Source organism: Microbulbifer jejuensis, assembly GCF_047289955.1.
GTDB lineage: Bacteria > Pseudomonadota > Gammaproteobacteria > Pseudomonadales > Cellvibrionaceae > Microbulbifer.
In genome coordinates, this window is the sequence record NZ_JBLBUB010000010.1 from 1 (window position 1) to 57671 (window position 57671).

The 57671-nt window shown below is 54.6% G+C and carries 41 protein-coding genes and 1 tRNA gene (1 of these 42 running past the window's edge); 23 read left to right on the forward strand and 19 right to left on the reverse strand.

Annotated elements, in window-relative coordinates; all coding sequences use genetic code 11:
- Positions 1 to 36 precede the first annotated feature (36 nt).
- The gene (locus tag ACL7TT_RS08075; RefSeq protein WP_413394548.1) at positions 37 to 246 is read left to right on the forward strand and encodes a hypothetical protein; all 210 of its coding nucleotides are present in this window, start codon (positions 37 to 39) and stop codon (positions 244 to 246) included.
- Between the two features lie 550 nt (positions 247 to 796).
- Here ACL7TT_RS08075 and ACL7TT_RS08080 read toward each other — a convergent pair.
- From ACL7TT_RS08080 to ACL7TT_RS08100, 5 genes are all read right to left on the reverse strand, one after another.
- Positions 797 to 2863: a hypothetical protein gene (locus ACL7TT_RS08080; RefSeq protein WP_413394549.1), complete on the reverse strand. Its 2067-nt coding sequence runs from the start codon at positions 2861 to 2863 to the stop codon at positions 797 to 799.
- Between the two features lie 8 nt (positions 2864 to 2871).
- Complete coding sequence (locus ACL7TT_RS08085; protein ID WP_413394551.1) at positions 2872 to 6456, reverse strand: helicase C-terminal domain-containing protein; 3585 nt, start codon at positions 6454 to 6456, stop codon at positions 2872 to 2874.
- A gap of 5 nt (positions 6457 to 6461) precedes the next feature.
- Positions 6462 to 9212, reverse strand: coding sequence for a DISARM anti-phage system protein DrmE domain-containing protein (locus ACL7TT_RS08090; protein ID WP_413394553.1), 2751 nt, complete (start codon positions 9210 to 9212; stop codon positions 6462 to 6464).
- A complete protein-coding gene (locus ACL7TT_RS08095; RefSeq protein WP_413394555.1) occupies positions 9205 to 15564 on the reverse strand; it encodes a hypothetical protein in 6360 nt (2119 codons plus the stop codon). Before ACL7TT_RS08095 ends, ACL7TT_RS08090 begins: the two co-directional genes overlap by 8 nt.
- A 733-nt stretch (positions 15565 to 16297) precedes the next feature.
- Positions 16298 to 16384, reverse strand: a tRNA-Leu gene (locus ACL7TT_RS08100).
- Between the two features lie 238 nt (positions 16385 to 16622).
- Here ACL7TT_RS08100 and rnr point away from each other — a divergent pair.
- Positions 16623 to 19358 carry a ribonuclease R gene (rnr, locus tag ACL7TT_RS08105; RefSeq protein ID WP_413394557.1) on the forward strand — a complete coding sequence of 912 codons (2736 nt, stop codon included), beginning with the start codon at positions 16623 to 16625 and terminating at the stop codon, positions 19356 to 19358.
- A gap of 12 nt (positions 19359 to 19370) precedes the next feature.
- Positions 19371 to 20144: a 23S rRNA (guanosine(2251)-2'-O)-methyltransferase RlmB gene (gene rlmB / locus ACL7TT_RS08110; RefSeq protein WP_413394559.1), complete on the forward strand. Its 774-nt coding sequence runs from the start codon at positions 19371 to 19373 to the stop codon at positions 20142 to 20144.
- A 167-nt stretch (positions 20145 to 20311) separates the two neighbouring features.
- On the opposite strand, the gene ACL7TT_RS08115 is transcribed toward rlmB, so the two are convergent.
- Positions 20312 to 21142: an alpha/beta fold hydrolase gene (locus ACL7TT_RS08115; RefSeq protein ID WP_413394561.1), complete on the reverse strand. Its 831-nt coding sequence runs from the start codon at positions 21140 to 21142 to the stop codon at positions 20312 to 20314.
- Between the two features lie 258 nt (positions 21143 to 21400).
- Between ACL7TT_RS08115 and rpsF the strand changes: the two genes are divergently transcribed.
- From rpsF to ACL7TT_RS08145, 6 genes are all read left to right on the forward strand, one after another.
- The gene (gene rpsF, locus ACL7TT_RS08120) at positions 21401 to 21856 is read left to right on the forward strand and encodes a 30S ribosomal protein S6 (RefSeq protein ID WP_299940958.1); all 456 of its coding nucleotides are present in this window, start codon (positions 21401 to 21403) and stop codon (positions 21854 to 21856) included.
- 12 nt (positions 21857 to 21868) lie between these two features.
- Positions 21869 to 22099: a 30S ribosomal protein S18 gene (gene rpsR, locus ACL7TT_RS08125; protein WP_067084304.1), complete on the forward strand. Its 231-nt coding sequence runs from the start codon at positions 21869 to 21871 to the stop codon at positions 22097 to 22099.
- A gap of 43 nt (positions 22100 to 22142) precedes the next feature.
- Entirely contained in the window at positions 22143 to 22985 is an 843-nt protein-coding gene (locus tag ACL7TT_RS08130; RefSeq protein ID WP_299940969.1) for a hypothetical protein, read from the forward strand.
- Between the two features lie 34 nt (positions 22986 to 23019).
- Entirely contained in the window at positions 23020 to 23466 is a 447-nt protein-coding gene (gene rplI, locus ACL7TT_RS08135; RefSeq protein ID WP_413394563.1) for a 50S ribosomal protein L9, read from the forward strand.
- A 109-nt stretch (positions 23467 to 23575) separates the two neighbouring features.
- Positions 23576 to 25018: a replicative DNA helicase gene (gene dnaB, locus ACL7TT_RS08140; RefSeq protein WP_299940974.1), complete on the forward strand. Its 1443-nt coding sequence runs from the start codon at positions 23576 to 23578 to the stop codon at positions 25016 to 25018.
- A 47-nt stretch (positions 25019 to 25065) separates the two neighbouring features.
- A complete protein-coding gene (locus ACL7TT_RS08145) occupies positions 25066 to 26157 on the forward strand; it encodes a winged helix-turn-helix domain-containing protein (RefSeq protein WP_413394565.1) in 1092 nt (363 codons plus the stop codon).
- Here ACL7TT_RS08145 and ACL7TT_RS08150 read toward each other — a convergent pair.
- The 6 genes from ACL7TT_RS08150 to ACL7TT_RS08175 all read right to left on the reverse strand — a co-directional run bounded on the left by ACL7TT_RS08150 (position 26147) and on the right by ACL7TT_RS08175 (position 33228).
- Entirely contained in the window at positions 26147 to 26791 is a 645-nt protein-coding gene (locus ACL7TT_RS08150) for a DUF6515 family protein (RefSeq protein ID WP_413394567.1), read from the reverse strand. The two genes, ACL7TT_RS08145 and ACL7TT_RS08150, sit on opposite strands and share 11 nt — an antisense overlap.
- 107 nt (positions 26792 to 26898) lie before the next feature.
- Positions 26899 to 27774, reverse strand: coding sequence for an agmatinase (speB, locus tag ACL7TT_RS08155; RefSeq protein WP_413394569.1), 876 nt, complete (start codon positions 27772 to 27774; stop codon positions 26899 to 26901).
- A 68-nt stretch (positions 27775 to 27842) separates the two neighbouring features.
- On the reverse strand, positions 27843 to 29036 hold the full coding sequence (gene nspC, locus ACL7TT_RS08160) for a carboxynorspermidine decarboxylase (RefSeq protein ID WP_413394571.1): 1194 nt from the start codon (positions 29034 to 29036) through the stop codon (positions 27843 to 27845).
- Positions 29037 to 29106: 70 nt separating this feature from the next.
- Complete coding sequence (locus ACL7TT_RS08165; RefSeq protein ID WP_413394573.1) at positions 29107 to 30300, reverse strand: saccharopine dehydrogenase family protein; 1194 nt, start codon at positions 30298 to 30300, stop codon at positions 29107 to 29109.
- 57 nt (positions 30301 to 30357) lie between these two features.
- Positions 30358 to 32280: a biosynthetic arginine decarboxylase gene (speA, locus tag ACL7TT_RS08170; protein WP_413394575.1), complete on the reverse strand. Its 1923-nt coding sequence runs from the start codon at positions 32278 to 32280 to the stop codon at positions 30358 to 30360.
- A 243-nt stretch (positions 32281 to 32523) separates the two neighbouring features.
- Positions 32524 to 33228: a DUF6515 family protein gene (locus ACL7TT_RS08175; protein ID WP_413394577.1), complete on the reverse strand. Its 705-nt coding sequence runs from the start codon at positions 33226 to 33228 to the stop codon at positions 32524 to 32526.
- Positions 33229 to 33516: 288 nt separating this feature from the next.
- On the opposite strand from ACL7TT_RS08175, the gene panC reads away from it, so the two are divergent.
- Both panC and panD read left to right on the forward strand, forming a co-directional pair.
- Positions 33517 to 34365 (forward strand): pantoate--beta-alanine ligase, encoded by an 849-nt coding sequence (panC, locus tag ACL7TT_RS08180; protein ID WP_413394579.1) that lies wholly within the window; start codon positions 33517 to 33519, stop codon positions 34363 to 34365.
- Between the two features lie 14 nt (positions 34366 to 34379).
- Positions 34380 to 34766, forward strand: coding sequence for an aspartate 1-decarboxylase (gene panD, locus ACL7TT_RS08185; RefSeq protein ID WP_299940999.1), 387 nt, complete (start codon positions 34380 to 34382; stop codon positions 34764 to 34766).
- A 289-nt stretch (positions 34767 to 35055) separates the two neighbouring features.
- Here the strand turns inward: panD and ACL7TT_RS08190 are convergent, their stop codons facing one another.
- Positions 35056 to 35373: a heavy metal-binding domain-containing protein gene (locus ACL7TT_RS08190; protein ID WP_299941001.1), complete on the reverse strand. Its 318-nt coding sequence runs from the start codon at positions 35371 to 35373 to the stop codon at positions 35056 to 35058.
- A 969-nt stretch (positions 35374 to 36342) separates the two neighbouring features.
- On the opposite strand from ACL7TT_RS08190, the gene acs reads away from it, so the two are divergent.
- From acs to ACL7TT_RS08230, 8 genes are all read left to right on the forward strand, one after another.
- Positions 36343 to 38280, forward strand: coding sequence for an acetate--CoA ligase (gene acs, locus ACL7TT_RS08195; protein ID WP_299941004.1), 1938 nt, complete (start codon positions 36343 to 36345; stop codon positions 38278 to 38280).
- A 172-nt stretch (positions 38281 to 38452) separates the two neighbouring features.
- Positions 38453 to 38869, forward strand: coding sequence for a RipA family octameric membrane protein (locus ACL7TT_RS08200; RefSeq protein WP_299941006.1), 417 nt, complete (start codon positions 38453 to 38455; stop codon positions 38867 to 38869).
- A gap of 486 nt (positions 38870 to 39355) precedes the next feature.
- Positions 39356 to 39898: a DUF6632 domain-containing protein gene (locus ACL7TT_RS08205; RefSeq protein WP_413394582.1), complete on the forward strand. Its 543-nt coding sequence runs from the start codon at positions 39356 to 39358 to the stop codon at positions 39896 to 39898.
- Between the two features lie 137 nt (positions 39899 to 40035).
- Positions 40036 to 41535 carry a catalase gene (locus ACL7TT_RS08210; protein WP_413394584.1) on the forward strand — a complete coding sequence of 500 codons (1500 nt, stop codon included), beginning with the start codon at positions 40036 to 40038 and terminating at the stop codon, positions 41533 to 41535.
- Positions 41536 to 41589: 54 nt separating this feature from the next.
- Complete coding sequence (locus ACL7TT_RS08215; protein ID WP_299941027.1) at positions 41590 to 42063, forward strand: ankyrin repeat domain-containing protein; 474 nt, start codon at positions 41590 to 41592, stop codon at positions 42061 to 42063.
- A 164-nt stretch (positions 42064 to 42227) separates the two neighbouring features.
- Entirely contained in the window at positions 42228 to 43214 is a 987-nt protein-coding gene (locus ACL7TT_RS08220; RefSeq protein WP_413394587.1) for a serine/threonine protein kinase, read from the forward strand.
- 1 nt (position 43215) lies between these two features.
- Entirely contained in the window at positions 43216 to 44043 is an 828-nt protein-coding gene (gene cysE, locus ACL7TT_RS08225) for a serine O-acetyltransferase (RefSeq protein WP_459564488.1), read from the forward strand.
- Positions 44044 to 44123: 80 nt separating this feature from the next.
- Complete coding sequence (locus tag ACL7TT_RS08230) at positions 44124 to 44924, forward strand: GNAT family N-acetyltransferase (RefSeq protein ID WP_413394589.1); 801 nt, start codon at positions 44124 to 44126, stop codon at positions 44922 to 44924.
- Between the two features lie 12 nt (positions 44925 to 44936).
- On the opposite strand, the gene epmA is transcribed toward ACL7TT_RS08230, so the two are convergent.
- The 6 genes from epmA to ACL7TT_RS08260 form a co-directional block, all read right to left on the reverse strand.
- A complete protein-coding gene (gene epmA, locus ACL7TT_RS08235) occupies positions 44937 to 45890 on the reverse strand; it encodes an EF-P lysine aminoacylase EpmA (RefSeq protein WP_413394592.1) in 954 nt (317 codons plus the stop codon).
- A 54-nt stretch (positions 45891 to 45944) separates the two neighbouring features.
- A complete protein-coding gene (efp, locus tag ACL7TT_RS08240) occupies positions 45945 to 46517 on the reverse strand; it encodes an elongation factor P (protein ID WP_413394594.1) in 573 nt (190 codons plus the stop codon).
- 306 nt (positions 46518 to 46823) lie between these two features.
- Complete coding sequence (ppc, locus tag ACL7TT_RS08245; RefSeq protein ID WP_413394596.1) at positions 46824 to 49487, reverse strand: phosphoenolpyruvate carboxylase; 2664 nt, start codon at positions 49485 to 49487, stop codon at positions 46824 to 46826.
- Between the two features lie 366 nt (positions 49488 to 49853).
- Positions 49854 to 50207 (reverse strand): DUF4870 family protein, encoded by a 354-nt coding sequence (locus tag ACL7TT_RS08250; protein ID WP_299941040.1) that lies wholly within the window; start codon positions 50205 to 50207, stop codon positions 49854 to 49856.
- Positions 50208 to 50338: 131 nt separating this feature from the next.
- Positions 50339 to 51712, reverse strand: coding sequence for a response regulator (locus ACL7TT_RS08255; protein WP_413394598.1), 1374 nt, complete (start codon positions 51710 to 51712; stop codon positions 50339 to 50341).
- A gap of 1656 nt (positions 51713 to 53368) precedes the next feature.
- Positions 53369 to 53632: a helix-turn-helix domain-containing protein gene (locus ACL7TT_RS08260; RefSeq protein ID WP_299941046.1), complete on the reverse strand. Its 264-nt coding sequence runs from the start codon at positions 53630 to 53632 to the stop codon at positions 53369 to 53371.
- Between the two features lie 308 nt (positions 53633 to 53940).
- Between ACL7TT_RS08260 and ACL7TT_RS08265 the strand changes: the two genes are divergently transcribed.
- The 4 genes from ACL7TT_RS08265 to ACL7TT_RS08280 form a co-directional block, all read left to right on the forward strand.
- Positions 53941 to 54228 (forward strand): hypothetical protein, encoded by a 288-nt coding sequence (locus tag ACL7TT_RS08265; RefSeq protein WP_413394600.1) that lies wholly within the window; start codon positions 53941 to 53943, stop codon positions 54226 to 54228.
- A gap of 674 nt (positions 54229 to 54902) precedes the next feature.
- Positions 54903 to 55421, forward strand: a complete 519-nt coding sequence (locus ACL7TT_RS08270) for a sigma-70 family RNA polymerase sigma factor (RefSeq protein ID WP_413394602.1) — start codon at positions 54903 to 54905, stop codon at positions 55419 to 55421.
- Positions 55418 to 56356 (forward strand): FecR domain-containing protein, encoded by a 939-nt coding sequence (locus ACL7TT_RS08275; protein ID WP_413394604.1) that lies wholly within the window; start codon positions 55418 to 55420, stop codon positions 56354 to 56356. The genes ACL7TT_RS08270 and ACL7TT_RS08275 overlap by 4 nt, the downstream gene beginning before the upstream one ends.
- 187 nt (positions 56357 to 56543) lie before the next feature.
- Positions 56544 to 57671, forward strand: the 5' portion of a protein-coding gene (locus ACL7TT_RS08280) for a TonB-dependent receptor (RefSeq protein WP_413394606.1). It continues 1881 nt past the right edge of the window; 1128 of the gene's 3009 nt are visible here — the first part of the coding sequence; it begins with the start codon at positions 56544 to 56546; the stop codon falls past the right edge of the window.

Genomic DNA, 57671 nt, shown 5'->3' on the forward strand with positions numbered 1-57671 from the left:
TAGGAGAGGTGCGTCTACGATTCGCCAGGAGGCGGGTTGCAGCCGAAGATAGATGAAAATTCGAGCAATTATTTTTCCAAAATAAGGAAAATCCACGAAAAAGCTGATTTTTTACAAATTCCTGAACTTGCTCAGAGCTTCCCTAGTAGAGGACTTTATACCTGCAATTCAGGTAAGGATGAATTCTATCCTTCTACCCACAATCAGCTTGGCGAATCAGATCCAACAGGAAGCTTTAGCACATAGCGGGCAGGGGACTTTGCATACATCAAGACTTCGACAAGTTGAATATATCATGCCTTGTGATTGATCTGTTTACAAGTTCAGTCATCGGATGGTCATTTAGTAGAAAGCCGAATGACGAAGAGTGCTCTTAGAATAGCCCTGGCATGTTATCGACCACAGCCGGGGTATATATTCCATTTTGATCAGGGAATCGAATATGTAACCCATAAGTATTGTGAACTTGCAGAGTCCGCAGGTATGACACGGAGTATGAGACAGAAAGGTAATTCTCTTGGCAATTCTATCGCTAAATCCTTCTTCCGTAGTATGAAGACAGAGCTGGTTCATCAAAGAATGTTTGAAAATTAAATTGATGTGATCGCACATATCAATGAATACATCGATTCTATAACCGAGAACGGCTTCATTCGAGTCTTGGCTATCAATCGCCGTCAGAGTATGAAAATCTGGCGGCATAAAGTGTAAATGAAAGTGGTAGCAGCTCATCGAGCTTCGTTCAGCGGTATCTCGCTGAAATGGCTATGGAGTTTGTCGGTTAGCTCCGCAATTGTCATTCCCAAAAACCCTTGGTTACCTCTATTTGTTGCTCAGGGTCGGTTTTGCCACTGTGTAAGTAGCTTCTGGATAGTCCGTGATTAAACGTCTCGCATCCGATGGGTATTTGGACGCAACCACTGCAGCTGGAGCCTTTATCAGAGCAGATGGGGTCAAATATGCAGTTAAAGGCGTAATTACTGGCATCATCCATCCATTGACGCAAATAATGCCTGAATAATGTCATTAGGCCTCCGGCGGTATAGTTTTGAACTGAGGTCACATACAAGATCACGGATAAATCCATCGGGATCATGTATTCCATGACGCTTTTCTCGTCATAACCAGTATGGCGCTTAATGGTGCCCAATAGGCAGTGACTGATAGTGTGCAGCAAGTGATACGGGGCTGATTCCAAGGCGGGGCGCTGTGCGGTTTCTGCCTGTACCTCAGAAGGATCAAGGCTCAGTGCGGCGCAATTAAGTAGAAGATGGGCACGTGATTTAACTGGGTCATTGCGCGTCACTTCACCTGGATCCTGCCAGCCGACAGCCTTGACACACCAGTTAAGCAGCCGACAAGGATCTAACCGGATATGCAGAGCTTCGGTACGGGCAGGAAGGCCATAAATCATGCTTTTGCCTTTGAGTCGGTCAATCACCTGATCGTCATAACCCATCAGGACTGTCGGAACGACCTGGCCGGGTGGCTCATCGCCAGGTGAGGGTTTCTCGCGGGTATAGCCAATGCTGGCCATGACCACATTGACCTCCTTGTAATGGGAGATTTCTTCAATTCCATAACGGGTCTGGATAACCTGCATATCCTGACTCAGTCGGTCTTGTCGGATCGGGTCAGTGACCCGGCTTATCATTTCAGGTAGCGTCTGGCGTTCACGATTGAAGTCGTAGGGCATCAGCGCTGCTTCCAATGAGCGCCGGTGGGCTGCTAGGTTCTGGAGCAGAGTGTCGTTATCGAGTACATCCCGTACTGAAGCAAAACGTCCTGATGCCAGTGTCAATTGATCCTCAAGATCTTTGATTGCTTTATCCAGGGTTTGTGTAGTGTCTTTCAAGGCCTCTTCACTCAGGATACCGGCCATTTTCTCCACCACCTCATTACGCTGCTCGCGCTTTTTGGTGAGTTCGGCTGAAAGTTCATCAATCGCATCTCGGTCAGGGCCATGTCCTGCCAGCGTGTCTTGGATATGGCGTGCCAATTCTTCGGGAGTGGACATTCCGACTAGGCAGCTCGCGACAGCCTCGGCGATATCCCGAGAGATATCTGTCAGTGGGTTACCAGGAGGGCCGATCAGGCTGCTGATTCGGGAGACCTGCTTGCCCGTTTCCTGTTTCAGGCACAAATACTGGATATTGTGCGCATAGAATTTCTCGGGGTTGTCCACTGGTGTGCCGCGCTTACTGTGACCCTGATGCTCCGGGTAATCACGTCGGCAATCATTGCAGGGCAGCTGAAGCGCACTATCGAGAGAATTGCCGGTATCAATGTCAACAAACCGGCTCTGCGCGAAGGTACCACCACGATCCTGATACCCCAGGTTCGTGATGCCCCTGGCAGAAAACGGAATCCCAATGGGTTCCATACGCCCACAGCGATGGACGGAAATGTAACGTACCTGTTTCATATTACCGCTACAGCGACGGCAAGGTACCGCTGACCGACCGTGGAGTTCACGTACGCGATTCGCTGCTCGTTGAACACGGTCTTCATTGCGATGACGCCCTGTATGGTAATCCAGTACACCACAGTTGTTGCATTGCAACATCATAGGAAAGGGTTCGACATAGACAGAATCGGGTGAAGCGATTTCCAGTAACTGCTCAGGATTTTCCAAGGCGGTGAGCAGGGTTTGATCCACCTGAGCATTATTCAGTTGCGCCCATTCCTGGACCACCTTCTTGGCCACATCAATGAGCTGTTCTGGGTCGATCTGGCGTGCTTCCTCTTCATTGCTCATCACGCCAAGAATGCGGGCAAAGGATCGATTCCGAAGACGATAGATATTCCCTGGAAGAAGACCTTCAAAGTACAGACGACTTTTTGCAAACTGATCATCAATCATGTCGGTTCCTATTCGTTGCGTGCCAGGGCTTCAAGAAGGCGACCGCCTTCCTCAGTCCAGGGCTTAACATTAATCTGGCTTTCGATGTCGCGAAGACTAAACATGGGACGGTTACCCATCAGCCTCTCAATCACTTCGGGGATATATAAGTCAGAGAGGGTATTTGGCATCCCTTCAAGCCGGTTCAAAGCAAGGTCAACTGTGCGTTCTAATTGGGTCTGGAAATCATTCACTACTCGTTGATCAAATGAGCCTTCGTGAATCAACACCTCAGGCACCGAGAGGGCGTTCATAATCTGGCTTTTTAGTGCCTGGCGCACGGCCAAGGTAGAGTCATTCAATGCCTCTTTAAGCTTCCCGCCACTTTTCCTAATGGATTCACCCCAAGGCTGGCTAGCAGCCCAATTATTCAGGCAGGCTGCAATGATGCCAGGTAGGGTACGTTCAAGAAGATTGGGAGCAAATCGATTCACCGGTACTGATTCAACCATGCGATCCATAAACAAGTGATAATCCTGGAAGTTCAGGAACACGTTGCTTTGGAATAGGTTCTTTGAATTCATGACCGACAGTACAATACCGGGCTGTTCTCGGCCGGCGCGCGCCGATGACTGCATATACTCGGCAATAGATTTGGGCCATCCACCCACTACCATGAAATTCAAGCGACTCATGTCAACACCATGAGATACAACGCTGGTTGCGATCAACTGGCGTGTTGGGTCGTCCGACGATTTGCTTTCAATCAAGCTAATTGCATCTTGGATTTCATCCAAAGACGTTTTTCCATCGAGCTGCCGCCAGCGCCAATCTGGGTGTCGCGATGACTGTTCTTCCTCCATATGGCGATTAACATTACTGGTGCCGCGAATACTGTTGATGTAAATCAGGCAAGCATTCATGTAGCGATCTAAGTGATCCGCTATATCACCGGACTGTGCTGGAGTGAAGCCTAGTGAATATGCTGTATCGTTAGGCGAGTCCTGCAAGGCCTTGCGATAATAATCCACCATCTCCAGATAGCGCATACTGACAATGGCTGAGGTTCGCTCCATTACAGTGCCGGTGCCTAACGGGTAAATACCCGCATATAAACGCCTTACCAAAGGCTTGCCATTTTCTTTGTGAATCCGCGAATAAAATGATTCACCTTGTTCGACACCTGGAACCGGAAACCGTCGGGCTTTTCGTTGATACAAGTGATGGATATGATGCTCATAGCCTTTAATAGTCGCCGTGGCGGAAAGCACCTTTGGCCGCCTGCCGTCATTTGCTTCCTGAAGAGATGACATAAGGGTTTCATAATGAGCATCGAAATTACCGGTGTTTTCGGCAAGTAAGTGAAGCTCATCTTGTATTACAAACGAGATGCCTGGATAGGTCATAGGGCTCAGGGGAATGGTTCTGGGCTCCTGACCACGGGTGCTGTTGCGACACTGCTCTGACGTGTAATTGCCATCATCGCCTTGAATAATAGCCCGATGAACACAGCGGCCTTCAAAGGAGAAGCCGTGCTGAGGGCAATAGTAGCGACCACCCCCAAAGAAATACCGATAGCGCGTGTTATGGGCGATAGTCGCGAGTTTATCAATGGTGCCAACCATCACTGAAGGGATATAGCGGTAGACTTCTTCATCTGAAACGATTATGCCTAGTTCCCCATGAATGCCTTCGCCATGCTCGCCAGGGCTGGCCTCTGTGTTTGACCAGCATTGGGCATTACGGCATACATGCTTAATCCTCCCATTGGATAAATCCGAGACCACATCCACACTGTTTTCTTGATCGCAGTAGGGGCAGTCTTTGATAAAACGCCACTGTTTTAACTGATTGGCGGTTAGCGTCGGTAAAAATGTCTTGGTATCAGAATCGTAACTGCTGGTGATATTGCGGGGTGTGCCTTCACCAGTAAAGTAGCCAATCGTGAAAGGGTGTCCGGGCAACTTATCGGATTCACGCTCGCGAATACGATTAGCTTGCGCCACCACATACGACAGACGTTGGAATTGCTGAACAGATAACATACGCAAGGGGAATTTCATCCAGGCTGTGGTACCGTAGGTGCGCCCTTTCATGCGCTCATACAATAAGCCCATCACGATAATCCCCAAATAGGCTTCGGTTTTACCACCACCGGTGGAGAACCAGAGTACTTCCGCTGTATCCAAGTGATCGGTCAGTTCGCTGCGATCGCAGCACCGCTCATAAATAGAGCGGATCTGAGTCAAAATAAAACCGAGCTGAAATAATCTCCAGGTATTCACAAACGGTTTGTTTTGTTGGATAAAAGCATTGCGCATGGCTTCATTCATCCAGATAAAGCATTGCAGTAGATGAGGGTGTTTTTCCAATAGATCGATGCCATCTTCCATGTTGTCGCATTCTTGTAGTAGCGAGTTCCGTTCAATAGTGGATACTTCAGCCTCACGAACTTTTCCTTCATTGAGTAAACCGTCTATCTTTTGCTGCCAATCGTTAGCATAATCATTAACGGCGCTTATCAACTCTCTTAAAATAGGCACAGGTTCTTTCGAAAGATTTTCGAAAGAGGGGCTGTCTTTCATGCCCAAATCTTCAGGCTCAGGGTTATCGATTTTCTCCAATTCACTAATTGGCATTGCATCCGTTGCAAAGTGATCCTTGCCGATTTGATTGACACTCGTGGTAACTCCGTAACCTGGTACTGTGCTGCGATCATGGAGGCGATAATCCGCAGGCTCCAATCGATGGGGTAGACCATGAGATTTACCGGAATCCAGCTGGACATCAAACTGGACATCCAGAAAATGGGCGTTTTTCATAACTCCGAACATTCTGGCGTCATCAAGCAGGGTATTGTTTTCAAGGAAAATTTCGACTAGGTATTGATTGCCAGTTTCACTAAGCGATGGAGGGGCTATTCTTGCTCTCGTCCTGATCGAAGGTCGGTAAGGGAGTACTTCATTTTCCCCATCAAATAACTCCCTGATTACCGTCGCGTTCAGACTATCTTGGTCAATGATGCGATCTTCATCCCACGGGAAATACATCTCTGGCTGTCCGTTTTCACGGGTTTTTGAGCGTTTAAAAATATCCGGCTCATTTAACAAGTCAGCCTCAAGTGCCGACATCGCCCGAGATAGGGAGTTATCATCATCCGGCTTGCACCATTGGTTTACTCTGGAAGGTAGCGGGATATCAATAACCAGGTCAGAAAACTGTACTGTAAAACGACGAAAGCTGATGGGAAGTGTTTGGGTGTCCCGAATGCTGTTATCTTCCTCCCGGATTATTTGCCCCATCATATGCTTAAAAGTAGGAATACTGCGGTGAAAAATATCAAAATTCCCATTGAGCACAAGCCGTAAGTGGCCATCGCCACCCGGTGTTGCAAGTAATACCACTCCCATAGAGTTAGGTGCCTGAAAACCGGTAAAATCCGGATTAGGCATTTGGCCAATTGAGCCCATTAAGGATTCATCAGCAGGATGCTTGTCTTCGTATCGTTTACCGGGCCAATCAATAATTGGTGCTGCTTTATCGACAAGTCGTAACCGTAATTCCTTTAACAGGGCTCGGTTTAACTCAGTCTTATCATTAAATTCCCATGTCATGCGTTTCACCCTGAATTGGTCGGTAGATGCCTACCGGCATGATGAATAACAATCTGTTGTTCAGCTTCATCCCAATGAAAATGCAGTCTAAAGCAATGCTCGGGGCTGCCGCTATTGCCGATTTCCAAATGTTTGCCAATATCAACAGAGATTCCGTTGTACTCTCGTTTATAAGTGGAAAATCGCCCTTTAGTTGTTGGGGCTGTATCGCTTTTAAAATCAATCTGAAAAGGCCTGCCAGCCTCAATGGCCTCGGTTAACTTAATCTTCTTATCCTTGGCGTATACTTCGTAATAATGGCTGGCTAGTATCGATAGACATTTAGCGACTTTGTTACAGTCCTGAAAGACCGACTCTTCAGCGGAGCGTAGGGCTGAACTGGTGGCAACCAGTTTTCCCTGACTTTTATCTACACCTTCCTCAAGTACCTTGCGAAGACTTAGAGGCTCATCATGCGTCACTTCTCCATGGCGGCGTAAAGAGACGACTTCTTCGATAGCAACCAAGTCAGCTAGCAACTCAGTATCGAGAATACCAGAGATAGATCCAGTTACAGTCGTGCCGGTTTTATTCGCAATTGCCAATTGCCTGACTTGTTTGCCCATTTGGCTGCGCAGACCATGCATTTTAGATTGAGCTTGAAGGACGGCATTAATGTCACCACTGGTAGGATTATGCTTACCCAGCTTTGCCATAATTGGTACGATTTTCTTTTTGTTTTGCGGATTAATAACTAGGTGGCGTGACCAGCGCTTTACCGATTCCATGCCAATCTGAACTCCTTCAATTTGTAATTGGCGATGTAATTGTTCAACCGAACCTGTCTCATGTACTGCATGATCGACATAGCTAAACCAACGACCAACCTGAGCTTGGTTAACCTGATGTTGTGTACTGTTTTCAGTCGCATAATCAACTAATATCTCAACCAGTGTACTGGATTCACAGGTCTCATCATTGATTAGGACAATCTCGTCGCCCAGCGATAAATCGCTCGCCAAGACACGCTCAAGCCCCGTTTTTTCATCGTCAGACAGACGATCAATGCCTTCCCATAAGCTAAATCGACGCAGCTCACCAGAAGACAATTCAATCGTAACCTCGCCAGGCGACGGAGGACCATGTTCAGCACGTTCAACAATCGCCTCCTCAAATTCCTCAAGAAGAGCATCCATCCAGTTGGCCCATTCTGGAATATTGAGTTCAATGGTACGCTTTGTCTTATATTGGCCTGAGCATAAGCCCCAAACATCGAATTCGGGCATGGATTTGCTGTGCAGTATTGGGACAAAGGGTGCAGCTTTCATCTGCCACCAGGCTAATTTACCTTCCTCCGTTGCTGCATAGGCACTCAACCAGGCCTGTGTGGTATGGGTAAACCAATTAATCTCAAAGGGATAGGCGAGCCAATGGGTAGATCGTGACAGAGATAAAGACCAGTGCTCACTATCCCATAAATGGCCAACTACCATAGCTTCATCAAAGACTTGGTGGGCATGCTTGTAGCACTGTCTAGCGCTTCCTGCACCAAGGACAGTTAATAGGCCTTTGTCCATTTCCGTCGCGTAATCGCGCACCAGCCAGTCGCGCAAAAAAAACGCCTCACGTTCTGAGCCGACAATAATGACCCGGCTGTCTCTAATACCGCCAACCGATTGAAGCCAATGTTGGATTGCCTGGGATTTACCGGTTTCTCCTTCCATTACCATATTTATCAACTCATCGAGCTGGTTTACCAACGCCTCTATTAATGATTGGGTTTGGCCAATACCAAATCTCAGATACCGTAATTGATCGAGCCATTCTGACAAGGGCTTTACGGGGTATAGTCCGCCGCACCTTTTGCGATCGAGCAGTCTTTCATAAAACGGCAGAGGCATGGCAAGATTACGCAGAGAGCAAAGTATTTTATTGAGAGCCGTCAGGGCTTTTTTGCCTGAAGCCCCTTCATTTTTAAGTAGTCCCTTTAGATCGTGATAATCGCTCATTAGTTGTACAAGGCGATCCGCAAAACGCTTGTCAGGTAGCTCTGCTATAGTAATGTGCTGAGTAATAGGATGGCCTGCCCCGTGGGGAGTCTCATCCCGTGTGTGTTGCTGCCAAACCACACCTACTGGCTGCTCATTTTGCAGCCATCTATTCATGCTAGTGTCGGCGGTATTTGTTAGGATGAGTTTGGGGCATCTTGGAAAGTAACCCGTGAGATGATCTATTAAGTCCTGTGGATTGTCGCGATAACCATAGGGTGTCAGATCAACCACAATCAGAAAGGGCTTGACCTCCAAGCTCAAAGTGTCAACAAAACGGGTTAGGTGGGTATTTTGCTGGCAAATTAAAGTTCTTGCCATACGATCTGCATGTTGCAGTGGTTCACGCAACTGTCCGCTTCGCTGATCCATTGCTACATGTTGGGCAGATAGCTCTCGCTTTAGTTTGAGCCGCTGGTATTGCGGCATTGCCCGTGTCCATACCAACATATCTGGTGTCCCAGACATTCTCAATCCATTAATCCAAGATGCTTTAATGAGGCCTGCCAGTGCCTGCGCCCTGATACCATGCATGAATTCAATCACGCCGGTTAGCTGATCAGGCATGCTGGAAGGTAAGGTGAGAATAACAGACTCACCATTTTTCAAACGATACACGCTGGAGGCAAGGCCTTGCTGTGTGGACGCTGGAAGATTAGATGTGGCTAATAAGGCGCCGCCCGGAATAGCTTCGCCCAACTCCTTGGCATAGCTACTCCAATCAGCCATGCCTTAGCCTTAGTTTAATTGCATGAGCCATGGCGGAGTTAATGGAGTATTGAGAGTCTCCACCCCTCGTATTACGCCCTCGAACCAGTAGATTCAAATCAGAAAGCCATTGCACTAAATGGCTCACTTTTGGTTTTTCTCCCTCATAGTCAATATCATCACTGATCACTTCGATTACGTCAGCTTCTACTGATTCATCACCATAGTTATCATATATTCCTTCTAGAAGCGTAAGGGCATAATCAATTTCGGTCACCCCGCTCATCTCAAGAAATTTATTCGCATTTTTCTCGGTCATAGCTGTTAGTGGGGTAAACTTCTTGACGAACTGGCTTAGTTCTTTCCATTTAGGATGATCTTTGCTTACTTGTGCAAGAATATTCAAGGAAAAATACCAAGCACCGGTCATTTCGATCACAGCTTTCTGGTCATCCGATGAGTCATTAATGCCCAGTCTATCCAATAGCCCTTTAACCGCATCTGACGACCATGGGGCTAATTTAATAAAGGGCTGAAGTGCTTCTCGCTCGCGGGTAAAATCAGTATTGCTAACCCATTGCCAATAGGCTCCCGGCCCCATCACAATCACGACCCTGACCGGGTAACCCTCCGACGGGATTTCTTCAACGCAGCTGTGGGCCGTGTCAATAATACCGAGTATCCGATCTAGAGTGATGTTCGATGATAGCTCTAGGAAAATCATCTGTGGCGATTTGAGCAGTTTTTTCTGGATATGTGTTTCAACAATCTTTTTGCGAATATCCTGATAGTCGGTATTATTATTCACTCTTAAGGTAAGGTATTCATATGTTCTGGCTTTTTTACCGCTGCCAAATTTATGTTCTTCCGAGTACAGTAAGGGCAGGGTGTCTTGTAGGGCCTTAATGCCTAAGGCCTCAGACCCAGAGATAATACTGACAGTAACCTGCTTATCTTTATCCTCTTGGAGTGGAGCCTGGGGTGATTGATAATTGGCACGGCCCAGTATGGCTTTTTCGTCACGACAGGTAATAGGTGAGGGGACTTTACTACGCTCAGGGTCAAAGGCGTGTCGATCTAGTGGGTCATGCGTGTTGTAGTTGTCGATTGCTTCTTCAAGTTTGACCGCAACATCATCGCCATGCCCATCAGTGAGTAACTTCAGCACATTGGTATTACGTAGGGCGTATTGACCATCTCCGAGCTGCTTCAGCACCCCTAAGCCAGCAAGTTCAACAAGAAACGCCTCAAATTGCTTGTCCGATAAATTGGCAAAGGCTTTCGGCAGCCAGCATTCTGCAATCTCCTTCGCGTAAGCCGGCCCAAAGGGTTGGGATCCTCGACCATCGTCAATGATGCTATAGATGATAACCAGATAGCGCTGATCTAGATTGAGGGTCATATCAAATCGCTTACGGATCAGCGACATTACCTCTTTGGTTTTGCCAACATTAGTGATTTCTTCATCATTAATAATCACACTGCCCACATCCGCTCTGCGATTAGCTGACAGGTAGTTGATCAATTGGTGACAAAAGATTTGAATTAAGCCAGGATGGCGGTTAGTGATAGCCAGTATGCGATTAGCTACATGTGCATTAGCGAATCGATAGCCGGCCGCTCGCAGTGGCTCAATCACCAGGTGGAGCGCTTCCTGTGTTGGCATGATTGAAACCTGAATGGAACCGCCCAATTGTGTTAAGGGATAGTTCGGCGAATTCTCAAAACGGGTAACGTTTTCAAGACCACCAATGATCACTTTAAATCGGCCCACCGCTTCAGGATGCGCTACCAGGTCACGTAGGCCGCGGAAGATATTAAAGTCATGAGCGCTGTCGACTCCCAGTATGGGATCGATTTCATCAAAGATCGCGATAAACTGGGCATCTTTATGGGTGAAGATGGCATCCTTAACGGCGCTGATCATGGAGTCAATGGATTTACCATCAGCTGCCTTATTAATCATTCCTTCGCGGTCAAGCCATTGATATAAGTAGTTCCATATCACTCCCTGCGCGTGATCCCATGCCTCTTTACTGACGTCCATTCGTCCGTATAGGTTTTTGTCCAGCATCTCGTACTTGGCATAGGTTTTACCCGCAGGGCGATGAAAACGAGACTGCACCTCTTGAAGAATGGTGGTTTTGCCTAGCTGGCGACCACCAAATACTATCGCTGATCCATTATCCATGCGCAGTAGGCTTTCTATTTGTAGCTCACGACCAAAGCGCATTTCCGGCAGCGGCGGTTTTGATGCGTCGGTGCCTTCGTAGGGGTTGAAATAGGTATAGGGTGCTGTCAGCCACAGGAAGTTTCGTATCTCCATATTCTCAGCGCCCTCGCTGGACTGTGAAAACAGGAAGAGAAGACTCACCAAATCAAGATGAAGGATGGTTTTTTGCTGTTGCTTACAATACGCCGCAAAGTCGTTACGCTGCTGACTACTCATTGGCACAGCTGAGATTAGCAGCACTACGTTTCCATGAATGTGATTGGAAACCAGAATCTCCTGTAACTGTTCAGTGGTCCATGGCTGATAAGCGACAACTACGGGGAGATCTTTTTCTTCAACACTACTGCCAAAAAGTGTAAAAGGACGAAGTGAAGGAGAGGGACCAACCCGAACCATTAAACTGGAAAAACCAGTGCTGCGACGATAGTCAAGCTGGTCGCGCATATTGCCGTTGTAATTTGTCCGTGTGGGTTTTATGCCAATCGAAGCAAGGATAATAATAATCTTGTCGTAAAATTCCTTTTTGATATTGGTCAGCGGTTTTTTCGCTATCCGCCATTCATCCTGGATGTCTATACATTTTTTCAGCGAGTTATTACGATTACAGTTAGAGAAATCGAGGCCAAATTTCTCTTCTCCTTCTTGTACGGCGTGCCACACAGAGTTCGGTTTATCGCAATTACTTATGCCCATGAAAATTGCTTTTTCTTTGGAAACAAACTCATCGAGCATGCCTACGTCTTTAAAGACCAAAGGCTTGATGCGGCGCTTTTCCTCAACAGCCAACTCTAACTCATCAAGCATTTCTTGTGCGACAGGCAAGTTGTCATTGTCGATTGCAGCCTGCATATCACTGACCCATTGATCAGTAACAGGGTCTTCTGTTACTACTGTGCGAAGTCTCGATAACATATCCTCAAAGCGCGAATTTAGCGCTTCTTTAGTGCTGGCCGTTAGCGCTCTTAAAATACTATCAATTTGGTTGATAGAAGATGTAATCTCAGCAGGATCATCCAGTGGTTCGAGTTGTTCAATAGCATCATTTAAATGACTGATATTGTCGTTATAGGCTTCTGATTTAGAGGCATCGATCAGGCCTGCCAGCAAAGCCGTTTCTACCTGCCCTTCAAGCTTTGAACAACGAATTGCAAGCTGGCGTTTGTATTCGAAAAAGTGTGGTGATAAATCTTCAATTTTAGCATTCGGCGTCTTATCTTTAATGGCCTGCCCAACGACGTACGCTAGTCGAAGATGGTGACTCTTAAGCGCCTCACTATAAATGTCATTTAAATCCAGATCCTGCCCCAATTGAGATAGCATCCACTCAATTTCATGGCGCGGCTCTGTCTTAATGTCATTCATGACCATTAGCATACGAGGGTGGTAATACCAGGCTTTTGCACGAGGATACGACCAGGCAGCCTTCGGCTTTGCAATCGCTGTTTTAATGGTTTGTAGCTGTGAAAGAACTAGTGTTGCACCAGCACGACTGGATAAATTTCCGTTCTCTTTTTCAGCAATGGTACTGAAACGATCAATTGCTTGGTCTAGGCGGGTAGGGAAGCGCTTAGAATACTCTTCTGCGTGACTTCCCTGCTTAAACTGCACGGCTGCCAGCCAATCCTTGCCGATTTCAATTAGTTCTGAAACCTTATGGTGAAAGCGTTGCCGGCCAACACGACTAATTCCCTCGCCCTCCTGATAGTTCACTTCAGAGAGGCTTTCATTTAGCAGGCCTGTGCTTTCTTCAATGTCATCATATTTGGTGACAAAAAATTCTACTCTTGGAATTCCATCACGGTCGCCTTTTCGGATGATGTTGATAACTTCACCGAAGATGCCCTGCTCAATACATTGGGTTTGTGCTTTAAGGATTGGGGCATAGCCGCGTCGTTGGCTTTTTATACGCTGCTCCCATGAGTCGATAGCGTCTGTATTAAATACAGGGCGGTCGCTAGCATGTTTTCCCGAATTTCTCAGGTCAGCCAAGGTCACTGGCTCACTGCGATTAGCCAGCTCAATGGTTTCCTTGATAAGCGAACGAGTATGTTGATCAAATAATGATTGAGGGATATCGCGAAGTAGGGTGGTAGCCGTACTAGCATTGCCCCCAAAAATAACTGGCTGCAAAGAGGCAGCAAAAATCAAATAAGGAACTATCTCGCCGTTGTGCTGACTTGCCCAGCTATCCAGCTGGCTCGTATTAATTTGGTTCAATACCCTCCTTGCCTTATTGAAACGGTGGCGATCATCCCAAGTATTGATGCCGTAATAAGCGGCCCGAAATAAAATGAACGGCAGGAAATCAGTACTGAGGTTGGCATCCTCCAGTCGAAGGCTGAGTTCGCATGCCAACTCTAGCTTACCTTCTAGTACTAATTGAGAGAGCACTTCATTGGCGGTATAAGATGAGATAAAGATATTATCATCCAGTTCCCGTTTGGCACCCAGTGCCAGCTCACTCCAGCTTGAATAATCCACGGTAGGTTCATGGTCATCAACAACTTCAGTCTTCGGTTCGTGTGCTGGCGCCGATTCAATCTTTGGGCTAAGTTCTTCGAGGAAAGTTTCAATGATATCTATAGGGTTCTCTTCTGCCCGTGCTAACTCATCATCTGTGCTCGTATTGGCTTGTTCTTCACGATCCCCATCGACAGGGTCATGCTCGTAGCTCGTGAATCCGTTGTCCGTCAAACTATCAGCTTCGGGGTCGGGCTCGTGATTATTGTCAGGCACCAGTTCGGTTTCGGGTTCATGCTCTGCCAGAAGAGATTCATCTTTTGCACTAGTGCCATCAGCATCCTTGTTAAAACTGAAATTAGGGAAGGCAATATTCTCAAGTCCATCCTCGCCTACTTCAGAAAAGTTAAAGCCAGGATGTTTTTCTGTAATCCAGTCATGGAAAGCAAGTAAGGCCGACATCACGGAATCATTGCTAAAGTCATCTCTTATTTCAGGATCAGACAATTCAGTTTCAGCATATAATAAATCTGCTTCAGCACCCTCAGGTAAAAAGTGAAGAGTAGCTGCATCACAAAAAACATACATCTGGTCAATTAGAGAACTCTGCTGTAGATTAAGTCGTGATAGTTCGCGTTCTTTCCGCCGGTTGGAGCTACTCTCATTCTCCAGGGTGTCGATTTCTCCCTTAACTTCGTTAATCTTCAAGTCTAGAGTCTTTATTTTCTCTCTAATCGCGGGGGCTTTGTAGTGGCAGGTTTTTGCTTTACCTATTAGCCGTTCTGGAGCAAGATCTTGAATCGCGGTCGATTGAAAGTGGTCTAGCCAGGCTTCATTAAAAAGAATCCAAGCTGAGTTGTTGTCTTCTTCGTTAAAAACAGGAATTTCGGCCAGTTGGGCTAGTCGATATAGATACCCGGTCCACAGGACGAATAACTGAACTGCACTAATGCTCGGTTTGTAGTTGGCCATTTGGGAAAGATGAGACTGGCATTCAGTAATCAACTCGCCCAATACTGCTTCATTAGTAGGATCATCTTTTAAACGGGTAGCCAGCTCAAGGATGGTGCTTGCTTGCACCGAGGGATCAAAGCGAGGTAGGTCTTCTTCAGTAAACAAGGTGTAATTGTAATCAAACGCTGCCATGTGACTGAAGTAATTAAATATTGCGGGCTGTTTCCTCACTGCTTCATTAAAGACATCAGATCCAAGTATGGTAGCTCCACAAAAGAATACTTCAGCTAGTCGTTGCCTATTTTCTCCGGATAGCTCCTCCCAAAGTGGTAATTCGCTGGTCGCTCTGTGAACAACCATGGATGCATAAACAATATACTCATCACAGTACAGTGGGCTAGCCTTGTAAAACTCCAGTAGTTTTTCAGGCACTTCATGTAATAATTCAGGGGTGATGTCGCCATCTCGAAAGATATTCGGGGCATAATCATAGAAAACTTGAAGCTCTAGACCTGGTATCGTTCCCTTGCCATACGTAATCTGCTCTTCTTTGCACAATCTATCGATAAAATGATCACAAGCAATGCAGTATATTCCTCGCCGTATTCGTTGATCTGCATAAAGATCAATTAGATCACACTTTTGATTGGTGATGTAGGCTGCTGGCTTTAAGCCTTTACTTTTTAGGTGATTGACTGCCGCTTTACCATTGCGACGGCTTTGCATATTTATTCTTTGGCGTAATATACCGTCTACAGGCTTGTTTGTTGTGGGCGAGATGTATATGTGATCGGGCAGTCCAATGGTGCGACTGGTAAAAATGAAGTGTCTCTTAGTGTGATTTCCGTCCACAAATACTCCTTAATACTTTTATGACCCTGTCATTAACTAACCCCATTAATTGGCAGCTTTGCCTAAATTGTCAATGTGCATAAAAGAATTGGTTATTAAAGTCTAACATGCCACTCTCTTATTCTTATGTAAAGTGTGGCTTTTAGTTGTTATGTTGTCTTAGATCTCAAATGATTAGGCTCTGAAAAATATGATTCGAGTGTTAAGTATCCACTTACATTTCCCGAAACCAACCGACAGGCGAGTAATGTGTCTGATATTTGCTTAAAGGCCCTACATACTAGGTTTCTTGGTCTCCAGAAATATTCATTTCAGAGTATCAATAGAGCGTATAGATTTAGAAGCTTTGAAAACTATCTGTTGAGAGTGGTCAGCCCACTGTGGGCGGGGGGTGGTATCATCAATAGGGTTCGATAAATGCCATCCCCTAGTAATACTGGTAGAGCTGGAAGTTGCTGAGTGGCCACTTTAATAAGACCACAAACGTGCTCCATAGGTGCTCAATTTTTAGAACTAGCAGAGGCAACAGAACGAAATATTCACTAAAAAACTATATAAAAATCAGTGAATTGCGTTGTTTTTGATTGTTTTTTAAAGACCTTGGGAATGGTGCCCAGGAGAGGACTTGAACCTCCACGACCGTAAGGTCACTAGCACCTGAAGCTAGCGCGTCTACCAATTCCGCCACCTGGGCTATTCAACGTGTGTCGTTGAGGACGCGAACTATAGAGTTCCGGCGGGGGGGTGTCAACGGCTCCCTGCGCTTTTTTCTACACTTTCTGTTAAGGTCGGGAAACGCTGTAAAATCGCTTATACTGCGTGCAATTGCAACGAAAATTAGTGAACTATTCCTTACTTTTCTACCGCCTGCTTTTGGCCGGATGATCCCCGGATGTAGCCATGGCTGCCGCCTTTCAACAACGGATGCTGTTTTGACTCACAGAAATACCCCAGACCCCTTCAGTACTGACCCCCATGCCCAGCGCGAGGCGGAGAAATACGAAAAACCGGTACCCAGCCGTGAGTTCCTGCTGCAGCTGCTGGAGCAGCAGGCCGGCCCTGTGTCCTGGGAGGATGTGGCGGAACTGCTGGGGTTGCAGGATGAGGATCGCCGCGAGGGGGTGCGCCGGCGCCTGATTGCGATGTCCCGCGATGGGCAAATTGCCAGCAATCGCGCCGGAGACTTCGGTGTGCTGGACAAAATGAGCCTGATTCGCGGGCGCGTTATCGGTCATCGCGATGGCTTTGGTTTCGTCATCCCCGGTGATGGCGGTCCGGATCTGTTTCTGTCCCATCGCCAGATGCGAAAGGTATTCGATGGTGATGAGGTGCTGGTGCGGGAAACGCCGGGCGGCTTTCGCGGCAAGCGCGAGGGCGCGGTGTTGCGGGTGATCAAGCATAACACCGAGCAGTTGGCCGGGCGCCTGTACCTGGAGAAGGGTATCTGTTTTGTGCGCCCGGACAACCCGCGCATCAATCTCGACATCATGGTGGCTGCGGAAGACACCGCGGGTGCCGGGCACGGCCAGTATGTGGTGGTGGGGATTGTCACCCAGCCCGGGCGCGACCGGGTGCCCCAGGGGAAAGTGGTTGAGGTGCTCGGTGACCACCTGGCACCGGGTATGGAAATTGAGGTTGCCATCCGCAACTACGGTGTTCCCCACAGCTGGTCCGACGCGCTGCAGGCCGAGGCGGCAGCGATCTCTGAAGAGGTCCTTGAAGAAGACAAGCGCGCACGGGTCGACCTGCGCCAGCTCCCCCTGGTGACCATCGACGGTGAGGATGCGCGGGATTTCGATGATGCGGTGTTCTGCGAGCTGTTGCCGAACGGGAACTGGAAGCTGCTGGTGGCTATTGCGGATGTCTCCCACTATGTGCGCCCGGGCAGTGCCCTGGATGAAGAGGCACACAAGCGTGGCAATTCGGTCTATTTCCCCGATTTTGTTGTCCCCATGCTGCCGGAAAAACTGTCCAACGGGCTCTGTTCGCTCAACCCCGAAGTGGACCGGTTGTGTATGGTGTGCGAGATGCAGATTGATCGTGCCGGTGACATTCTCGACTACCGCTTTTTTGAGGGTGTGATGCGCAGCCACGCGCGCCTCACCTATACCCAGGTGGGCCAGCTACTGGCCGCGCGCGACGACAAGCGCAACAACGGCCTGCGCAAACAGTTTGCGGCGCTGGCGCCGCACCTGGACAGGCTGCACGACCTGTACCTGGCGTTGCGGAGCGCCCGCGATCGTCGCGGTGCCATCGACTTTGAGACCACCGAGACCCGTATCGTTTTTGATAGCCAGCGCAAGATTGAGCGCATCGTGCCCGTTGTGCGCAACGATGCCCACAAGCTGATCGAGGAGTGCATGCTGGCGGCGAATGTCTGTGCTGCCAGCCTGATGGCGCTGTCGGAGTTGCCGGCGCTCTACCGTGTACACGATGTACCGAAAGAGGAAAAGCTCAGTAACCTGCGCGAGTACCTGGGTGAGCTGGGCCTGCGTCTGCCCGGTGGCACTGAGCCCCAGCCCAAGGATTTCCAGGCACTGCTGGAGCAGGTCGAGGGGCGTGCCGACGCCCATATCATTCAAATGATGCTGTTGCGCTCCATGAACCAGGCGGTTTACCAGCCGGAAAACCGCGGGCACTTCGGCCTGGATTACCGTGCCTATGCGCACTTCACCTCCCCGATCCGCCGCTACCCGGATTTGCTCCTGCACCGCGCCTTGCGCTGGCTGATCCACAATGGCAGTGCCAACAAGCGCGCTGTGGCGCAAAAGGTCCACGCGGAACCGGGCGCAGGTCTCATCGATCGCGGGGATATCCTGCCCTACGATATGCCGGCCATGGTGCAGTTGGGTGAGCAGTGTTCCATGACGGAGCGCCGCGCCGATGATGCCACTCGGGATGTGGTCGGCTGGCTCAAATGCGAGTATTTGCAGGACCATGTAGGCGATGTCTATTCGGGGGTGATCAGCGCGGTGACAGGCTTTGGCCTGTTTGTCGAGCTGGATGATTTATATGTGGAAGGGCTGATTCACGTTACGGCGCTGCCCAAGGATTACTACCGTTTCGAGCAGGCACATCAGCGCCTGATCGGCGAGCGCAGCGGCAAGCGTTACCATTTGGGCGATTCTGTCACGGTGCAGGTGGCGCGGGTCAACCTGGAAGAGCGCAAGGTCGATTTTATCCTGCAGGAGTTGGTATCGCGCACCCGCAAAAACAGGGCCAAGGGCGGGAGCCGCGAGACCGGAGCCACCAAAGTCAGTACGCGTGCGATGGAAATGGCGGTGGGTCACCAAGTGGATCGCGAGCGCCGCGGCAAACAGAAGAAGGATGCGCAGCGTACAACCGGGGGCGGTCCCTGGGGTGGATCTGCGGCAGTGCCCCCTTTCCGCAAGCGCAAAGTTGGCGCCAGCGAGGCGGTGCCGGTAGAGGCCTCTGAGGAACAGGAACAGTCCACCCGCAAAAAGGCGGTAAGCGAAGGGGCTGCAAAAAAGTCAGAGGAAGATGCCGCACCGAAGCGTCGCGGCGCCAGGCGCACACCGCCGCGCAAGGGCGGAAAGCGTCCCGCTGTGGCTGCGCGCAAAGCGACGCAGAAGACGGGAAAAGGCAAGGCAAGTACCGTTAAAGCAAAAAAGAAGAAGGCTTCTTCCAACAGCAAAAAGAAAAAATGACCGGGGGATAGATTGAAACAGGAAGTGGTATACGGCCTGCATGCGGTACAGGCACTGCTGAAAGGCACCCCGCAAAATGTGCAGGCGCTGATGTTACTGCGGGGGCGCAATGACCAGCGCCTGCAGAAGATTATCCAGCAGGCCGAAAAAAATGCGATTGCCCTGCAGTTTGTCGATCGCCGTACGCTGGATGAAAAAAGCGGAGACAATGCCAATCACCAGGGCGTTATTGCGCTCTGTGCCGGGGAAACCCGGGTCCATGATGAAAAGTACCTGCAGGAAATACTGGAGCAACTCGCTCAGAAGGGCGAGGCGCCTTTCCTGCTGGTATTGGATGGGGTGACCGACCCGCACAACCTGGGAGCCTGCTTGCGTTCAGCAGAGGCTGCCGGTGTCCACGCGGTGATTGCCCCCAAGGATAAATCCGCCGGCCTGACCCCTACCGCCAGGAAAGTGGCCTGTGGTGCGGCGGAGGTACTGCCATTGATCACCGTGACCAACCTTGCCCGCACCTTGCGCCAGTTACAACAGGCGGGCGTATGGATCTTTGGTGCCGCGGGGGAGGCCGCACAAGGTCTCTACCAGAGCCAGCTCACGGGGCCGCTGGCTCTGGTACTGGGGGCCGAGGGCGGCGGTTTGCGCAGGCTCACCCGCGAGCACTGTGACCACCTGGTGAAAATCCCCATGGCGGGGGAAGTCAGCAGTTTGAATGTGTCGGTCGCCGCCGGTGTCTGCCTGTTTGAAGCGGTGCGCCAGCGCAGTACCCACGCCCCCGGAAATCCTTAAAAACCCCCACAGACTGCGGAATAGCGCCCTTTGAATGACTGGTGCAAGTTGTGTGATTGCCTGTATACAAAGGGAGTAAAGGTGCCGGCCTTGGCGCCGCCCCGTGCAGGCTGGGCCGCTGTGGCGCGCCAGTTTGCAGCGGCTGTCAATTAAGTGCCTGTTTCTGCTCAGCTTGAAACGGATTGCCGGGCCAGCCATTGGTCTACGGCGGCAACCACCGGGCGCGGGTTTTTGATCCAGCTCAGGTGTGGATTGCCGCTGGGATAGGTGGCCGCCATCTCCCGGGTCTCGCCACCGACAATGGCGGCCAGCTTACGTGCGGCCTGCACGGGGGCGAAAGTATCGCCGGCCAGGGCAATATGCAGGGTGGGTTGCGCCGTTTGCCGGCGCGCACCAAAGCACTTTTCCGGAGCGAAACGGCCAGTGTAGATAGCCCTGGCCCAATCCTTCATTAACCCGCGCGCCTCGCGCCAGCCAAAGCCCATGTGTGTACCGGGAAAGTAGCCCAGCAGGCTGGCGGTGAGGCTGGCGATCGGGGCAAAGGCGAGCAGGGCGTAGCGCTGGGGGCCGCGCCAACAGCGGTGGTGGATATGGCCCGAAGCAATGCTCACAACCCGGGCGTCGCCGGTGAGGCCGGCCCTGGCTGCCAGGGTTCCGGTCTGCCCGCCGATACTGTGGCCGAGAATCAGCGCCGGTCCTTTTGTGTATTGTTGCTCCAAAAGCTGCAGCAATTGCGGAATAAACGCAAACACCAGCGCGTTATAGCCGTAGTCTGCGCCACGGTGCGGGCGCGGGCGGCTTTCGCCGGTGCCGGGCAGTTCGGTGATGGCGGTGCTGTAGCCCAGGCATTGCAGCTCCTTCTGCAGAAGCCGGTAGCGATTGGCGGGAACGCCCATGGCGGGGATAACCAGGGCCAGGGGGCTTTCTGCACCGTTGCGGGTGATGGTCACGGGGACCCGAAAGGGGCCAAAGGCCAGCGCGTGGATTTCCTGGGGCATGGTACTTCTCGCTTCAATCTGCGGGCACTATAGGCCAGTGTCCGCCTCCGGCCCATGACCAGACGGCACACCCTGCTGGCCCAATCCGCCAAGACACATGCCCGTGGATGCTGGCCGTAACACAAATCGGCGAACTTGCAAGCGGGGTCGCGAGTGCCTAGAATACGCCGCCCGCGGTGGGCCCGATCTCCCTGAGCCCATCGTACTCCTTGCCTTAACCGGAATTCCGGAAGGCTGTTTAACCCGTAAGGAGCAAAAATGCGTCATTACGAAATTGTATTCCTGGTTCACCCGGACCAGAGTGAACAGGTGCCTAGTATGGTGGAGCGCTATACCTCTACCATCAACGAGACTGGCGGACAGGTCCACCGCATGGAAGACTGGGGCCGCCGCCGTCTGGCATACCCGATCAATAAGATCCACAAGGCCCACTACATTCTCATGAATGTTGAGTGCACCGAAGAGGCTCTACAGGAACTGACCACCAACTTCCGCTACAACGATGCGGTCATTCGCAATCTGGTCATGCGGGAAGACGGGGCGATCACAGAAGAGAGCCCGATCATGAAGGCGGAAAAAGAGAGCCGTGAGCGCAAGGCGGCACGCACCGAGCGCACCGAGCGCCGCGAACGCCGCGAGCGCACCGAGGAAGACAAAGCTTCCTCCGACGCTGCGGAAGAAACCGCTTCCGATAACGCTGAAAGCGAAGAGTAAGGGGATTATCAGATGGCACGTTTTTTCCGTCGTCGCAAGTTCTGCCGTTTCACCGCTGAAGGTGTCAAGCGTATCGACTACAAAGACCTCGATACCCTGAAAGCCTATGTGTCCGAGACCGGCAAGATTGTTCCGAGCCGTATCACCGGTACCAAAGCCAAGTATCAGCGCCAGCTGGCCACCGCGGTCAAGCGCGCACGCTACCTGGCCCTGCTGCCGTACACGGACAGTCACGAAGCCTGAGCCGCAGTTTGTTTAGGCTCATTAATAGAGAAGCTATCTGAAAATGCGCGCCGTAGCTGAATTTATTATGCGCGGGCGCGTGCGGGCAGTCATTCTCACCATGCTGGGAATACCGCTTGTCAGCCCGGCGATTCTCGCTCTGGTGAGTTTGCGCCGCGGCAGCAGTGACGGCCTGATGGTATTGGCCTGGGCGCTGCTGCCGATTGTTGTCGCTGGTATGAGCGGCCATGTGCCACTTTTGGTGGCGGGCATATCCGCAGGCTATTTTGTCGCGGTGCTCTGCGGTGCTGTGGCGCTGCGCAGCCGCAGCTCATGGATTGCCGCCCTGTTGACCGTAATTGCCGTCTCGGCGGTGAGCATAGGGCTCACTTCCTACTTCAGCGGCGGTCTCCTGCAGGGCTTTCTGCAGGCAGTGGAGCGGGCTGCGGAACAGCCGAACAGCGTTCCCATGGAGGAGCTCAGGCAGGTGTTTTCAGGTGAGTTGCAGATCACCGGGTATCTCAGCCTGATATTGGCCATGAGTGCCACACTGGCCCTGATACTGGGGCGCTACTGGCAGGCGCTGCTGTACAATCCCGGCGGTTTCCGCCAGGAGTTTCATCAGCTGCGTCTGCCGCTGTGGCTGGCAGCGGCGAGCATGCTGCTGTGGGTGTTGGGCCTGGTCACGCCGGGCTACGCCTTCTGGGGAGCGGTGGTCGCCTTCCCCATGGTGGTGGCGGGTATCGCCCTGATTCACTGGCTGGTCGCCAGTCGCGGTTGGGGTATTGGCCCTCTGGTGGCGATGTATGTGATGCTGGTGATTGGTGGGCTGCCCCTGGCCGGATTCCTGTGCGGTCTGGCCCTGGTAGATAGCTGGATAGATATTCGCGGGCGCTTTGCCAAGTAGCGCACCGCACAATAGAGAAATTGAGGAAACCGAGATGGAAGTTATTCTGCTCGATAAAGTAGGCAAACTGGGTAACGTGGGAGATCGCGTTGACGTTAAAGCCGGTTTTGGCCGCAACTTCCTGCTGCCGACGGGTAAGGCAATTGCGGCTACCTTCGCCAATATTGCCGAGTTCGAAGCCAAGCGCGCTGAACTGGAAAGCGCCGCCGAAGGCAAGCTGGCAGAAGCCGAGAGCCGCGCCACCAAGCTGGCCGATCTGGTTGTCACCATCGCCGCCAACGCCGGCGACGAAGGCAAGTTGTTCGGTTCTATCGGTACCCGCGACATCGCCGAAGCGATCACCGCCGGTGGCGTTGCGGTCGCCAAGGCGGAAGTGCGGCTGCCACAGGGTACCCTGCGCGAAGTGGGCGAGTACGCGGTGGACGTACAGCTGCACTCCGATGTGACGGCTGTCGTAAAAGTTGTGATCGAAGCCGAATAGGTTTTTTCGGCCGGCGGTTGGTGTCTGGGATACCAGCCGCGCTACAATCGGGCGCTGCACCCTTTGCCGGGTCAGCGCCCGTTTTGTTTCTGCTATCCAATAGGTTTCAATGAACGACGAATACGCCCCGCCGGAACAGGAGGTGCACAGCGATGCGCATTCGCCACTGCCCCATTCGGTAGAGGCCGAACAGTCTGTGCTGGGTGGCCTGATGCTGGACCCGGGCCGCATCGATGCCGTTGCCGAGCAACTGGGGGAGGAGGATTTCTTCACCGCCAGTCATCGCAGGATCTTCGCGGTGATGCGCGAGCTGACCGAAGGCGGGCAGCCCCTGGATATCGTCACCCTCGCCGAGGCGCTCACCAGTCGCGACCTGCTCGGCGATGTGGGCGGCCCCGCCTACCTGGCGGAACTGGCCGAGAACACCCCCTCCTCGGCAAATATCGTCGCCTACGCCAGGATCGTGCGCGAGCGCGCCATGTTGCGCCAGCTGATCGCCGCCGCCGGTGAAATCAGCCGCACCAGCTTCAATCCCGGTGGGCTGGCCTCTGCCGATCTGCTGCAGATGGCGGAGCGCCGCGTGGCAGAGATCGCCGAGGGGCGCGCCAAAGAGGGCGGTTTCGTCGCTGTGGACGCGCTGCTGAAAAAGACGGTGGAGCGCATTGATGAGCTGTTCAAGACCGAGGGGGATATCACCGGCCTGAGCACCGGCCTTACCGAGCTGGACCAGCGCACTTCCGGCTGGCAGCCCGGCGAACTGATTGTCCTCGCCGCGCGCCCGTCCATGGGCAAAACCGCGCTGGCACTGAATTTTATTGAAAGCGCCATGCTCAGCCAGGAGCGCCCGTCACTGGTCTTCAGTATGGAGATGCCTTCGGACAGCCTGGTGATGCGGATGCTGTCGTCCATCGGCCGTATCGACCAGGGCAGGATCAGGAACGGCAAGCTGCAGGAGGAGGACTGGCCCAAGCTCTCCAGCGCTGTGCAGAAGATGAAAGGCAGGGCCCTGTATATCGACGATACCCCGGCGCTCAGTCCCAGTGAGGTGCGTGCGCGCACCAAGCGCACGGTGCGCGATCACATCAATAAGCTGATGCTCGCGCATCCCGAGCTGAGCCGCGAGGAGGCCGAGGCCAGGAGCCTGCCGGCGGTGGTTATGGTGGACTACCTGCAGCTGATGCAGGTGCAGGGGGCCAGCGAGGGGCGCACCCAGGAGATCTCCGAAATCTCCCGCTCCCTGAAGGCCCTGGCGAAGGAATACGACTGCCCGGTGATCGCCCTGTCGCAGCTCAACCGCGGCGTGGAGCAGCGTCCCAACAAGCGCCCCATGAATTCGGACCTGCGCGAATCCGGGGCCATTGAGCAGGATGCGGACGTGATCCTGTTTATCTACCGGGATGAATACTACAACGAGGACAGCCCGGACAAGGGTATGGCGGAGTTGATTATCGGCAAGCAGAGAAATGGGGAGACCGGCACCTGCCGGGCGGCTTTTGTCGGCAAGTTCACCCGCTTCGATAACCTGGCACCGGAATACTACCAGGGCGAGTAAGCCCGCCCCGGCAGTTTCCCGCCAGCCGGGCCCGAGGGAGTCATAGTGTGTTATCTGACCAACAGATCCGCGCCCTGGTGCTGGAGCGCCAGTTTATCCACAGCCCTTGGCCAGGGGATCTTTCCGCCCTGCTGAAACATCTGGGTGCGCTACAGCTCGACGCCATCCAGCGCATTACCCGCGCCCACCACCACCAGCTCTACAACCGCCTGCCCCATTATCGGGAAGCGCAACTGGCCGGGGCCGAGCGGCGCCGCGAGATCTTTGAGTACTGGTCCCATGCCGCCGCCTACCTGCCCATGGCGCACTATCCCTACGCCCGCGTGCGTATGGACCGTATCCGCGCCGGCCAGCGCCACTGGTATGAGAAAAATGCCAGGCTGTGCCGTTATGTGCTGGATCGCGTGCGTAAGGAGGGGCCACTGCGTGCCAGCGATTTTGTGCGCACCAAAAGTGGCTGGTGGGACTGGTCCGACGAGAAAAAGGCCCTGGAACAACTGTTTCACGAAGGTGAGTTGATGGTCAGCCACCGCGACGGCTTCCAGAAAGTCTTTGACCTGCCCGAACGCCTACTGCCGGCTAAGGTGCCAACCAGCGCCGCCTCAGCGCTGGAATACGGCTGCCATCTGGTGCGTACCTTCCTGGGGTGCCAGGGCATTGGTCGCGCCGAAGAAGTTGCCTACCTGCGCCGGGAAGACAAGCCCCTGATACAGCAAGCAGTAGAGGCCATGCTGGCAAGCGGCGAGCTGTCGCCGCTGGGGAGGGAACTGATACTGACCGAGCAGCTGGAGAAGCGTCCTGCGCGCATGTCGCGCAAGGTGCGCCTGCTATCGCCTTTCGATCCACTGGTGTTGCAGCGCAAGCGCCTGCGCCGTCTGTTCGGTTTTGAATACCAGTTGGAATGCTATGTGCCCGCGGCCAAACGCCGTTTCGGCTATTTTTGCCTGCCGATTTTGTACGGTGATCAGTTTGTGGGTTTGGTGGATTTGAAAGCGGACAGGGAAGCGGGGGTGCTGCGTACAGAGGCGCTGCATTGGGTGAAAAGGCCCGGTGCATCGCTCGAGGCGAGCCTTCAGCGGGCCTTGCGACAGTTTGCCCGTTTCCAGGCGCTGGAAGCCGGGGTGGCGCTTACAGCTTGACCACCACATAGACTTCGTGGCCGTCGCGCTGGGTGGGCAAAAAGTGGTTGCCGCCGTAGCGGTAATACTGGATGCCGTTAATCACTTCGGCGGCGTAGCCGGTGGGCAGGGTTTCAACCACCTGGCCAGGCAGGAAGCCATTGGGGCCGGGGTTCGGGGTAGCGGGCGCGGGTGCGGGGGCCGGCACGACCGCTACCGGTGCGGGAGCCGGTACCGGCGGCGCCACCACCACATAGGTGCGGGTGGCCGGCACCCACTGGTAATAGGCATTGCCGTACTGGTAGTAAGTCACGCCGCCCAACTGCACCTGTACGACGCTGGCTGGCAGGGTCACCACAGAGGCGCCCAGGGGCGCGGCAACCACCACATAGCCTCTGGGGCCGTGGCGGTAGAAGTGACCGCCGTGGTAATAATAGGGGCGCCCGCCGACGGCAACACGCACGTGTCCCAGGGGTAATGCCGGTGCGACAAAGCCGATGGAAACACGGGGGCCGCGGTAGTAGCCGCCGCGGTGATGGTGATGGTCTTCCCCGCGTTCATAGCCGCGCGCATCGGCAGATGGGCTAAAAGCGAAGGCGAATGTGGCCAGTGCCAGGAATGCACTGGCGCCAAGTATACTGTTCAGCAGTTTCACGGTTTCTCCAGCGAAGTGGTCACTCACATCCAGGATGCTACCTCGTATCGTGGTAGTAAAGACAGGTTATTCGGTTAAGAATTGTCAATCATCTCATGATGGGCTGTTCAGGAACGATTGCGCTGAATAATCCCCATCAGCCGGTACAACAGCTGCGCAGCGGCGAAATCATAGGCGTGGAAGCCCTCGATCGGCGCAAATTCCAGTAGATCGAAGCCTATGATTTGCCTTTGTCGTGCGACGGACTCGAATAGGTTGAGGGTCTGGTACCAACCCAGGCCGCCCGGTACCGGGGTACCGGTGGCAGGGAATACCGAGGGGTCCAAGCCGTCCACATCCAGGGTAAAGAAGACTTTGCTGGGGAAGTTTTCCGGCAACTGGAAGGTCTGCACGTTGTTGGGCACCAGTTGGTGGGCGTCCAGGTAGCCTACCTTGTAGTCCCTGCGCGCCTGCACTTCCTCTTCACAATAGGCGCGGATACCCAACTGGAACAGCGGTACGCCGGCCTCCACCACCAGGCGCATCACGCTGGCGTGGCTGTGCCTGTGACCCTCGTAGCGGTCACGCAGGTCCGCGTGGGCGTCGATCTGCACCACGCCGAAGTCGGTCTCACCGGCGTCGAGCAGGCCCTGGATAATGCCCCAGGTCACCGAGTGCTCACCGCCGATACCCACAGGCATCTTGCCTAAATCCAGCACCGCTTTGGTGGCCGCGGCAATATTGCCCATCACCTGCTCCGCAGGACCGGACACCGATACCGGTGAGCGGGTGTAGATGCCCAATTCGCAGGGGGAGGAAAAGTTGTCGAAAGTCTCCAGCTGCCAGGAGGCCTCCAGGATGGAAGCCGGGCCCCTGCCGGTGCCACCCCCATAGGAAACGGTCTCTTCATAGGGAATGGGTATGATATGGAAAAAGGCATCTTCCAGCTTCGGCTGTTCGATTTCGGAGCCGAGAAAAATGGGGTAATCCCTTTCTGACAGCATGTGTAGTTCCTCTGGCGGCAGGTTGCGCTTGTGAGTGGGGGCTGTTGGGCCATTTCCCGCTGGGGTGCTTAGGAGAGGCGCTCTTTGAAATCCCGGTAGCTGAATTCTTTGATCATTTGCAATTTGTCGGTATCGGAGTTCCACAGGGCGATGGCCGGCAGGGGAATGCCGTTAAAGGTATTGGTTTTGACCATGGTGTAATAGGCCATCTCCTCGAATACCAGGCGGTCGCCGGCCTTCAGGGGGTCCTGAAAACTGTACTCGCCGATACTGTCGCCGGCCAGGCAGCTCTGTCCCCCCAGGCAGTAAGTGTGGGGCAGTTCGCCGGGCCGCGCTGAGCCGGTAATCTCCGGGCGGTAGGGCATCTCCAGTACGTCGGGCATATGGCAGGTGGCGGAGGTGTCGAGGATGGCCTGGTTCTGGCCGTTCCAGCCGGTGTCCACCACCTCGGATACCAGGATGCCGGAAAACAGGGAGATGGCTTCGCCGGGCTCCAGGTACACCTGTACCGCGTATTTTGCCGAGAAGGCGCGCACCGCGGACACCAGCGCCTCCACCTGATAGTCGCGGCGGGTGATATGGTGGCCGCCGCCGAAGTTGATCCATTCCATCTGCGGGATCAGGTCGCCAAACTTCTCTTCCACCGCGGCAATCGTGCGCTCCAGGGGTTCGAAGTCCTGCTCACACAGGGTGTGAAAGTGCAGGCCGCTGATGCCTTCGAGGGACTCGCCGTCAAACAGCGCGCGCACGATGCCCAGGCGCGAACAGGGTGCGCAGGGATCGTAGAGATCGGTGTGGCCCTCGGAATGCTCGGGATTGATGCGCAGGCCGAAGCGCAATTGCGGGCGCTGCTTTTGCATATCCAGGCACAGTGCCCGGTAGCGCTGCCACTGGGAGAAGGAGTTGAAGATCACATGGTGGGCGAATGCCAGTACCTCGCGCAGCTCGCCCTCCTTGTAACCGGCACTGAACACATGCACTTCCTTGCCCCGGTCTCGACCGCCGTATTCCTCAAACCCCAGTTTGGCCTCATACAGGCCACTGGCGCAGGTGCCGGACAGGTATTCGGCGACGATGGGGCCGGTGCTGAACATGGCGAAGGCTTTGAGGGCGGCGAGTACCTTGGCACCGCTGCGCGCCTGTACATCGGCGAGTACCGCCAAATTATCGTGCAGGGCGATCTCGTCGATCACAAAACAGGGGGAGGGTACGCGATAGGGATCGAAACTGCCGAAGTAGTCTATGCGGGGAGTGAGGTCCATGGGGGCGCTGTATCCTGGTGCGGCGGACAGGCCCCTGGCCCGCCCGGGGGATTTGCGGAGGGGTGCGAATTTACTGGAAGGGTTTGTCCAGCCAGGTTTCCTGCCAGGGCAGGCCATACCTGTTCAGGTCGTGCATAAAGGGGTCCGGGTCCATCTGCTCCATATTCCACACGCCCGGTTTCATCCACTTGCCTTCCAGCATCATCTTGGCGCCGATCATGGCGGGTACACCGGTAGTGTAGGAGATGGCCTGGGACTGCACTTCTTTGTAGCAATCCTGGTGGTCACAGGTGTTGTAGAGGTAGTAGATCTTCTCTTCGCCGTCTTTGGTGCCGCGGATTATATTGCCGATGCAGGTCTTGCCCTTGGTCAGCGGGCCCAGGCTGGCGGGGTCCGGCAGCAGCTCTTTTAGGAACTGGATAGGGACAATCTGCTGGCCCTGGAATTCCACCGGTTCAATGCCGGTCATGCCCACATTCTGCAGGACTTCCAGGTGCTTCAGGTAGCTCTCGCCAAAGGTCATCCAAAAACGCGCGCGCTCGATCTCCGGGAAGTGCTTGGACAGGGACTCCAGCTCTTCGTGATACAGCAGGTAGATATCCTTGTCGCCGATGCCTTCGGGAAAGTTGAAGACGCGCTTCTCTTCCATGGGCTTGGTGGTTATCCACTGGCCGTTTTCCCAGTAGCGGCCGTTGGCTGTAATCTCGCGGAGATTGATTTCCGGGTTGAAATTGGTGGCGAACGGCAGGCCGTGGTCACCGGCGTTGCAGTCGAGGATATCCAGGGTGTGGATATGATCGAAGTGGTGCTTTTTGGCGTAGGCGGTAAATACGCTGGTGACACCGGGATCGAAGCCGCTGCCCAGCAGCGCCATCAGGCCGGCCTTCTCGAACCGGTCCTGGTAGGCCCACTGCCACTTGTATTCAAATTTGGCCTCTTCCGGCGGTTCGTAGTTGGCGGTGTCCAGGTAATGCACGCCGGTCTCCAGGCAGGCATCCATGATGTGCAGGTCCTGGTAGGGCAGGGCCACATTGATGAGCAGGTCCGGCTGCACTTTCTCGATCAGTTTGACCAGTTCCGGTACGTTGTCCGCGTCCACTTCGGCGGTGTCGATTTTGCGCGGCAGCTTCGCTGCAATCTTGTCGCACTTGCGTTTGGTGCGGCTGGCGAGGGTGATATTTTCAAACACTTCCTCAACCTGCGCGCATTTGTGCGCAACCACCTGGCCGACGCCGCCGGCGCCGATGATCAGTACCTTGGCCATCATGATCTCCTGTATCTGCGGCGTTGGTCGCCGCTATCATCTCAAAGGCGTTGGGCCTTATTTCTCAAAGTAGGTGTATCCGCTCATGCTGGCGGTGTACGTGTGCAGAATCTGTTTGCGCTGGGCGGCGGTAATCAACCCCTTTTTCACTGCGCGTTCGGCCAGTCGGCGAAAGCGCTCGAACAGCGCCTTGGGCTGGTATTCTACGTAACTGAGTACATCGGAAATACTATCGCCGTGAATTTCGCGGCTGAAATCGATGCTGCCGTCCTCCTGGATACGCACGCTCACCACATGGGTATCGCCGAACAGGTTGTGCAGGTCGCCGAGGGTTTCCTGATAGGCGCCGATTAAGAAAGTGCCGAGGATATAGTCCTCCCCTTCTTTTAGCGCGTGCAGGGGCAGGGTTTTCTGCTCTTTCTCGCGGCCGATAAAGCGGTCGATCTTGCCGTCGCAGTCGCAGGTGATATCGGCGAGGATGGCCGAGCGCGTCGGCGCCTCGTCCAGGCGGTGGATCGGCAGCAGCGGGAACACCTGGTCGATTGCCCAGATATCCGGCAGCGACTGGAATACGCTCATATTTGCGTAGTAGATATCCGACAGCACCTCGGGCAGTGCCTGTAAGTCTGCTGGAATTTCCTCCGCCTCATCGAGAAACTTGCGAATTTCCTGGGCGCCTTGCAGGAACAGGTTTTCCGCATTGGCGCGCTCGCGCAGGCTCACCTGACCGTGCAGGTACAGTGAGCGCACCTCGTCGCGATAGTAGAGGGTGTCGTTGTAGCTCTCCTGCAGGTTTTTGGGGGTGATATTGCGCACCGCGTCCTGCAGGTTCATCAGCATCTGGTGATCCCCCTCGCTGATTCTGGTGTGCGCCAGCTCCACCGGTTCGAAACGGGTGGTGTCGAGAATGTCGAACAATAGCACCGAGGAGTAGGCCACGGTGGCGCGGCCGGATTCGGTGATGATGACCGGGTGTGCCACGCCCTCGCTATCGAGGGTGCCCATAATGGCCTCGACCACATCCACGCAGTACTCGTCGAGGGAATAATTCTTGGAATGAACATAGTTGGTTTTGGCGCCGTTGTAGTCCACCGCCAGGCCGCCGCCCAGGTCCAGGTAACCCATGGGTGCCCCCTCTTCCACCAGGTCGGCGTAATAGCGGCAGGCTTCCAGCACACCGGTGCGGATATCGCGGATATTGGGCACCTGCGAGCCCAGGTGGTAGTGCAGCAGCTTGAGACAATCGAGCATCTTGTGTTTGCGCAGCTGGTCGACCATGGCGATCAGATCGTTACTGCCGAGGCCGAAAATGCTGCGATCACCACTGGTGGCATTCCAGTAGCCACCCACTTTGGAGGCGAGTTTCAGCCGCGCGCCGATATTGGGGCGCACCTGCTCCCGCTCGGCACAGCGGATAATGGTTTCCACTTCCGAGGGGGTTTCCACTACGAAGAAAACCTGCACGCCCAGACGCTGCGCCTGCAGGCCCAGATTGATAAATTCCTCGTCCTTGTAGCCGTTGCAAACAATCAGGGACTCGGTGTTGTCCAGGATGGAGAGTGCCGCAATCAGTTCCGCCTTGCTGCCGGCCTCCAGGCCATGGTTGAAGGGGCGGCCGGCACTGGCGATTTCCTCGATCACCTGGCACTGCTGATTGACCTTGATGGGGAAGACGCCGCGGTACACATTGTTATAGCCGCAGCAGGCGATGGCGCGGGCAAAGGAGGTATTGATCCGGGCGATCTGCGCATCGAGCAGGTTTTCGATACGCAGTAACAGCGGCATGCCAAGGCCGCGCTCGGTGGCGCCGCGGGCGATGTCCATCAGGGAAACGCTGTGGGCTTTCCCGTTGGGGCCCTCCACCTGAACCGAAATCTCCCCTTTTGCATTTAAATCAAAATAACCGGCGCCCCAGTTGCGGATACCGTAGAGATCGGACGAATCCTCACAGGTCCAATCCTTAATTTGTTGCTGTTTCATGGCACTGTTCTGTTGAGCCTTGGCGGGCGCGAATCTTGGGCCCAGCAGCGCTGGAAAGCAATAACTATAGATAAAAAAACGCTATTTTTTACCGGTGCAGAAGCAATGGTATATCCGGGCTGCCCAGGTGCTATTTTAACGCTGTGGCAACACCGGGAGTTTGTTCAAAGTTGTCGGGTATCAGGGCAGGAGACAATAAAAAGGCGGCCCGAAGGCCGCAGGCGTGGGGGGATGGTATCAGGGTTAAAGCAGGCCGGGCCTGGGGACCACCCGGTAGCCGCGTTGCACGTCGTCCCAGAGGTAATAGGTATCGTAAGCGACGTAGTAATTGTGGCCGCCGACCACTACTGTGAGGGCGGAAGCTGGCAGGCTGTGTATTACGGCTCCATGGGGGGCGTGGGTAACCACATAACCGTGGGATGCCGGGCGGTAAAAGATACCGTCGCTAAAATAGAAGCCCGCGGCGCCAATACTGAGGCTGACAAAGTTGTGTGGCAGGTGGCGCCAGCGATATCCGTATCCATAGTGTGCCGGACGCCAGTGGGGGCGGTGCCCGTGGTAGCCGTGACGGTAGTAGGGCCTGTAGGCGGCGCGAAAGGCGCGCCTGTGCCCTTTTCGATGTCCCTTCCTGTAGCCTTTGTTGTAACCCGATTTATAGGCGTGGTGCACTTCGCGGCGGTGCTGGCGCTTTTCCTTACGCTGCTGCCTGCGTTTTTCCTTCTTGCGCTCCTGCTTGCGGCGTTTCTTTTCCTGCTGGTGGTTGTGGTGCTTTTTCTCACGGTGTTTGTCGTGACTGCGCTTTATATGGCGCTGTTCGCGCTGAGCTCTTCCCTGCCCGTGTTGATCGAGGTCCATTGCGCGCTGGAACCCCCTGGGAACTTCGGACAGTGCGGGGGTTGCTATCAGCAGCAGGCCCGCGATGGCGATGGCGGTAGCGAGGTGTCTCATGGCTGCACTCCCGAGCGCGGATGGCTCTTTTATGTGGTTTGCGGTCTTTTGTGTATCATGGCGGGAAGTTTGCCTTGACGGGTCTGAACACTTCCTGAACTGCTGTGATTTACACTCGGGGAGGGGCAAAGTGGCATGACTGGTGGTCCAGCTAGTGAGGTTTTCCCCGTGCGGGGCGTTGGACTGTACGTTGGGGGAAAACCCGGAAATAACGCCAGTTTTGCCTTATTGAGACACTTGGTCGCGGCGAGTATGATGCCGCGCTGATCCCCAGTGAGCAGGAGAGAGATGCAAGTCTTCCACCACGTAGCAAGCCTGCGAGAGGCGCTGGCCAGGGCCCGCAGGGACGGCAAAACCGTCGGGTTCGTGCCCACAATGGGCAATCTGCACGATGCCCATGTTGAACTGGTCAGGGTGGCCCGGCAGCACTGCGACCTGGTAGTGGTATCTATTTTTGTCAACCGCCTGCAATTTGGCCTGAACGAAGACTGGGACAAGTATCCGCGCACCATGGAGCGGGATATGGCCAGGCTGCGTGATGTCGAGTGTGATTGCCTGTTCCACCCGGATGAGAGTGAAATCTATCCCAACGGGATGGACCAGCAGACCCGTGTGGTCTGTCCGGCCATGACCGATGTGCTGTGTGGCGACAGTCGCCCCGGTCACTTTGAAGGGGTAACCACCGTGGTGGCCAAGCTGTTCAATATTGTGCAGCCGGACAAGGCGGTGTTTGGCATTAAGGACTTCCAGCAGCTGGCCGTCGTTCGCCGTATGGTAGAGGACCTGTGCCTACCCGTGGAAATCCTTGCGGCTCCGGTACACCGTGAGGCGGATGGCCTCGCGATGAGTTCCCGCAACGCGTACATCACCGCGGAGGAACGGTCCAGGGTGGCGGTCTTGAATCAATCGCTGAACTGGGTCAGAGATGAGATACTGGCGGGACGCAGGGATTTTGCCGCCCTTGAAACAGAGGCGCGCAAACGCCTGGAAGGCAGCGGGTTTCGTGCCGACTACTTCTCCATCTGTCACAGCAGGGATTTGCAGCCGGCCGCAGATGACGACAAACAGATTACGATTCTGGGTGCGATGTATACCCGCGCAGCGCGCCTGATCGACAATGTATCCCTGGAGCTCTGAGGGGGCACCTGAGCATGCAATTCGAAATGCTGAAAGGCAAACTGCATATGGCCGCAGTCACCCAGGCCGAACTCTGGTACGACGGTTCCTGCGCAATTGATCAGGATCTGGTGGAGCTGGCCGGTCTGCGTGAGTTCGAAAAGATCGATATCTACAACGTGAGTAATGGCGAACGCTTTCACACCTACGTGATCCTGGCCGAGCGCGGCTCCGGCATTATTTCCATGAACGGCGCTGCAGCGCGCCGCGTACAGGTGGGCGATAGAATCATTATTGCCTCCTATGCACAGATGTCGGAGAAAGAGGCAGATACTTTCAAGCCCAGGCTGGTTTACCTGGATGAAAAAAATCAGGTGGCGCGTAGCACCAATACTATCCCGGTGCAGCTCGCTGAGGTCTGAGTTTTCTGCTGAGCGTACTAAGCGCACTAGATGGCACTTGGCATTTACTTATTATCTGAAAGCAACACAACCTCTTGCTGAAATCTCTGATCAAGGTAGGACTCTTTCAGGGTATAGCAGGCTGCTGAAAAAGTCATTTCAACCCAATTGTCAGTAGTCTGTATTCTATATGGTTGTAAATTAAAAACTCTATAAAACAAGATATTTTTGAAATATTTTTCTTAAGAGTGGAAGCGAATTTTGGCTAAAGTCAGGGTTTTTATCAGCCTGCTAGCCCACAGTTATTAGATTATCTGCCTAGCTTAACAGCTGTACCAAAAGCCAATATTTCTGATGATCCTTCCGTAATTGAACTCGTGGTAAACCGAATTCCTACTACAGCATCTGCTCCCAGTTCCTTCGCTTTTGATAGCAAGCGTTTTATCGCAATACTTCTAGCCTCTGTCAGCATTTCTGTATAACCTTTTAATTCCCCGCCAACAATTCCCTTTAACCCAGCCATAATATCTCGACCAACATGTTTCGATTGAACGACATTACCGCTAACGACTTCTAGAATTTCTGTGATTTCATGATTGGGAACAGTCTCGGTTGTAGTGTAAATCATCGGTTTTCCTCAATAAAATAATGCTGTGTCTAATGATAAATTGGGGGTTTGGGTGTGGCTTTTCTATCAAAGTGCTTTTCCTATACCCAGCCTGAGCAAGAGGGAATGCGTTGCAAGTTATTTAAGAATGGATTGGCTACTATCTTTCGATGATCATAACGCCTGACCGATAAAAAGTACAACCGATACAATGCGTTTGGGCCAGAAGAGAGTGTTCTCGCTAGAAAGACGAAGGTGATAGCCCGGATACAGGGGATAAGTTTATATCGGGCCCACAACTGGTGCTTCATCACTATCAGCAGTAGAGCATTTGATACAGGGTCGATCAGGTTTTTGTTCGTTGACCTCGCAAAGTCACCGCAGATATCAATGATTACCGGTTTAAGCTTGGAAAAACTGGGAGAAGTCACTTGGTTTGGCTACCTGGATAACGAAGGATTTTCATTGTGATTTCCAGGTATACGGAAATTGAGTTTTGCGATGGCAAGTAGTATTGGGGTAAAAAGATAGGTATAAAATCACCAGTGGTATCGAGCACAAGCCCTATGCCGGAGCTATATGAATTTTTACGGATGGAGCTGCACAGGCTGGTGGATATTAAAGGAGTTGGTGGCGAGTTGGCCGCTGACTTTGCCCGGTTTTTTCCATCCTGAAGTTTGCTATATAAAAACCAAAATTTCCAAATAACTTACTGCTGGGTTTATTCAACATTTCTTGACTGTAAATCACGGTGATTGGAATGCCTCGAGCATAAATGCTCTATACCTACTAAAGACCTGACATAGCTTGCCGGACAGCCTCGCAAGAATTACACTCGCCATATAATTGATACTGTGCCCATGGGGTTTGGGTCATGTAGTGGTGATTATTTAAGGGTTGCAATGCTATAAAGGGGCATGAAAAAAGCTTCTTGAAAAGTTCAGGCTCACCGGGGCGACAAACGCCGCGCCCATAATAAAGGAGAAGATAATGTCAGAAGTACATACCCGCCCCATACCTACAGAATGTGCTGAAAATGCGCTCATCGGCGCCGATGACTATGAGAGGATGTACCGTCAGTCGGTAGAGAATCCGGAGGCATTCTGGGCCCAGCAGGCCAAGGATTTCCTGCACTGGAAGCAGCCCTTTACCCAGGTATTCAATGAGGATTTGTCGCGCGGTCACACTGCCTGGTTTGCGGATGGGACCCTGAATGTCACTGTCAATTGTATTGACCGCCACCTGACCAACCGTGCGGACCAGACAGCAATCCTGTGGGAGGGGGATGATCCGGCGGATAGCCAGGCGATCAGCTATCGCACCCTGCACGAAAAGGTGTGCCGGCTGGCCAACCTGCTGAAGGCGCAGGGGGTTAAGAAGGGAGACCGGGTCTGTCTCTATATGCCGATGATCCCGGAGGCCGCCTATGCGATGCTCGCCTGTGCCCGTATCGGTGCGGTGCACTCTGTGGTGTTTGGCGGTTTCTCGCCGGCTTCCCTGAAAGACCGTATTCTCGACGCCGACTGCCGCCTGGTAATAACCGCGGATGAAGGGATCAGAGGGGGGAAACACATTCCCCTCAAGGCCAATGTGGATCGCGCCCTGAGCGACTGTCCCAATGTGCACAGGGTGATCGTAGTGAAGCGCACCGGTGTCCCGGTAGACTGGGACAGCAAGCGCGATATCTGGTATGCGGAGTCCGTTGCCGGGATGGACAGCGAGTGCGCGCCGGAAATTGTGCATGCTGAAGACCCGCTGTTTATCCTCTATACCTCAGGCTCCACCGGTAAACCCAAGGGGGTGTTGCACACGACAGCCGGTTACCTGCTGATGGCCACCATGACCTTCAAATATGTATTCGATTACAAGGAGGGAGAGGTATTCTGGTGTACTGCCGATGTCGGTTGGGTTACCGGCCATAGCTACATCGTCTATGGACCCCTTTGTGCCGGCGCCACCACCCTGATGTTTGAAGGTGTGCCTACTTACCCGGATGCCTCGCGGTTCTGGCAGGTTGTGGATAAGCACAAGGTCAATGCATTTTATACGGCGCCCACGGCCATTCGCGCCCTGATGGGAGCCGGTGATGAGTTTGTCACGAAGACCGATCGCAGCTCTCTCAGGCTGCTGGGTAGCGTGGGTGAGCCCATCAACCCGGAGGCCTGGGAGTGGTATTACACCGTGGTCGGTGATGCGCGCTGCCCAATTGTGGATACCTGGTGGCAGACGGAAACCGGTGCCCTTATGATTTCTCCGCTGCCGGGCGCCATGGCGTTGAAGCCCGGTTCCGCTGCCAGACCTTTTTTCGGTGTCCAGCCCGCACTGCTGGATGGCGAAGGTAAAGAGATCGAGGGGCAGGGCGAGGGCACACTGGTCATCAAACGCAGCTGGCCTTCGATGATCCGTGGCATTTACGGTGATCGCCAGCGCATGATTGATACGTATTTCTCCATCTACCCCGGTTATTACTTTACCGGTGACGGCGCGCGCAGGGATGGGGATGGTTACTACTGGATTACCGGGCGTATTGACGATGTGCTGAATATTTCCGGTCACAGGCTCGGCACAGCGGAAATTGAAAGCGCACTGGTTCTCCACGAAGATACCGCTGAGGCGGCGGTGGTAGGCTATCCCCATCCTGTTAAAGGGCAGGGTATCTATGCATTTGTCACCTTGAAGTCGGGACACCAGCCCAGTCAGGCCCTGCGCCAGGCGCTGATTGATCTGTGCGCTATGGAGATAGGTCCTATCGCCAAGCCCGACATTATCCAGTGGGCGCCGGGCCTGCCCAAAACACGCTCGGGCAAGATTATGCGGCGTATTTTGCGCAAGATAGCCTGCAGTGCGCTGGATAATCTGGGGGATACTTCCACCCTTGCGGACCCCTCGGTTGTTGACGAACTGATTGCACATCGAGAAAATCGCTGACCGCGTTTGCTACACAGTCACTAGCAAAGGCCGGGCATCGCCCGGTCTTTTCGCAGGTTACCGCGTAAAGATTTGTCAGCCACTCGGGGGCAAAAGACGTTGGTGAATTGCACATCACAATAACAAGCCTGGTGCTATCCGGGTCAGTGCTTCGCAATGAAGGAGAAACAGCTTGGATCAGGGACAGTACCTTTGCGAACACTACCGCTTCGCCGCCGACCAGCGCCTGAAAGTGTTCAACTTTTTTGTCGTTTTGACCATGTTTGTCGAGGGGGGCATTTTTACCGCAGTGGAAAAAGATTTTCACCCTTTGATACTGGCCCTGTTGGGGGGGCTTGTCATTATTGTGGTGACGGTGTTCTGGCTAATGGATATACGCAGCAGGCAACTGCTCAAGCTTGCCGTACCTGCGTTAAAAAGACTGGAACAGGAATACCCGGAAGAGGCCAGAATTTTTTCCAACGATGCTGTGCGCAGGGGAGATGTGGCCCGCTACACTTTCGCCTTTCGCGTTCTCCTGGTCGGCCAGCTGCTTTTCGGCCTGTGTGTCGCCACCTATGGTCTGCACCACTGGTTTATCACTCCCTGAAGGGCTGTGGATTGTATTCCTTCACAAGGGCTTTGCGCACCTGAGTCCAGGTAAAATTTGATCCACCAGATTCGGTGTACACATAAGGGCATAGCAATCTGCCTGCTACTTTCTGCAGAGCGCTTGTGAGTACCCAAAAGGCCGCCGGGGGTGGGTTTGCGCGTAGTCGTTGTTTCCATCTGCTGTTTCTTTGTGTATGTGCAGGGGTGTAGCCTGATTCTGCGTCGGTAGTACCCGCCTGGCGTTTAATCCTTTAATGCAGACGCTTGCCTGGCCGGGCGGAACCCCGGCCTTTCTGTATTGCGGGAGGGGCGCGATACCATCCCCTGTACTATCTTGCACAATACGGTGAGGCGGGCTAAACCATGTTACCGCCAGGAGCCAGTGTACAGGCACTTATTGCCTTTCGCGCCAATGACTGCGAGTTGCTACGCGGAGTTTACCGGACTGCTGCACAGGCTGCTGGCACGGGCGATAGCCTAGCAGGTGTCTGACGGAATCACTCCCACTTTCTTACGTCGCTATTTTCAAGCTAGACAGCAGCAATACCATGGGGATTTGTTCCCTGCCCGATGGGAGATGGTAACGGTCCGTGCCCCTGAATTGACAGCGGAGAAAAAGATGAATGACGCAGCAAGAGCCAAGTATCTTTCCATTGCCCTGGTTGTCATTGGCCTGATTTTTATCTTTGCTGTCTATCCCATGATGACGTGGATATCGCCCTCGGGTTGGCGCTGGATGCCGCCGCAGCCTGAATATGAACAGATCTTAATGGGAACCTACGCAACGCTGGGCATATTCCTGATTCGGGCTGCAAAAAATCCCACCGCCAATGCGAGCCTGATCTGGTTCACGATCTGGTCAAACCTGGTGCATGCCACCATTATGTTGTTACAAGTGCTGGCCGACCCAAGCGAGCGGGCTCACCTGGTTGGCAATATCCCGACTTTTTATGTGGTAGCGGGCGTTCTCTGGTATTTGATGCCCAGCCGTGGCTTGAAAAATCAACAGGTCAGCGACAATCCCTGAGAAGCAGTGCTCTCTTGATTATGCGCGACAATTGATTCGCGCTATAAGACCGATAACAAGGTCTAATTTCCCGTTGATGGTGTACCCCGATACGCTTTGTTTTCGTAACAGAGAACACCGGCGGGGTAAGCGATCCAATGAAATATCTTCCTTTATTTGCATTTACTATCGGTCTGATAGGGGGTGCCAATGCAGAGACACTCACCCGTGATAATGGCGCTCCTGTGGGCGATAACCAGAACGCGCAGACAGCGGGGGAAAATGGCGGCAACCTGCTACAGGATGTGCAGCTCATACAAAAATTGCAGCGTTTTGCCCGTGAAAGAATTCCGGAGCGGGTCGTTCATGCGCGCGGTACCGGGGTCCATGGTGAGTTTGTGCCGACGGCGGATATCAGTAACCTGACTCGCGCAGCGGTATTTGCACCCGGTAGCAAAACCCCGGTGTTTGTGCGCTTCTCCACCGTTATCCATTCGAAAGGATCCCCGGAAACCCTGCGTGATCCGCGTGGTTTCGCCACTAAATTTTATACCGAAGAAGGAAACTGGGATCTGGTCGGTAATAATCTGCCGGTATTTTTTATTCGCGACGCGATTATGTTCCCGGATATGGTCCACTCACTAAAACCCTCACCGGTCACCAACCAGCAGGACCCCAATCGCTTTTTTGATTTCTTCCGTCATGTTCCGGAAGCCACTCATATGCTGAGCTGGGTATATTCCGATTACGGAACTCCGGCAAACCTGCGCCAGATGGACGGTTGGGGGGTGCATGCTTACAAGCTTGTGAATGAGAAGGGCGAGGTTAACTATGTAAAATTTCACTGGAAATCCCGCCAGGGCATCAACAACCTGACCGCTGAGGAGGCAACGGAAATCCAGGCGAAAGATTTCAGTCACGCTACTTCCGATATGTACACGGCGATTGAAAAAGGCGATTTCCCCCAGTGGGACCTGTACATAAAAGTAATGAACCCCGCGCAATTGGAGGACTTTAATTACAATCCGCTGGATGCCACCAAAATGTGGTTGGATGTGCCAGAGACCCAGGTTGGCACCATGACCCTGAACCGAATGCCCACAAACTTCTTCCAGGAAACTGAGCAGTCTGCTTTTGCCCCGGCCAATACAATACCGGGTATCGAGCCCTCTGAAGACCGCCTGCTACAGGGACGTGTTTTTTCCTACTCCGATACGCAGATGTATCGACTCGGCACAAATCATCAACAGTTGCCGATCAACCGCCCCCGTGTGGTAGTGCAGAACTGGAATCAGGATGGTGCGGGCAATTACGGTCAGCAAACGTCGGAGGTGAATTACCAGCCGAGCCGTATTGACGCACGAAAGGAAGATGCTAAAGGTCTTTACAGCAGCAAGCCACTGACCGCTAGCACACAGCAAAAAGCAATTGAGAAAAAGCTTCCCTTTGCCCAAGCCGGCGTTTTTTATCGCGGCCTAAGTCCGGAGGAGCGTCAAAACCTGATTGAAAACCTCGCGGGAGATCTCGGCAAAGTGCGCGATGACAACACCAAACACATCATGCTGAGTTATTTTTACCGGGCCGATAGGGACTACGGCGAGCGTCTGACCAAAGCTGTGGGCGGCGACTTGGATCAGGTCAGGAAACTGGCCCGGTAAACTTCTGTCAAGGGGGCGGCAGTTGCCGCTCGAAACTTTTTGAAAGGTGGAGCCATGAGATCGGTTTTTCTCATCGTCTTTTTTGTCGCTTTAGGGGCTTTTGCGCAGGAACCGGCTGATAAAGATGCTGGCTTTGCCCAGCTTTCCCAATACTACTTTGCCGCAGCCCGTATCGGTGATACCGATGTGTTGCGGGAATTCTCCAGGGCGGGTTTCCCTCTGGACCTGAAAAACGCCAAAGGCTACACGGCGTTGATGATTGCCACCTATAACGGCAATGGGCCGGCGGTGGACTACCTTTTGGCGCGAGGTGCGGATGCCTGTGTGAAGGACCGCCGGGGCAACACTGCCCTGATGGCCGCAATATTTCGCGGGGAGTTCGCCATTGCCCGCACCTTGCTTAAGCAGGATTGCGATACCGCACAGGCCAATAAAGCTGGTCATAGCGCAGAGGATTTTGCCCGCGTGTTTGGGCGCGAGCGGGTGGCGCAGTTACTCGAACAGCGCCGCATGACACCTGAGGGCTGACCAATGACGCGCCGACTAATCGTATTCTCCCAAGGTGCCAAAAGCATCTCCTCAAGGAGATTCAGTGGAGCTTGTTACATCAACAGATGACTGCTCAATCAGTGTTTGTCCCCGCCCCCGCCCCCGCGTTAGCATAGCCAACTGCAATTCAGCTGGTACCCGTTATGCCCCAGAACCCCCATCCCTACGAAGCTCTGACACCGGATGTGGTCATTGACTGTGTGGAGCGCAGCGGGCTGATTTCCGATGCGCGGATTTTCCCTCTCAACAGCTACGAGAATCGTGTTTACCAAGTGGGCATTGAGGACAATGAACCGCTCATTGCCAAATTCTACCGCCCCGGCCGCTGGAGCGACGCACAGATACTGGAGGAGCACCAGTTCACCCTGGAGTTGGCGGCAGCGGAGATTCCCGTAGTGGCGCCGCTGCAATTTGATGGCCATACCCTGCTTGAGTTCGCCGGATTCCGCTTCGCCCTGTTCCCCCGCCGCGGGGGGCGCCAGTTGGAACTGGACAACTTCGATCACCTGGTGCAGGTGGGAACCATGCTCGGGCGCCTCCATGCGACCGGCAGTGCAACGCCATTTATCCATCGCCCCGCCCTGACCCTGCAGCACTTCGCCATTGACAGCCGCGAATTTATCCTGCGTGGAGACTTTTTACCCCCGGAAAACCGCGAGGCCTACGCCACAGTGACCGGTCATATCATCGAGCAGGTGGCACCGCTGTTTGAGCGCGACTGGGACCTGTTGCGCCTGCACGGTGACTGCCACAGCGGCAACTTTTTGTGGCGCGATGACACCCCCTGGTTTGTGGATCTGGATGATTGCCTGATGGGCCCGGCCATCCAGGATATCTGGATGCTAATCTCTGGTAATCGCGCCGAGCAGACCGCCTATCTGGACGTGGTGCTGGAAGGCTACGAAACCTTTTATCATTTTGATCCCCAGCAATTACAACTGGTGGAGCCGTTGCGCTGCCTGCGCCAGATGCACCATGCCGCCTGGCTTGCGCGGCGCTGGCGGGACCCGGCGTTTCCCCAGGCATTTCCCTGGTTTAATACCCCCCGCTACTGGGCGGAGCATATACTGGCGCTGCGCGAGCAGCAGTCGGCGTTGCTGGAGCCGCCACTGACACTGGGAGCGGTCTAATATGGAAAAACCCCCTATGGACGCTATTTGCGCTGAGACTGACACGGACCTGTTGTGGGAGAGGATTCGCACCGAGGTGGCGCTGCAGGTCGAGCGGGAGCCGATTCTGGCCAGTTTCCTGCACGCCACCATTTTAAATCACAGTACCCTGGAAGCCGCGCTCAGCTTTCACCTGGCCAACAAGCTGGATAATACCGTGGCGCCGGCGCTGTTGATCCGCGAGGTGATCGATGAGGCCCTGGCCGCGGACCCCGGTATTGGCACCGCCGCGCGCGCAGACCTGAAGGCCACCTATCTGCGCGATTCCGCCTGCCATTCCCCCTGCGAGCCCTTACTGTATTTCAAGGGGTTTCACGCCCTGCAGGTGTATCGGGTAGCCCACTGGCTGTGGCAACAACAGCGCCGCTCGCTGGCGATGTTCCTGCAGCACCGGGTGTCAGTGGTTTTCGGTGTCGATATTCATCCGGCCGCGCAGATGGGGGAGGGCATACTGCTGGACCATGCCACCGGCATCGTAATCGGCGAAACCGCGGTGGTGGAGAACAATGTTTCCATCATGCAGTCAGTAACCTTGGGGGGTACCGGTAAGGAGACTGGCGACCGCCATCCGAAAATCCGCTGCGGAGTCCTGATCGGCGCCGGCAGCAAGGTGCTCGGCAATATCGAAGTGGGAGCCTGTGCCCAGGTGGCCTCTGGCAGTGTGGTGTTGAAGCCAGTGCCGGAGAAAACTCTGGTGGCGGGTGTACCGGCCGGGATAGTAGGGCCGGCGACCTGCGCTCAGCCGGCCATGTCGATGGATCAGTGCGCGCTTTCGACAGCGGAAAAATAGCGGATTTACGCCCGTTTACGTATTGCGCAGGGGGCTTTCTGCTTCTGGGGAAGTGATTAATTGGAACTATCCTTGTATCCATGAAATACAGTCTCAGCGCCAAAAACCTCGTTTGCCGGAACCTTGAAACCTATGCCAGCTATAAAGCGGGCCTGATCAGCCCCGACCACACGCGGGAAATTACCGGCATAGTGCGCAGTGACAGTGGACTGTTGTCGGACAGGCTCAACCAGGTGGTCTCCAACACGGTGATGCCACCGCGCATCCTGCAGCGTTTTGCGGTGGACTACTTTGCGGAGCGCCACAGTCCCTTCACACTCTGGCACAGTGCCACCAAGCCACTCGATGAGCGTGCGCTGATACAGTTGGGTCTGCACAGAAAGCCATCCCAGGTGGCGATGGCGGCGGAGGTACAGTTCCTTACACCGGATTCGGCCTTGGCGCCGGAACTGCGCGAGCAGTTAACCTTCTCCCAAGCGAAAAAGGAAGGCCTGTGCGACTATGCCCAGGTGCAGGCGGCGGAGTGCGGCAGTGCCCGGGAGGCGGCGCAACTGAAAAAGTTTTATGGCGCGCTGGTGGATATTCCCGAGCAGAGACGCGCGCGCTTACGGTTTTTTTTGGCCCGGCTGGATGGCTGTGCGGCAGCGGCGGGTTGTCTGTTTGCCTCTGCCGATGCCCTGGGTCTGTACGACCTGGTGACCCTGGAGGACTACCGGGGGCGGGGGATCGGCCGCGCGCTTTTCTGCCATCTGCTGGAACAGGCCCAGGCCAGCCACCACCGCAGCCTGGTGGCACTGGTGCCGGCCGACCGGCAGCAGCTGCCGCTGGATTGTGGCTTTTTTGCCGTAGGGGAGGTGGCGTGCTATTTGTACAGGTCCTAGTGCCTTGGGAAATCAGGCGCGCGCTATGGGGAAGGCGATCACTTCCTCGATAGACCCGTAGCCTCCCGCCAGCATCATTAGGCGATCCACACCCAGTGCGACGCCGGCACACTCCGGCATCCCCGCCTGCAGGGCCAATAGCAGGCGTTCGTCGAATGGGGGTGTGGGGCGGCCACGGGTCCGCCGGTACTGGAGGTCCGCTTGAAAACGGCGCAGTTGCTCGGCACTGTCGGTCAGTTCCCAGTAGCCATTGGCCAGTTCCAACCCACCCACATAGGCCTCGAAACGACGCGCCACAGGGGTGCCCTGTTCGTCGGCAACCACCTTGGCCAGCGCGGCCTGGTGTGCGGGAAAGTCATGCAGCAGGGTGATGCCCTCACCCATGGCGGGCTCCAGGCGGTGGCTCATCAACAGGTCCAGGCACTCGTCTCGATCCGCCGGTATAAAGGACAGCGCGATTGTCCGCCTGACGCAGGCGGCCAGTTCTTTGTCACTGGCGCTGTGGGGGTCCAGTTGCAGCTCGCGCAGAAACAGCGCGCGATAGCTCAGGGTTTGCACCCGGGATATACCCAGTAGCAGGCCCAATAATTCGGCCACCTCTAGCATCAGCCTGCGATCATCCCAGCCGCAACGGTACCACTCCAGCAGAGTGAATTCCGGGTTGTGGCGACGGCCGGCCTCGCCCTGGCGGAATGCCTTGCCCAGGGAGTAGCAGTCACCGATGCCTGCGGCCAGCAGGCGCTTGAGGCCAAACTCCGGGCTGGTGGCCAGGTAGGTGGAGACACCGCTGTACTCCGCAGTGATGGATTCGATATGGGGATCGCTGGTGGCGCGCTGGGACAGTACCGGCACCTCGACTTCCAGCACCTGGCGCTGGTAGAAGAAATGGCGGATTTTGGCCAGAAGTGCGGCGCGTTGGCGCAGAGCCTCGATAGTGGCGCTGGGGTGCCAGTGGTCTGCAGTCATAGAAACGGCTCTGACAGCGAGCGGTTGGCACCGCTCACAACGGGTGGAGGGAGCTTACTCTTCTTTGGCACGGCCCAGGTATTCACCGGTGCGGGTATCCACCTTGATGGTTTCACCAATTTCCAGAAAAAGGGGTACCTTGACCACGGCGCCGGTTGCCAGGGTGGCTGGCTTGGTGCCGCCCTGGGCAGTGTCACCGCGCACGCCCGGATCGGTATCGGTGATTTTCAGGATCACATGGTTGGGCGGGGTGACTGCCAGGGGCGCGCCGTTGTACAGGGTTACGGTGTACAGGTCCTGCTCTTTGAGCCACTTGGCCGCATCGCCTACGGCGTCGCCGCTGGCCTGGTGCTGCTCAAACGTTTCCGGCTCCATGAAGTGGAAGAACTCGCCGTCGTTGTACAGGTATTGCATCTCGCGATCCATGACGTCAGCGGCTTCCAGGCTTTCCCCGGAGCGGAAGGTGCGCTCCCACACACGACCGGTTTTCAGGTTGCGCAGCTTCACCCGGTTGAATGCCTGGCCCTTACCGGGTTTGACGAATTCGTTTTCCACAATAGAGCAGGGATCGCCGTCCAGCATTACCTTGAGACCGCCCTTGAATTCGTTGGTGGAGTAACTAGCCATATATGATCGAGCCTTTTAGAAGTCTATAGCGAATAGTTTTGTTGTGATTTAACCGTATTCCGGCAGTCTCGCGTCAGCAGGGAAGCTGCAAGTCCCAGGCAAGTCAACGCTTTCGGGAAAACGCTTCAATTCTGGGCAGGGTAAAAACAGGGTCTGCCCGTGTAGTTGATCGGGGATTATACAGCAGCGATAGACGTTGAACGAATCCATAAGGCTGCGAGGCCGATGGTTTTCTGCGCTTGGTGCGGGCAACGGGCTGTGCGCTGTGGTCTCGACAGGGTGCATTGCCGCCAGCTTCAATTGTTATTATCCCGTATTGCGCATTCCCGCCGCGATGCCGGCGATGGTGACCATCAGTGCGCTCTCCAGTACCGGGTCGCTTTCGCGATCGCGCAGGCGCGCCATCAATTCCGCCTGCAGCAGGTGCAGCGGATCTGTATAGGGGTCGCGCACGCGAATCGACCAGCGCATCACCGGGTTGTTGTCCAGCAGACTCTCGCGGCCGGTGAGCTGCTGCAGAGCGCGCACGGTACGGGACAGGCGCTGGCGCAGTTTTCCCCCGAGGCGGACCAGCGCTGCTTCCTGCGTAAGCCGCTCTTCGTACCAGCAGGCGACGCGGATGTCGGATTTGGCCAGTACCATCTCCAGCATATCCACCACGCCCTGAAAGAAGGGCCATTGCCGGTTCATAGTGCGCAGCAGTTCAATTTCGTCGGCGTGCTTCAGCGCGTTTTCCAGGGCCGTACCGGTACCCAGCCAGGCCGGCAGCATCAGACGTATTTGGGTCCAGGCGAAGACCCAGGGAATAGCGCGCAGGGTCTCCACACCGCCGTCCGGTTTGCGCCGCGCCGGTCGGCTGCCCAGTGCCAGGCGGCTGAGCTCGGTTTCCGGAGTGACTGTGCGCAGATAGGCCACCAGTGCGGGATCGTCGCGCACCACCTCGCGGTAGCTGCGCACGGAAACCTCCGTCAGGCGATCCATTTGCCCGCGCCATTCCGGACGCGGTTCCGCCGGCGGCATCAGGGTGGCTTCCAGGGTGGCGGCGACATATTGTTCCAGGTTGTAGGCCGCCACGGACGGACGGCCGTATTTAAAGCGGATCATCTCGCCCTGTTCGGTGACGCGGATGCGCCCGGCCACTGAACCCGGCGGCTGGGATAGCAGCGCTGTGCGGGTGGGGGAGCCGCCGCGGGAAATGGAACCGCCGCGGCCGTGGAACAACGTCAGGGGGATGCCGTGGTTGCGGAAAATACCGCTGAGGGCTTCCTGGGCGCGGAACTGCGCCCAGGCCGCGCCCAGGAAACCGGCATCCTTGGCGGAATCGGAGTAGCCGATCATCACTTCCTGGCCCTTGAGCACGCGCTGCTTGTACTGCGCAATATTGAGCAGGGTGGCCATGGTGGCGGCGGCGTTGTTGAGGTCGTCGAGGGTTTCAAACAACGGCACAACGCGCATCGGCCGATGCACATTGGCGATCTTCTGCAACAGCATCACCGCCAGAACGTCCGAGGGCATTTTCGCCATGGAAATCACATAGGCACCGAGCCCTTCCGGCCCCTGCTCGGCTATCACCTTGCAAGTATCCAGCACTTCACGCACACCTTCGTCACAGAAATCCGTGTGATAGAAGGCCTCGTCCACCAGCGGTCGGCGGTTGTCCAGTTCGCAGAGCAGGAACTGCACCTTGCGGTCCTCCTCCCAGTTGGCGTAGTTGCCTAGGCCCAGATAGCGGGTGAGCGCATCCAGTGCATCAGTGTGGCGGGTGGATTCCTGGCGGATGTCCAGGCGCAATAGGGTGATGCCGAAGCAGTTGAGACGGCGCAGGGTGTCCCTAAGCTGCCCGTCGGCGATGGCGGAGAGACCCACCGAGCGCAGGGAGCGGTCGATCAGGCTCAGCGCCTCAAACAGCTGCCGGCTGTTGTCGAAGCCCTCCCCCGCCGGTTGTGGGCGGCGTTTGAGGCGGGCCTCCACCTGTGCCCGGGTGGTGCGCAGGCGGTTGCGCACCCGGCGCAGCACCAGGCGATAGGGTTCGTGGCTGGGACCGGTGTGGGCCAGCAACTCTGTGCTGGCTTTGTGCATCGACAGGTCGGCGAGCAGGTTTTCCACGTCCCGCAGGTACAGGTCTGCGGCCATCCAGCGGGCCAGTAGTAACACTTCACGGGTCACGGCCGCGGTGACGTTGGGATTGCCGTCGCGATCCCCACCCATCCACGAAGCCAGGCTGATGGGCACCCAGTCCACTGGCATGAACGCCAGTCCCGCCAGGGCCAACTCCTCATCAATGGTACGCATAGCCTGTGGAACTGCTTGCCAAAGGGATTGTTCGATAGTGGCAAAGCCCCACTTGGCCTCGTCCACCGGTGTGGGTCTTGCGCGACGAATTTCATCCGTGTTCCAGGCGGAGAGAATCTGTTCGTGCAGGTGGCGGCGGAGTTCCTGTATTTCTGTTTGGGTGAGGTCCGGCCGGTCCAGGGCAGCGAGCAGGTCCGCAACGCGATCATACTTGCGTATCAGGGTGCGGCGAGTGACCTCTGTGGGGTGGGCAGTGAGGACCAACTCGACCGAGAGCTCCTGTAGTGTGGTGTGAATCTCCCTTTGGGTTATGCCGGTGTTTTTCAGTTCTGCGAGCACCTGGCGCAGGCTCTGGTCGGAATCCGGGTCGCCGGAGAAGCGCTGGTGCTGCCGGTGCAGGCGCTCGCGCTGGCGCTGCTCGGCGATATTGGCCAGGTTCAGGAACTGACTGAAGGCACGGGCAACTTCCAGCAGGGTTTCATCGTCAAGGGTGTCCAGCAGTTGGCGCAAACGGTCAACCTGCATTTCCCCTGTGCGGCGGCTTTCTACCGCCGCCTGTCGAACCGCTTCCACGGTCTCAAACAGCGCCTCGCCCGCCTGCTCCCGCAGCACCCGACCGAGTTCTTCGCCGAGGAGGCGGACGTCCTCCCGCAGTGGGCTATTTTGATCCTGGTTCACAAGTCTGTTTCTCCCTGACGAAATGCGGCGAATATCTTCGCATACTTTGGTCTTAATACGTCGGTACGGGCAATCGAGCGGGAACCGCTACTGTTTGTAACCCCCGGATTCTGTGTTTCAAGGGTTTCGGTTTGCAGACAGTGGTGACAAAAATGATTCGGGAGCAGGATAGGGAGGTTATGGGCTATAGCCAATAGGCGGTATTGGCTTTGTATTTTTCACCGGTACCGGTAGTACCTGGTTTCTGCCGGTTTCAGGATCGACAATGGAGCAGCGGCAAGGGCGTCTTGCAACTGTATTCATAGGAGCACAACGGCCCTGCAGCCTATTCGGCGGCCGGGCCAATCAATACATGCAGGGCTTGGATTAATAGGCCGGTCGGCGATCCACCAATACCAGCCAGCCGCGGATCACGCGGTAGACTACCCAGATCCAGTTAATGGCGAGGATCACATAGCCCAGACCCAAAACCCACAGGGTGCAAACACCGACAATGGTCCACAGCAACCAGAACCAAAAGGTGCGAATCTGCCAACGGAAGTGGGACTCCGCCAGAGTACCGCGCACATCGCTGCGTTTAAAGTAGTTGATCAATACGCCGATAAATATTGGTACGGCAGTAAACAGGCTGATGGCCTGGATCAGATAAACCATGATGGCCAGATCGCGACCGCTCTGCTCACGGGCCTCCTGGGATCGTGTTGGGTACTGCTCGGACATGACATTGTTCTCTTTGAGGTTCAGAAAATATAGTGCGGCTTGCGAGGAACTTTTCAACCTAGCTGCGCTGGAGTGGCATTTTTGCGCGATGGCCGGATGTCGCTCTGCCCGACAGCAACTTGGAGAGTGGACTATTTCAGTGCCTGCTCGGTGCGTATATTGCGCTCTCGCCAAGCCTTCAGCTGGCGCACGGACTCGCGCATAAGCTGCAACAACTCGGTGCGCTGCTGACGGCAGTGCTCGCGCTCGCTGTCGATAGACAGCTTGGCGGCAAGGCCGCGCAGGCGCGCGGCTACATTTTCCAGACCCACCTCGGCGGCTGCTTGAGCCAAATCCTGCGCCTGCTTTTCCGCATCGGGCCAGCGGCGCCCGGTCAGTGCACTGGTCAGGGATGTGATACGTTTGGGCAGGGCGGCTGTGCGATCACTGAGCAGTTCGCTAACAGTGGCAGGATTCAGGGTGTCCCGGTGACGGAACAGGATATTGGTGTTGAGCAGCCGCGCTGGCCGTGGTGCCGGCCTTACTCCCGAGGATTGATGGCATTGATGAGCCAATTTGGTCAATTGTTCCAGCTGGCTGTGGGGGACCGGGTGGGTCAGTACATCGGTAAAGCCACGGGCCTGGTAGTGCTCTTTATCACCGGAGTTGACACTTTGCAAGAGGGCAAAAATAGGCAATGTCGTGCCGCACTCGCGACGAATTTCCTTCACGGCCTCCACCCCGTCCACCACTGGCAGATGGATATCAATGAGGATCAGGTCAAATTTTTTCTGCCGAACGGCGTTACTGCCGTCGAGGCCATTGCACTCCCGTTGTACACAGTGGCCCATGGCCACCAACGCGGCCTGCAGGGATTCGTGCCGGCTGTTTTCCAACAACAGCACGGACAGACGTGTGTCGGTGCTGCCGGGGATTTCCCTGGGCAGCTCGAGTTCTACTGTTTCAACCTTGCCCAGCTTGCGCAAGTCATCCAGGGATTTTAGTGCAGTGCTCAATTGTCGTCTGCCGACTTCCACCAGGGCTTTGGTATTCTGGTCTTCACTGCTTGCCAACAGGTTCAGGGTGCCCTGTAAGGTGTCCAGCGGGTGCTGTAAATGGTGGCGGGCAATGGTGAGTAGGTCGGATTTTTCCTGGTGCAGTAACTCCAGGTCTTCGCGCGTTTCTGCCAGATGTCTTTTCAGGGTGGTAGATTCGCTTTTGCGGCTGCGGACCAGCTGCGAAAGTTGACGGTTTTGTGCGTTGAGCGTGGCGACGTGTTCCCGGTTTTCTCGCCTTATTCTGCGCAGTCTTAACATCCTGGAGATTGTAATAACACAAACCAGTAAAAGGGTCGCTGCCAGTGCGGCAAGCCACAGAATGGGCACCCGCTGATCGAGGGAGGGCAGTTCATAGGCCTGTGCGCTGCCTGAGATCAATACCAGGCCGTAGCGTACTAAGTGAACCCGCGAAGTGGGCAGTAAAAAACACCGGGAGAAGGACCCCCGGTGAGAAACAGTTTTTTGCATCCTTGTAATCACTTTTGTCAGGGCGGACTAAATCCTGCAGCCCGCAAGCTATTTTTCTCGAAATAGTTTGAACAACACTCCAAAAATACCAGACTGCTTGATACTGTAATATTGTGCAGAGCACAAGAAAATTTTTTGTACCAATAAGTGCAGTGGCAATAAAAGCACATGACTCTGCACAAACGGACTCTGTAATCCGCTGAATATTGTATCCCGATGTCTGCCCCTTGCGTTGTTGGCCGGGCAGGGATATGTATCGTCTTCATTCCAGTTCACGCCATCGGTTCTGTCGCTGTTTCAGGGATGGCACAAGAAGAAACCCCGAAGAGCATTGATGGATTGCGAAGTCTTTTAATTTTCAGGCAATTACTGCCGGGTCGGAAGGAAAGCAACCTCCTCTCCCTGTACGCTCGCCATCGGCATCCCTGCCTTATACGATCCTGGCAGAGGGGGCTTCTTCCCTCTGCCTTACTAACATGCATAGGTCCTGATCGCGCTAGGTTTTGCGAGACTGGGCGCTATCCATGGAATGTTGGCAGATAAAACTACTTTGAGTCAGCGTCCCGTTGCCCCTCATGAGCGTGCACTCGTGCAATGGCACCCTGCTGAAAGACTCTTTGGTAGAGCGAATCGCCACCCTTTATGCAAAAGCACGATAGGCAGATAAGACCATTTTTGGTAGGAAAGTTTCAGCCTTGTACGGACTGTACAGCAAGTTCGAAAAAAGCATTTGTCACTTCGGCCTCCCCGTGCTTTCAATGGGTGGCATTCATTTGAAAAAACGGCGGTTGAAGGGATTTATCGCTGTTTTTATCGTCGGGTTGTTCATGTATTTTCAGTAGAGAATTGGCTCGGGAAAGCCAAGTGATGCCATCCAGTTAGGCTTTGATAGCGTACCCGTAGGGGATTCAGTATCACAAAAATTTGTCAGTGGAATGCGCCCGGTTGTTTAAGGGCGCAAATTCTTTCATAAAACCACTATTTGCCACGTTAACGTAGATACATTCAAAAATCCTGTTTCTTTCTGGATGTGTCACAAAAGTGTCAATTCAGATTGCAGGTGGGACCCAGGCTTGAGCGACAGTTACCGCGAAATGGATCTTTGATACTGCGCCCTGCCCGCAGCTTTCTATGGGCTTGGGCGTCAATAGAATCATCCGTTTGGCATTCCCCATGGTGTTCCCGATTCGGAGTTCCTTATAGCCGAATTGTGCACTGCAAAATTTCAATTCTTTGTGGTAGATCTGGCGGTACTTGCACAGGTTGTTACTGCCAGAATAATTTGCCAGAAAAGAGAAGCGGGATGAGCAAGTTCTGTGAGGGCGGTGCTCTGTATTTTTTACAGATCAGAGTGTCTGACAGTCGTAAAACGAGGGTAAGAAAAATAAGATTTCGAACCCGGTGCCAGGCGTCTGCACAAGTTTGTGGAGCTTCCGGGGAGGGCTGCCGACTTGTGCAGGGTCCCTGGAAAGTTGCAATCGGCAATGTCTATTGGTTATTTCCCGGCCTGCTGGTGCAGGAGTTGATGTCCGGATTTTTAGGGGGTGTGGGTTGGACAGGGGACTATTCACCATGGCCGCATCACAAGGCGGGTATGCGCTTTGAGTGTTGTTTGTGCCATTGCCTCGCCGTGATGGTGGTTTGTGCCTGTTAAATTCATTGTCTTTCCTTCCTTTTCTCGCGTTTCAGACAGTTGGTCAGAATTGTCAACCCTTCGTGCGGATCTGCTCCCAGTGCCACGCAGTATTCGACAAACTCCACCAGGTCGATTTTGCGATCCTGCTCCATTTTTCCCAGCACCGAATGGTGCCGGCCTACGATTTTTGCCGTAGCGCGCAGAGAGAGACCCCGTTGTTCCCGCTGGTTTTTTAGCCAGCTACGGAGTTGGTCGTAAGCGGGTGAGTAGACAGAGGCTTTCATTGTCTCGATAGTAGAGACAATGGTAGAGTGTCGCGAATTTCGAGACGAACAGTGTGATAGCGCCGACAGTCAAGCGCTGTGAAAGGGCTCAATAAGCGCAGTGAGTCTCGGGACCTTGCCACGGTTCCCCCTGTGGCTGCGGTGGGCACTGTAACCGGGGCCAGCCGTAAAAGAGACGGATAACACAACAAGGGGGGCCGGCGGCCCAGGCTTGAGAGGCCGGTGACGGAGCAGCACAAACCGGTTTGCGCATGGATAAGCCCTGAATGACCCTGTCCGGGACAGCAGGGGCGCCAAGGAGGCATACTATGCAATCCATTGCTCGACAAATTGAGCAATTGCCATACCCGCTGGACAAAATTTTACTGGTCGCCCAGGACCTGCTCAATGCCGGGGTCACGGGTCCGCTCACCAACGAGCAGATAGCCGCTGCGTTTGTGTTGGCGCGTGTAGAGTTCCTGCCCCAGGGGTGCGATGTGGTTGAGGCGTGGGAGCACCTGGATATTGAGTGGCGGCTTTATGTCCGCCATCTACGGCAGGACTACCGGCACTTGATCGAGGCACTGGAAATGGGCGCAGTACACCAGAAGGATTAAAGGCCTTCTGCGATAGCCTTCCAAAAAATACAGTTTTACTTGCACGGTGTGCGGCTTTTCCTGTCCGCTACAGGCCCCTCTTTGCCCGATCACTGTACGGCCGAATTTTGTCGAATTGAATCTGTCGCAAAATGGATGGCCCAATAATATGGATCACGCCTGTTAGAGCGCCTGCCGATTGATATGTCCATTCATGTGGATAGCAAAACTGCCTCGGCGGTATATCACGTCGATAAACTCCCCTCAATTGTGTTGGCCCCGATCTCTCCCTGGAGCAGGATACTCATGGATGCAATCCACCCGGTACAGATCGGACCGTTTGAACAATAGGGAACAGGGTACCTATTTCAGAAAAGTCGCACGTCCCCTGTGGCTGGCATTTTGGGTTTGTGGCGCGCTGCAGCCCGGAACAGTGCCTGTTGCCCGGAACCGCTCTGTGCACATCCTGGGGTGGTGCTCGGGTTTAGAAACCTCACTCCGGCATAGCTATTTCCCCATCCCCGCCTGTCGGCTGATGCACAAGGGTGGAAGCGGGCTTTTTTGCGTAGCCTGTGTAGGGACTTTCGACAGAGGTGTATTGCGCCCGATCAATCAATATATGATAATGATTATCATTAATTTTTAAGCCGGTTGCCCGGTGCTCGATTAACAGGACGGCAAAGGAGGCAGCGTCAATGGAGGTAACGGGTTCGGCAAAATCGGGGCAAATCCGCGCGCTTTACCGGGAGCACCGGCGTTGGTTAACACTGTTTGTCCAGCGACGCCTGGGCTGTCCCCATAGCACCGCTGACCTGGTACACGACACCTATCTTCGGATTCTTGCCAGTGGCGTACTGCCCGATAGTGGCGACTCGCGCAGGTACCTGGCGCACATCGCCAAGGGGCTGGTTGTCGACCGATATCGCAGACGCCGTATAGAAAGCACTTATCTGGAGTATCTCCGACAACAGCCGGAGGAGCTGTTTCCCTCACCTGAAAGCCAGGTACAGACGATAGAAGCCCTGGTGGAGGTGAGTTTATTGCTGCAAAGACTGCCGGAAAAAGTCCGTCTGGCGCTGCTCTTGCGTCAGCTGGAGGGGCTGAGCTATCGCGATATTGCCGGGCGCCTGCAGGTTTCCGTATCCTCGGTTGAAAAATATGTTGCGCGGGCGCTGCAGGGTTGCATGCTGGCGGCCTTGGGAGAGCGGCATTGAAATCGAAAGGGCTCTCTACCGAGACCATTCGCCAGGCATCCGATTGGATGGCACGGCTGTGGGCCGATGAAGTAGCAGAAAGCGAGCGCAGGGCTTTTCAGCACTGGCTGGAGCAACACCAGGACAATAAAAAGGCCTGGCTGCAGTTGCAGCAATTGCAGGAGAAATTCAAGCAATTGCCCGACCCGGAGGCCGGGCGGGCAGTCCTGATGCCCACCGCGCAGCGCAATCGCCGGATGCTGCTATGGGCCGGGCTTTCCCTGGGTGTCACCACCTTATTTGGCAGCAGAAATGCCACTCAACACCCCAGTGTCACGCAAACGTACTTTACTGAAACCGGCCAGATCAAACCGGTTATCCTGTCCGATGGCACCGAACTCATCCTCAATACCAATACCCGGGTATACGCCCGTATCGATTACCATCGGCGGCAGCTGTACCTCGGCAAGGGGGAGGTGATGATCACTACCGCTACGGGTTCCCGTCCCTTTTTGGTGGCTAGCCGCGAGGGCCATATCAGTCCGCTGGGCACGCGGTTTTCGGTGCGTCAGTTGAACAAACAGACACAGGTGCGCGTCTACAAGGGGCGCGTGGCACTGCGCCTCGCACAAGCGGCCGGTGTGCGGGAGATCGACGCCGGTCACAGCGCTGTTTTTTCCGCGAATGCGGTATTTGCAGTGCCATCGCAAAACGGTGATCACGCCTGGACCCGCCGGCGACTGGTTGCCACGCGAATGCCATTGCCCCAGTTTGCCCGCGAGCTGTCAAGGTATCGCAACGGTATCATGAGAGTTCACCCGCAGTTACAGGGCCTTGTGGTCACGGGCGTTTTTTCTTTGGAGAATACTGACCAGGCATTACACAATCTCAGCCAGGTGCTGCCGCTTAAAGTGCGCTATCTGACCCCTTATTGGGTGTCGTTAACCCCATCCTGATTCACCACAATTCAATACCAAAAAGTTTCCCTTATTTACAGGGTCGACTGCCCGGCTCCCTCGCTGGTTGCTGAAATCTATAAAAATAAATAAAAATAATTATTATTTTTATTGAGGTTTTTGAGTGTTGGCTCGGTATACCCACCGACACCATCAGAAACAGAAGGGGGATAGGGTGGTTTTTCCTTTGCGATCCAAAATCAGGCCGCTGGTTGCAGTCTGCCTGATAGGTCTGGCTTTGCTGTTGTCGGTGGCAACGCCGCAGTCACAGGCCGGCACAGCGCGCGCCCAACAATTTGATATTCCGGCTGGTGGGCTGGATCAGGTGCTTAATCGGTTTGCCCTGGCCGCCGGAGTTCGCCTGCACCTCAATGCGGCACTTTCCCGGGATATGCGCAGCCAGGGTCTGGAGGGCCACTACACGGTGGAGCAGGGCTTTTCCCGCTTGTTGGCAAATACCGGCCTTCACGCCGAACGGCAGCCTGATGGCGCCTACCGTTTGGCTGTGGCAGCAGGCCAAGGGGTGATGCAGATCCCTGTGATTGAAGTGGTCGGCAGTGGCGAACGGGGTAGCGATGGGGATCGGGCTGGCTATGACGCCGTATACGATGATGACCTGTCCACTGCCTTCAGCGGTCGCGAGGAAATCGAGCGCTACAAGGGCAAGGATTCGGCGGATATTTTCAAAGGTATGCTCAATATTTACAGCGGTGACGCGCGCAATGGTGGTGGTTTGGACCCCAGCATTCGCAGTATCCAGGGGCCGGGCCGGGTGCCGCTTTCCATCGACGGCACCGAACAGGCGCTGACCGTCTGGCGGGGCTACCGGGGTATTTCCAACCGCAACTATATCGATCCCAACCTGATTGCCAGCGTGCAGGTTATCAAGGGCCCCGCCATCAGGGCCGATGTGCACACATCGGTCGGTGGGGGTATTGCCGTCAATACACTTTCCGCCAGCGACGTGCTCGAGTCCGGCGACACCTTCGGGGGCACATTCAAAGTGGAAGCCAGTGATAATGCCGTTGCCCCCCGAACACCCATCCTGCTTACCGGTCGGGACTACCGGGATGTTGACGGTTTTCCCCAGGATACCCCGAACTTTCCCTACGGCGATCCCTCTCTCTGGAAAAAGATGGATGACAGTAAAAATGAGAACCTCTTTTCCGGAGAGGACTATGCCTACCGCCTGGCGCTGGCAACCCGTGGGGCGGGCTATGAATTGCTCGGTGCCTATGCCTATCGCAACGAAGGCAACTACTACTCTGGCAGCCGCCGCGCAGATTTTTATTCCGAGCCCGATGGCCCGGAGTTT

What these genes read in the sequence shown, in the direction of transcription:
- ACL7TT_RS08080 (WP_413394549.1), bottom strand. Translation starts at nt 2,863, where the DNA reads ATGATTGATGATCAGTTTGCAAAAAGTCGTCTGTACTTTGAAGGTCTT.
- ACL7TT_RS08085 (WP_413394551.1), bottom strand. Translation starts at nt 6,456, where the DNA reads ATGACATGGGAATTTAATGATAAGACTGAGTTAAACCGAGCCCTGTTA.
- ACL7TT_RS08090 (WP_413394553.1), bottom strand. Translation starts at nt 9,212, where the DNA reads ATGGCTGATTGGAGTAGCTATGCCAAGGAGTTGGGCGAAGCTATTCCG.
- ACL7TT_RS08095 (WP_413394555.1), bottom strand. Translation starts at nt 15,564, where the DNA reads ATGCAAAGCCGTCGCAATGGTAAAGCGGCAGTCAATCACCTAAAAAGT.
- ACL7TT_RS08115 (WP_413394561.1), bottom strand. Translation starts at nt 21,142, where the DNA reads ATGCCCCAGGAAATCCACGCGCTGGCCTTTGGCCCCTTTCGGGTCCCC.
- rpsF (WP_299940958.1), top strand. Translation starts at nt 21,401, where the DNA reads ATGCGTCATTACGAAATTGTATTCCTGGTTCACCCGGACCAGAGTGAA.
- rpsR (WP_067084304.1), top strand. Translation starts at nt 21,869, where the DNA reads ATGGCACGTTTTTTCCGTCGTCGCAAGTTCTGCCGTTTCACCGCTGAA.
- ACL7TT_RS08130 (WP_299940969.1), top strand. Translation starts at nt 22,143, where the DNA reads ATGCGCGCCGTAGCTGAATTTATTATGCGCGGGCGCGTGCGGGCAGTC.
- rplI (WP_413394563.1), top strand. Translation starts at nt 23,020, where the DNA reads ATGGAAGTTATTCTGCTCGATAAAGTAGGCAAACTGGGTAACGTGGGA.
- dnaB (WP_299940974.1), top strand. Translation starts at nt 23,576, where the DNA reads ATGAACGACGAATACGCCCCGCCGGAACAGGAGGTGCACAGCGATGCG.
- speB (WP_413394569.1), bottom strand. Translation starts at nt 27,774, where the DNA reads ATGCTGTCAGAAAGGGATTACCCCATTTTTCTCGGCTCCGAAATCGAA.
- nspC (WP_413394571.1), bottom strand. Translation starts at nt 29,036, where the DNA reads ATGGACCTCACTCCCCGCATAGACTACTTCGGCAGTTTCGATCCCTAT.
- ACL7TT_RS08165 (WP_413394573.1), bottom strand. Translation starts at nt 30,300, where the DNA reads ATGGCCAAGGTACTGATCATCGGCGCCGGCGGCGTCGGCCAGGTGGTT.
- speA (WP_413394575.1), bottom strand. Translation starts at nt 32,280, where the DNA reads ATGAAACAGCAACAAATTAAGGATTGGACCTGTGAGGATTCGTCCGAT.
- ACL7TT_RS08175 (WP_413394577.1), bottom strand. Translation starts at nt 33,228, where the DNA reads ATGAGACACCTCGCTACCGCCATCGCCATCGCGGGCCTGCTGCTGATA.
- panC (WP_413394579.1), top strand. Translation starts at nt 33,517, where the DNA reads ATGCAAGTCTTCCACCACGTAGCAAGCCTGCGAGAGGCGCTGGCCAGG.
- panD (WP_299940999.1), top strand. Translation starts at nt 34,380, where the DNA reads ATGCAATTCGAAATGCTGAAAGGCAAACTGCATATGGCCGCAGTCACC.
- ACL7TT_RS08190 (WP_299941001.1), bottom strand. Translation starts at nt 35,373, where the DNA reads ATGATTTACACTACAACCGAGACTGTTCCCAATCATGAAATCACAGAA.
- acs (WP_299941004.1), top strand. Translation starts at nt 36,343, where the DNA reads ATGTCAGAAGTACATACCCGCCCCATACCTACAGAATGTGCTGAAAAT.
- ACL7TT_RS08210 (WP_413394584.1), top strand. Translation starts at nt 40,036, where the DNA reads ATGAAATATCTTCCTTTATTTGCATTTACTATCGGTCTGATAGGGGGT.
- ACL7TT_RS08215 (WP_299941027.1), top strand. Translation starts at nt 41,590, where the DNA reads ATGAGATCGGTTTTTCTCATCGTCTTTTTTGTCGCTTTAGGGGCTTTT.
- ACL7TT_RS08220 (WP_413394587.1), top strand. Translation starts at nt 42,228, where the DNA reads ATGCCCCAGAACCCCCATCCCTACGAAGCTCTGACACCGGATGTGGTC.
- cysE (WP_459564488.1), top strand. Translation starts at nt 43,216, where the DNA reads ATGGAAAAACCCCCTATGGACGCTATTTGCGCTGAGACTGACACGGAC.
- ACL7TT_RS08230 (WP_413394589.1), top strand. Translation starts at nt 44,124, where the DNA reads ATGAAATACAGTCTCAGCGCCAAAAACCTCGTTTGCCGGAACCTTGAA.
- epmA (WP_413394592.1), bottom strand. Translation starts at nt 45,890, where the DNA reads ATGACTGCAGACCACTGGCACCCCAGCGCCACTATCGAGGCTCTGCGC.
- efp (WP_413394594.1), bottom strand. Translation starts at nt 46,517, where the DNA reads ATGGCTAGTTACTCCACCAACGAATTCAAGGGCGGTCTCAAGGTAATG.
- ACL7TT_RS08250 (WP_299941040.1), bottom strand. Translation starts at nt 50,207, where the DNA reads ATGTCCGAGCAGTACCCAACACGATCCCAGGAGGCCCGTGAGCAGAGC.
- ACL7TT_RS08255 (WP_413394598.1), bottom strand. Translation starts at nt 51,712, where the DNA reads ATGCAAAAAACTGTTTCTCACCGGGGGTCCTTCTCCCGGTGTTTTTTA.
- ACL7TT_RS08260 (WP_299941046.1), bottom strand. Translation starts at nt 53,632, where the DNA reads ATGAAAGCCTCTGTCTACTCACCCGCTTACGACCAACTCCGTAGCTGG.
- ACL7TT_RS08265 (WP_413394600.1), top strand. Translation starts at nt 53,941, where the DNA reads ATGCAATCCATTGCTCGACAAATTGAGCAATTGCCATACCCGCTGGAC.
- ACL7TT_RS08270 (WP_413394602.1), top strand. Translation starts at nt 54,903, where the DNA reads ATGGAGGTAACGGGTTCGGCAAAATCGGGGCAAATCCGCGCGCTTTAC.